The following is a 57,671-nucleotide window of genomic DNA, read 5'->3' as shown; positions in this document are numbered from 1 at the left end:
TCGGCTACCGGATGCGGCTCGAGAGCCGCGTTTCAGCGAAAACCCGCATCGAGGTTCTCACCGAGGGCGTGTTCGCCCGCATGATTATCGACGATCCCGAGCTGTCCGGCGTCGCCGCCGTGTTGTTCGACGAGTTCCACGAGCGCTCGCTCGACGCCGATCTCGGCCTCGCGCTGGCCCTCGACGCCCAGTCGGCGCTGCGCGCGGATCTGCGGATCGTCGTGATGTCGGCGACGCTCGACGTCGCACGGGTGTCGCGCCTGATGGATGATGCGGCCGTGATAGAGAGCGCGGGGCGCAGCTATCCGATCGATGTTCGCCATGCGGACCGGCCAGCCGGCGAGCGGATCGAAGACAGCATGGCGCGGGCGATCCGCGACGCGCACATGGCCGAATCCGGTTCGATCCTGGCGTTCCTGCCGGGACAGGCCGAGATCCGCCGGACCATGGAGCGGCTGGAAACCCGCTTTGGCAGCGACACGATGCTCGTTCCGCTCTACGGCAACCTCACCCAGCGCGAGCAGGACGCGGCGATCCGGCCCCCGCCGGAAGGCAAGCGCAAGATCGTGCTGGCGACCTCGATCGCCGAAACCTCGATCACCATCGACGGCGTGCGCATCGTCATCGACAGCGGCCTGCAACGCCTGCCGGTGTTCGAGGCCTCGACGGGAATCACGCGGCTGGAGACGGTTCGCGTCTCGCGCGCCTCCGCCGATCAGCGCGCCGGCCGCGCCGGCCGGACGGAGCCCGGCATCGCCGTCCGGCTCTGGCATGCCGGTCAGACCGCAGCGCTGCCCGCCTTCACCCCGCCGCAGATTCTGGCGAGCGACCTGTCCGGCTTCGTGCTCGACCTGGCACAATGGGGCGTGACCGACCCGTCGACGCTCCGGTTCATCGACCAGCCGCCGATCGCCAGTCTGGAGGAGGCCCGCGCGCTGCTGCGGCTGCTGGGCGCGATCGACGGCGGCGGCGGCCTGACAGCGATCGGCCGAAGGATGCGCGCCCTGGCCCTGCCGCCAAGGCTGGCGGCCATGGTAATCAACGCGGCAGGCGAAGGACACGGGAGGGCCGCGGCACAGCTTGCCGTGCTCCTGACCGAGCAGGGCCTTGGCGGGACGTCGATCGACCTCGAGGAGCGCCTGCGGCGGTTCAAGGGCGAGCGCGGCGAGCGGGCCGAGGCGTCGCGCAAGCTTGCCGCGCGCATTGCTGCGGCTGCGGGCCCGGACGCGCCGGTCTGCCCGGCGCAACCCGGTGCGCTGCTGATGCACGCCTTCCCGGACCGGATTGCCCTGCAACGGGGCGGTCGCGGGCGCTTTGTCATGGCGAACGGGCGCGGCGCGGAGCTTCCGGAAACCGAAGCCCTTGCCGGCAGCCCGATGCTGGTGATCGCCGACCTGACCGGCCAGGCGGGGCGGCAACGCATTCTTTCTGCGGCGCAGATCAGCCGTGCGGCCGTCGAGGCGGAAATGGGCCACGACATCGTCCGCGAGGACCAATGCGTGTTCGACCCGGCAAGCCGGCAGGTGCGAGCCCGCAAGGTGACGAGGCTCGGCGCGCTCGTCTTCGACGAGACGCCGCTGCCGCGGCCGATCGGCACCAAGGCGGCCCAGGCGCTGGCCGAGGGCGTGCGCCAGCTCGGGCTGCAGGTGCTGCCGTTTTCCAAATCCGGCGGCCAGTTGCGCGAGCGGATCGGCTTCCTCCACCGCAGCGTCGGCGATCCCTGGCCAGATACCGGCGACGATGCGCTGCTCGCCCGGCTCGACGAATGGTTCATCCCGTTCCAGGCGCAGACGCGTGGCCTCGACGACGTTACCCCGGCCAGCCTGTCGGACGGCTTGATGGCGCTGGTGCCCTATGAGGTGCAGCGCGATCTCGACCGCCTGGTGCCGACCCACTTCGAGGCTCCGACCGGGCAACGGCATCCGATCCGTTACGACGGCGCCGAGCCAACACTGGCCATCCGGGTGCAGGAGCTGTTCGGGCTGAGGCAGCATCCCACGGTCGCCGGCGGGCGTTTGCCGCTGCTTCTTGAGCTTCTTTCCCCGGCCCACCGGCCGATTCAGACGACTCGCGATCTCCCCGGGTTCTGGGCAGGCTCGTGGAAAGAGGTGCGGGCGGACATGCGGGGGCGCTATCCGCGCCATCCCTGGCCGGAGAACCCGGCCGACGCCGCCCCGACGACACGGGCCAAGCCGCGTGGTACATGAACGCCAAGCAACGTCCGGCGCGACACCGCACCAACGAGATCCGAGGCCATGACCCAATCCGATATCGCCGATATCAGCCCGAGCAGACGCCTGCGGCTGGAAACCCTGATCCGCCTGCGATGGCTCGCGGTCGCCGGGCAGTCGATCACCGTCATCGTGGTGACCTTCTGGCTCGGCTTCCCGCTGCCCCTGGTGTGGTGTTCGGTGCTGATCGCGTTGCTCGCCAGCGTCAACTTCTACCTTTCCGTGCGCTATTCGCCCGCACACCGGCTGACGCCGGCGGCGGCACTGGCGTTGCTCGCCTTCGACCTTGGGCAACTGATGGCGCTGCTGTACCTGACCGGCGGGCTGGTCAATCCCTTTGCGCCACTGATCTGCGTGCCGGTGATCATCTCGTCGTCGGCACAGCCGATCCGCTACAGCCTGGTCCTCGCGGTCCTGGCGGTCGCCGGCATCACGGCGCTCGCCTTCACGCCGTTTGCCCTGCCCTGGTTCCCCGGAACCCTTCTCGTCGTGCCGCCGATCCTGACGGCCGGGTTCTGGATCGCAATCGTCTCCACGACGGCCTTTGCCGCCTTCTACTCGTACCGGGTCTCGCTGGAGGCATCGGAGCTTTCGGATGCGCTAGCCGCCACCGAACTCGTGCTGCAGCGCGAGAAACACCTGTCACAACTGGACGGACTTGCCGCCGCTGCCGCACACGAGCTTGGAACACCGCTCGCCACCATCAGCGTCGTCGCCAAGGAGATGCAGCGCGAACTTGGCGAGGACCCGCGCTTCGGCGAAGATGTGCAACTGCTGCGCAGCCAGAGCGAGCGATGCCGCGATATCCTGCGGCGGTTGACGACGCTTTCGGCCGAGGACGAGGAGCACATGCGGCTGCTGCCGCTCTCGTCCCTGCTCGAGGAGGTGATGGCGCCGCATCGCGAATTCGGGATCAAGCTGACGCTGATCGAGGAAAGCGGTCGGGCCGGCGAACCGATCGGCCACCGCAATGCCGGTATTCTCTACGGGCTTGGCAACCTGCTGGAGAACGCGGTCGACCATGCCCGGGAAGAGGTCACCGTCACCGTCAGCCACACGGCCGACCAGGTGCGGCTGGTGATCGAGGACGACGGCGAGGGCTACACCCCCGACATTCTGCTGCGGATCGGCGAGCCCTATGTAACGAAGCGGCAGCGCGACGAACGCGCCGGCGGCCTCGGGCTCGGCCTGTTCATCGCCAAGACGCTGCTCGAACGGTCCGGCGCCCGGTTGACCTTCCGCAACCGGCAGGGCGGCGCGCCGGGGGCGCGGGTTGAGGTCGAATGGCCACGGGCGCGCATGGACGTGAACATGGCAAAATGACTTTACCCCTCGCAGTGAACCGGTCATAAGAAAATGGACGTAAAACAAGGGAAAATCAGCGCGGAATTGCGAAAATGACTGAGAAGATCGATACGCCTGCACTCGGGCCGGACGCAAGCGACGCCGACTATATCGGCCCCGACCGCTCGCTCCTGATCGTTGACGACGACGCGCCCTTCCTCAGACGGCTGGCACGCGCGATGGAAGCCCGCGGCTTCTTGGTCGATGTCGCCGAATCCGTCGCCGAAGGCATCGCCAAGGCCAAGGGCGCGCCCCCGAAATACGCCGTCGTCGATCTGCGGCTCGGCGACGGCAGCGGCCTCGACGTTATCGCCGCCATCCGCCAGCGCCGTGACGACACGCGCATCATCATGCTAACCGGCTACGGCAATATCGCAACCGCGGTGAATGCCGTGAAGCTTGGCGCCGTCGACTATCTGGCCAAACCAGCGGATGCGGACGACATTTTTTCCGCCCTAACGCAGAAGCCCGGCGAAAAGGCGGAACTGCCGGAAAATCCGATGTCTGCCGACCGGGTCCGGTGGGAGCATATTCAGCGCGTCTACGAGATGTGTGAGCGCAACGTGTCCGAAACGGCGCGCCGGCTTAACATGCACCGGCGCACGCTGCAGCGTATTCTCGCCAAGCGCGCCCCCAAGTAAACACGGATCGCTCAGTCGAGGCCGCCTGAAACGATCGCGGCCATCTCGGCCCCCTGATCGTTCCGATCCGTCAGAAGCTCGGCCTGCAGCAGCCGGCCTGCGGCAACCCGTGCAAAGGCGAATGTCACCGACTTTCGGGTCGGCGCCGCAAGCCTGTGCTCCGGCGCGTCACGGATCACATGCGCCCCGTACCCGTCAGAGACGATCAACCCGCAATCTTGCGGAAAAATGTCGAGCGGCACGCCGCGATGGGTGGCAAAGAACAGCCGGTCGCAATGGGCGCGATAGTCGGGCCATTTCCGGTCGACACGAAAATCCTCGATCGACGTCTTGATCTCGATGATCCAGATCTCGTTCTTCGGCGAAAGGCAGACGAGATCGGCGCGCCGACCGCTCGCAAGCGTCATCTCCGCCAGCACCGCATGGTTCAGTTCCGCAACGAGGCGCTGGACTCCGCGCCGCACCATCATTGCGCGTTCGGACTGGCGACCGTCGGCCAGCGGGTTGTCGTTGTGCAGCGATATGATTGTCATGGGCGGGCCTTCAACGTACGCGATTCCAGTACCATAGCAGATCGCATCGGATCATGCCTCAACCCGCTCTGATTTCGGGATTGTTGCAAAAAAGCCATCCCCGCCCTTTTTGCCGTTGCACAACCGCCGGCGCTGTGGTGCGCGCTTGCAAAATCCTCGGAATCGAAAATAAAACCGTCTCGACGAACGTCCAGATATCCTGGAACGTCTCACCCCCTAGTTGAAGAGAATTCGATGCGCCTCCGCACTGCCCTGCTTCTATGTGGCCTTGCAGCGTCCACGACGCTTGCCGCGTGTTCGTCCGTCCCCTCCTCCGCTCCGATCGTCGGCGAGAAGGTTGCAACGAACCAGATCTTCACCTCCGGCTACGGCCCGGTAGAGGATCATGGCTATGCATTGCCGGCAATTCCGATCCAGCGCGTGGATCCGAAGTTCCATCGCCAGATCGTCGACTACAAGACCAGCGAAAAACCGGGCACGATCGTCGTCAACACGCCGACGCGCTTCCTGTATTTCGTGCTGCCGGGCGGCAAGGCCGTTCGTTATGGCATCGGCGTCGGCAAGCAGGGCTTTGCTTGGGAGGGCGAGGCCTACATCGCCTGGAAGCAGGAATGGCCGATGTGGCATCCGCCGGAGGAAATGGCCCAGCGCAAGCCGGAAGTGGCGAAATACGTCAAGGAAGGGATGAAGCCTGGCCTGAGCAATCCGCTCGGTGCACGCGCGCTCTATCTGTTCAACGACAAGGGCCAGGACACGCTGTTCCGCGTCCACGGCACGCCGGAGTGGTCCTCGATCGGCACCGCCGCCTCCTCGGGCTGTATCCGCATGATCAACCAGGACATCATCGACCTCTACAGCCGTGTCCGGCCGGGCAAGGGCTCGCGCGTCGTCGTGCAGCAGTAAAGAGCCGAACAATCTCCAATGGAAAAGCCGCCGGGATCGACCGGCGGCTTTTTCGTTTGACGTTGCGGCTGCCGAAGCTGCAGCATCCGGGCACGATCAGACCGCGCGTGCAGCCTTCAGCTCACGGCGACGGCGGTGCAGAACCGGCTCCGTATAGCCGTTCGGCTGCTCGCGACCCTTCAGCACCAGTTCGCAGGCAGCCTGGAAGGCGATCGAGCCATCGAAGTCCGCGGCCATCGGCGTGTACGACGGATCGCCGGCATTCTGCTCGTCGACGACGGCAGCCATGCGCTTCATCGTTTCGATGATCTGTGCCTCGGTCACGACGCCGTGGTGCAGCCAGTTGGCCATGTGCTGGGCCGAGATGCGCAGCGTCGCGCGGTCTTCCATCAGACCGACATCGTTGATGTCCGGCACCTTCGAGCATCCGACGCCCTGGTCGATCCAGCGCACGACATAGCCGAGAATGCCCTGTGCGTTGTTGTCGAGTTCGCGCTGGATTTCCTCCTGCGTCCAGTTCGGTCGGGTGGCGACCGGCACCGAAAGAATGTCGGAGAGTTTTGCCCGCGGGCGGGTCTTCAGGCTCGCCTGGATCGAAGCGACGTCGATCCTGTGGTAGTGCGTGGCATGCAGCGTTGCCGCCGTCGGCGACGGCACCCATGCCGTGTTGGCGCCCGCCTTCGGATGGGCGATCTTCTGCTCCAGCATGGCGGCCATCAGGTCGGGCATCGCCCACATGCCCTTGCCGATCTGGGCATGGCCGGACAGGCCGCATTCGAGGCCGATGTCGACGTTCCAGTTCTCATAGGCGGAAATCCAGGCGGCCTGCTTCATGTCGCCCTTGCGGATCATCGGGCCAGCTTCCATCGAGGTGTGGATCTCGTCACCGGTGCGATCGAGGAAGCCGGTGTTGATGAAGAAGACCCGCTCCTTCGCGGCACGAATGGATTCCTTGAGGTTGACGGTCGTGCGTCGCTCCTCGTCCATGATGCCCATCTTGATCGTGTTCGGCACGAGCCCGATGGCTGCTTCGACGCGCGCAAAAATCTTGCTGGCGAAAGCAACCTCCTCCGGTCCGTGCATCTTCGGCTTCACGACATAGATCGAGCCCGTGCGTGAATTCATCCGTCGGCCGTTCGGACCGATGTCGTGCAGCGCGATCAGCACCGTCACCATGGCATCCATGATGCCTTCCGGCACCTCGCGGCCATCCTTGTCGAGGATCGCCGGGTTGGTCATCAGATGGCCGACGTTGCGCACCAGCATCACCGAGCGGCCGGGCAGCGTCAGGGCCGAACCGTTCGGTGCCGTATAGGCCGGATCCGGGCTCAGCCTACGCGTGAACGTCTTGCCGCCCTTGGCGACCTCTTCCTCCAGGTCGCCCTTCATCAGACCGAGCCAGTTGCGATAGACGACGACCTTGTCGGCCGCATCGACGGCCGCGACCGAATCCTCGGCGTCCATGATCGTTGTCAGCGCCGCTTCGATGCGGACGTCCGCAATGTGCGCCATGTCGCTGCGGCCGATTTCGGTGGACGCGTCGATTACGATCTCGATGTGGAGGCCATTGTTGCGCAACAATATCGTGCGCGGCGCCGAGGCCTCTCCCCCGTAGCCGGCAAATTTATCCGGCGACTCCAGTCCGACTTCACCGTCGGAAAGACCGACTTGCAGCGCACCGTCCCTGATTGCAAAGGCGCGCGCGTCGCTCCAGCCGGCGCCGGCAAGCGGGACGCTTTCGTCGAGGAATGCACGGACCCAGGCAATGACTTTGGCGCCGCGCTTCGGATTGTAGCCCTTGCTCTTTTCCGCACCGTCTGTTTCCGGAATCGCGTCCGTGCCGTAGAGCGCGTCATAGAGCGAGCCCCACCGCGCATTGGCGGCGTTGAGCGCATAGCGGGCGTTCATGACCGGAACGACGAGCTGTGGTCCCGCCATCGTCGAAATTTCCGGATCGACGTTGACCGTCGTCACCAGAAAATCGGGGCCTTCCGGCTGGATATAGCCGATCTCCCTCAGATAGGCTTCGTAGGCAGCTGGGTCGGTCGGTACGCCGTTCGCCTTGTACCAGGCGTCGAGCCGCTCCTGGAGCTGGTCACGCTTTTCAAGCAGTGCCCTATTCTCCGGCGCCAGCGCCTCGACGATCGCCGCGAACTCCGAGAAATAGCGCTCGGCATCGACGCCGGTGCCCGGAAGGGCCTCCTTGACGAGGAAATCAAGCAGCTCCTGGTCGAACAAAAGGCCGTTTTTCTCGGTGTAATCCATTTCACGCACTCCGGATTGCGGAACCCTTCTGGTCCCGTGAATGCTGCCACTTTCCAGAGCTATCATTCATAGTCAATTCAGCGACAGTTCAAAGAATTTGTTCCATCGTGGAACAAATCGACCGCTATTGAGCTGACGCGATCCGTGGCCGCCCGCTGGCCGTGGCCGTGAAGCGCGCTTCGACGAGCTTGCGACGGCCCTCGATCTCGGGGGCATCGATCGCCTCGGACACCGTGACGGCGGGCTCGTCGGCCCCGTTCAAGCGCGCGGTGTGGAGGGCTGTGCTGATCGCGCGTTCGCGGGCCAGCGAGAAGGCCGCCTCCTCGTCGGTCAACCGCACACTCTCGCCGGCCCCGCCGACAACGAACACGCCCTCCTCGGGCACCGTGACAAAAACGGTGACGCCGGCGCGCACCTGGCCGACCACCGCGCCGATGGCGTTGGCCACGTCGGCATCGGAGGGTATCTCCGACTCCGCCCCCAGCATCTCGGCGATCGCCGGATAGTAGACCGGCGCGGACGCGCCGAGACCGATCAACGGCCGGTCGAGATGGATGCGGAACTGGACGATCCCGCTGGTGCGCTGCAATGCCCGATCCACCGGCAGCGATTCCGCCGGGTCGATCGCGCCGGCGCCGTCCTTCGCAAGGCAAGCCGCCATGATCACATCGGAAGACTGACGCGTCAGCCGATCGACGATCTTGAGCGACAGTTCCTCCGCCGAACCGGCAATCGCGCGGCCTGAGCCGTCCTTGGCGCGCGCGGCGAGCTCGAGCCCGCGCCGCGCGGCCTCGCAATCCCACTGGTCCTGCCGGCCGAGAACGTGCATCGCGTCTGACGGTGTGATGGCGCAGATATGAACGAGCCCGCGCCCGACAAGCCGATCGAGCGTCGCCTTCTGCAGTGTATTCGTCAGCAGGCTATCCAGCGCCACCGGCACGGCACCGATGCGCTGGTAGAGCGCCTGCTCCTGCGGCTGGAGGCCGCTGGCGAGATGATCCGGCACGCCGGTGCGCACGGCAAAACGGCCGTCGTGACGTCCCATGTGCTGCGCCCGCAACTGCCGCTCCAGCACGGCATGCACGGCGTCGCCATGGATCTTTGCCGCAAGGCTCAGCGGCATGAAACGGCGAGGGCCGAGATCGATGCGCGCGACGAGACCACGGTCGTTGATGCGCACCTCCGAATCGCCACCGAGCCCGTAGGTGCGCATGGCCACCGCCTCGACCATCGTCCGGTAGCCACCGACGACCGCCCCTTCGGCATCCAGTTGCGGCCGCCCCTGATCAAGGACCGCCACGTCGGTGGTCGTGCCGCCGATATCGGAGACGACGGCGTCGTCCAAGCCCGTCAGGTGCCTCGCGCCGACAAGGCTCGCCGCCGGTCCCGACAGGATCGTCTCGATTGGCCGGAGCCGCGCCTCGGCAGCGGAAATCAGGGCACCATCGCCGCGCACCACCATCATCGGCACGTGGATGCCGCGCTGTTCCAGATAGCCCTCGCAGGCGCCGATCAGCCGGTCGATCATCGACACGAGCCGGGCGTTGAGCAGCGTGGTCAGCGCCCGGCGCGGTCCACCGAGCTTGGAGGAAAGCTCGTGGCTGCAGGTGACGGGGAGATGCGAGATTTCCCGGATCCGGTCGCGCACGCGCTGCTCGTGCGCCGGGTTGCGCACGGCGAAATAGCCGGCGACGGCAAAGGAGGATACGGAGGTTGCAAGGTCCGGCAGCGCCTCTTCCAGCGCCGTCATGTCGAGCGGGGTCTCGTTGCCGTGGACATTGTGGCCACCCGGCAGGAAGATCACGGGGTCGCTGCCGAGTGCCTCGGCCAGCCCATCCCGCTTCAGGTCGTCCGGCGCAAACCCGATCATCACCAGCCCGGCCCGGCCGCCCTGCCCCTCGACGAGCGCATTGGTGGCGAGGGTCGTCGACAGCGAGACGAGGCTGATCGCCGAAACAGGAACCTGCGCCTTGTCCAGCACCGCCCCAACGGCACCGGAAATGCCCACGGCCAGGTCGTGGCGGGTTGTCAGGGCCTTGGCCTTGGCGACGACTCCCTCAATCTCGCTGAAGAGTACGGCATCCGTGTAGGTTCCGCCGGTGTCGATACCGAGTAGCAAATGATCTTTCACGTCTGGGTCTTCCCGGAAAAATGCGGCGTCTCGACGAAACCGAGACGGTCACCGGCGGTGATATTGCATCTTGTGCGGGATTGCCACCGCTCCACGCGCGACATGAACGCGGCAGGCGGCGTCGACTGGCCCAACGAAGATCAGGCGGGGGCGGCCGCGGACGGGCGCGGCGTTACCCGCATCGGAAGGCCGTTTGCCGGCTGGGTCGTCAGCCGCTGCACCGGCCAGGGCTGCGCATCGCCGGCGGCGTCGAACCGGTACCGATGCATCAGCACGGCAAGCGCAATCACCGCCTCCTGCAAGGCGAAGGTCGCACCGATGCAGACCCGCGGACCCGCACCGAACGGCAGGTACTGGTATCGGTCGATGCGGTTGCGGTTTTCCGGCAGGAAGCGCTCCGGCACGAAGGCGCGCGGCTTTTCCCAGTAGAGCTCGTGCCGGTGCAACGTCCACGGCATGATGAGGATGGTAATGCCGGCCGGGATGTCGACCACCTCTCCTTTCGGGCTGGTCCATCGATCGGTCGCGATCGCCGCGCGGTTGATCGACGGCGCGGGCGGATAAAGCCGCATCCCCTCCTCGAAGGCGGCGCGGGTCCAAGGCATGAGGTCGAGCCAATCGATCGCTTCCGCCCCCGAGGCGAGGACGCGATCGATCTCTTCTTCCATCGCCTCCCGGACATGCGGCGCATTCGCCACGCAATAGAGCGTCCAGGCTAGGGCGCGCGCCGTCGTCTCGTGACCGGCGCCGATGAAGGTAAGAATGTTGTCTTCGATCTCGGCCGTCGTCAGCCCGTCCGGTCCGGCCTGTTCCAGCAGGAGCGTGAGAAAATCCCTGGGCGTGGCTTCGGGTTCGGCTCGCATGCGCTGCAGCCGCTGGTCCATCGTGCGCCGCACGATCGCCCGGAACTTGTCGAGCACCTTCTGGCCGCCGAGCCGCGTCAGTCGCGGCACCCAGGATGGCGCCTTCAGCAGGTCCATCGGGTCGACGCGGCCCATGCGGTGCAGAAGCGCATTCACGTCGTCGGCAAACGTGCCGGAGGAGGAAGCGATCTCGCCGGAAAACAGCGTGTCGGCAAGGATGGCGAAGGTGAGTTCCGTCATGTCGACGGCGATGTCGAAGACGGCGCCGTCGCGACCGCCACGTTCGTACTTGGCCGCATAGAGTTCGGATTGCCGCAGCATCTGGCTGGCGAAACCCTTCGCGTGGCGGGGCGTAAAGCTTGGCGCAACCGCCTTGCGCGAACGCTTCCAGACCGCCCCTTCCGCCGTCAGCAGGCCGTCGCGCAGGATCGGCCGCAGCACCAGTTGCCGCACGTCGCCCATGCGATAGTTCTGGGCGTTGTCGACGAGCACATGCTTGATCAAGCCGGGATCGTTGACGATCAGGGTGTGCTCGCGGAAGAAGCGCGTCTCGATCCAGGGCAGCGTATAGGACGGCACACCCCACAGCTCGAGCGGATTTCGTAAGATTATGCGGATGATCTCCAGCCACGACGGCGGCACCGTGCGCGGCTGGGGCGCCGGCGGCTCGAAGGGTTCCGGACGCATGTCCATGGAAATCACCTCGCGGAATCACCCATGCGCGGCGGACTGGCTGACCACCGCATCCAGCGATACGGGTGAAGTCTAGAGCAGGCCCTGCAGTTCCGCCAGCTTGTCGTTGACGAGCCAGCCGTAATAGTTCTCCTCCGGCCAGCCAGCACCTTCCGAGCGGCGACGGACGAAGTCGGCGGCCCGTGCATCGGGATTGCCGACGTTGTAAAGGGTCGCCGTGATCCCCGGATTGCCGGAGATATCGACACCGGCGATCTGCTTGTAGGCGTCGATCGAGTGGCGCAGTGAAGCTGCCATGTAGGCCAGCGATATGTCCGGATCCATGATCGCCTGGTAGACGCCCGCCGCGTCCTTCTCGTCCAACCGGTCGTAGCCCGAGACGCGGGCGACCGTATCGGTCAGCATCAGCGCCGTCAGCGGATTGATCTGGCCGAGGCCGAAGGTCTGCCCGGCATAGAACGGCTGGAAGAAGACGGCGCTGAAGCGGTTGTCGGGATAAGAAACACCGCCGACGGACTTGCCCTTGAACTGCCGGTTCCAGACCGTCTCGCGGCAGGACCACAGTGCATACGAGCCCTTCTTGCCCTCGCAAGCGGAGAATTCCGGCCGGCTTACGAATTGGTCGACACGCTGGCCGTTATAGGCGAAGCGGAAACTGTCGCCGGCATAGGATGCGGCCTTGATGTAGTAGCTCTGCAGCCGGTCGTAGGCATCGACGTTGTAGGTATGCTCGCCGACGATGGCGCCTACCATGTGAATGGGCGCAATGCCGTACTGCGCGGCAATCGACTTGATCTTGCCGATCAGCTCGCGGTCGGTGGCCAGCAGATCGCGCACCTTCTCGTATTTGGCGTCGAAGCTCGTCTTGCCCGCCTTGGTGCGTCGAACCGAGGCGCCGGGAACGGCAGGCTGCTCCGCATGACGATTGCCCGGCGGAACGACATCCATCGCCCGGGCGATGTTCGCCTCGCCGGCCAGCATGGCGGCGGCCATGACGAACATAGTCAGCAAATGTCGCACGCGCAGATGTCTCCGATGTCGGATTGGTGGCCAGATCGGTTTCAAATTCCCGTGGCCCCCATGACGTGAAATCATGTCGGAAAGATGCCGGCTCCCCAAAAAATGCGCCGCGTTTCTAGGATGAAGCGCGGCGCGTGTCGAGGCTAGAGCGATAAAATTCGCGTCATCGGCGCGGGGATGCCCGCTTCGATTTCCTACAGGATGTAGCGCGACAGGTCGGTGTTGGAGGCGAGCGTGCCGACGTGCTCGCGCACGTATTCGGCGTCGATCACGATGCTGTCACCCGCCTTGTCCGACGCCTCGAACGAGATTTCGTCGAGCACCCGCTCCATCACCGTCTGCAGCCGGCGCGCGCCGATGTTCTCGACATTGGCGTTGAGCTGCACGGCGACGTCGGCGAGCGCGTCGATCGCATCCTCGGTGAAGTCGAGCGTGACCTGCTCGGTCTCCATCAGCGCCTTGTACTGGCGGATCAGGCTCGCCTCCGTTTCCGTCAGGATGCGGCGGAAGTCCTCCTTGGTCAGCGCCCGCAGCTCGACGCGGATCGGCAGGCGGCCCTGCAGTTCCGGAAGGAGGTCAGACGGCTTGGACACATGGAAGGCGCCCGAAGCGATGAACAGGATGTGGTCGGTCTTCACCGGCCCGTACTTGGTCGCAACCGTCGTGCCCTCGACCAGCGGCAGCAGGTCGCGCTGCACGCCCTCACGTGAGACGCCGGCGCCGATGCCGCCCTCGCGTGCGGCGATCTTGTCGATCTCGTCGAGGAAGACGATCCCGTCGTTCTCGACTGACTGCACTGCCTCGCGCTGGATCTGCTCGTTGTCGATCAGCTTGTCCGATTCATCGGCGATCAGAAGCTTGTAGGAGTCCTTTACCGTCGTCTTCACCTTCTTGGTGCGGCTGCCGAGCGCCTTGCCGAACATTTCCGACAGGTTCAGGACGCCGACATTGGCGCCGGGCATGCCGGGGATCTCGAAGCCGGGCATGCCGGAGCCGGTGTCGGCGACGTCGATTTCGATTTGCTTGTCGTCCAGTTCGTTGTTGCGCAGCTTTTTGCGGAAGGAATCGCGGGTCGCGGGCGAGGCAGTGGCGCCGACCAGGGCATCGAGCACCCGCTCCTCGGCGTTCATGTGCGCCTTGGCGACCACTTCGGCCCGCTTCTTCTCGCGCACCAGGCCGATGCCGACCTCGACGAGATCGCGCACGATCTGTTCCACGTCACGGCCGACATAGCCGACCTCGGTGAACTTGGTCGCCTCGACCTTGACGAAAGGCGCGCCGGCCAGCTTGGCCAGGCGCCGGGAGATCTCCGTCTTGCCGACACCCGTCGGACCGATCATCAGGATGTTCTTCGGCATGACCTCGTCACGCAGGTCGGCGTCGAGCTGGTGGCGCCGCCAGCGGTTGCGCAGGGCGATCGCCACGGCGCGCTTGGCGTCCTTCTGGCCGATGATGTAGCGGTCCAGTTCGGAGACGATCTCGCGGGGGGAAAAGTTACTCATCTCGCTCTCGCTCTTGGGCACGGTCCCGGGCCATCATCAGCGCCGGGCCGTCCTCTGTCTGTCGTTGATCAAAAACACGGAACCCCGCCTTCTCGTAGGCCCGGATCGCCGCTCTGTTGTCGGGATGCGGATCGATGATCACCCGCTCCACTCCCTGTTCGAAAAGCCCTGCTGCGAAGGCATCTATCATTTTGGGCCCGATGCCCCTGCCGACAAGCGTCGGCACGCCGATGAACTGGTCGATTCCGACGCTGCCGGCGGGCTGGTCGCCGTAGGGATGGCCCGGTCCATCGACCACGTAGCTCTGGATGTAGCCGATCGGCTCATCAGCGAGCAGCACCAGATAGGGTTGCACGAGCGGATCATCGAAATGGCCGCAAATCTCGGCCACCTCGGCCTCCGGCTCGCCCCACCAGCGCCGCACATGCGGTTCGGCAAGCCAACGCCGCAGGAGCGGAAGGTCCGCCGCCGTCACGGGCCGGAAGCCGAACACGTCAGCGCTCGGCATCCAGCGTCTCGACCACGATGTTGTGGTTTGTGTAGACGCAGATGTCGCCGGCGATCTGCATGGCGCGGCGGGCGATCTCTTCCGCCGACTTGTCCGTATCCATCAGCGCACGCGCTGCGGCATAGGCATAGTTTCCGCCGGAGCCGATCGCCAGCGTGCCATGCTCGGGCTCGAGCACGTCGCCATTGCCGGTGATCGCCAGCGTGATCGTCTTGTCGGCGACCAGCATCATCGCCTCGAGATTGCGCAAGTACTTGTTCGTGCGCCAATCCTTGGCCAACTCGACGGCCGCCCGCATCAGCTGTTCGGGATATTGCTCCAGCTTTTCCTCGAGCCGCTCGAGCAGCGTGAATGCGTCCGCCGTGGCACCGGCGAAGCCGGCGATCACATCGCCTTTGCCGAGCCGGCGCACCTTGCGCGCGTTGCCCTTCATCACCGTCTGGCCGAGGCTCACCTGGCCATCGCCCGCCATCACCACCTTGCCGCCCTTGCGGACGGTGATGATGGTCGTGGCGTGCATGGTTCCATAGGGGTCGTGTTCTATCATTGATACACCCGCAAGTCCTCGAACCCGCCGAAGCCGGGTCCGCGCCCCCCGTGATGGGCCGGCCTTCTCGAGCCCTATGTAGGGGGAGAAACGGCAAATGCAATCGGCGGGCGATCGGGCTGACGGGAATACTGGTCTTTTGCGCCTCGCCCTGTTATGGGGACGGCGAAGATTTCTTCGACCATTCAGGGTGCGCAATTCCCATGAGCCGCAAAGCCAGCATTTCCCGCAAGACGAACGAAACCGCGGTTTCCGTGACCGTCAATATCGACGGCACCGGGACGTCGAAGATCTCGACGGGGGTGGGCTTCTTCGATCACATGCTGGATCAACTGTCGCGGCATTCGCTCATCGACATGGAAATCGAAACCAAGGGCGATCTGCACATCGACGACCACCACACAGTGGAAGACACGGGAATCGCCATCGGCCAGGCCATCGCCAAGGCGCTCGGCGACCGCCGCGGAATCACCCGCTACGCCTCGCTCGACCTCGCCATGGACGAAACGATGACGCGTGCGGCGGTGGATCTTTCCGGCCGCCCGTTCCTTGTCTGGAACGTCGCTTTCTCCGCGCCGAAAATCGGCACCTTCGACACGGAGCTGGTGCGGGAGTTCTTCCAGGCGCTGGCGCAGAACGCCGGGATCACGCTGCATATCCAGAACATCTACGGCGCCAACAACCATCACATCGCCGAGACCTGCTTCAAATCCGTCGCCCGGGTGCTTCGCACGGCAACCGAAATCGATCCTCGCCAGCAAGGCCGCATCCCCTCGACGAAGGGGTCGCTGGCCTAACCGGCAGACCGGCAGGACAACCACGTTGACCGCGTCATTCCTGATCCTGACCCCGCCCGGCGAACCGGCCGCGGCTGAAAACGCAACCTTCATCCGCGACGGCTTCCGCTGGACCGCGTTCTTCTTTCCGGCGCTGTGGCTGCTCGTGCATCGTCTCTGGCTCTGGGGTGCGATCGCACTGGTTCTGCAATTTGCAGCCATGGCCCTGTCGGCTTCGCCAGAGTTCGGCGCTGCCGGCTTGGCGCTGGCGATCAGCGTGTCTCTGCTGACGGCGCTCGAAGGGCCGCAGGCCCTGGCAAAGGCCCGCGAAGCACGCGACTGGACGTTGCGTTCGGTCGTGGTGGCCCGCGATCTCGAAACGGCGGAATTCATCTACTACAGCGAGCATGCGCCGCAGCCAGGTGCCGCGGCTGCCTCCTTGCCCGCTTCTGATACATCCACCAAGGCCGCCCGTCCTCCCGCGCTCGGCCTCCTCGGCTATGACGGAGAATGAGCATGCGCGTGGCAATCATTGATTACGGTTCGGGCAACCTCCGGTCCGCCACCAAGGCCTTCGAGCGTGCTGCGCGCGAGGCCGGTATCGACGCCGAGATCGAGCTCACCGACAAGCCCGACCGCGTCCTCACCGCCGACCGGCTCGTGCTCCCGGGTGTCGGCGCCTATGCCGACTGCCGGCGCGGCCTCGACGCCGTACCCGGCATGGTCGAGGCGCTGCGCGAGACCGTCGAGCTGGGCGGCCGGCCATTCCTCGGCATCTGTGTCGGCATGCAGCTGATGTCCTCGCGCGGCCTCGAGAAGACGGTGACGCAGGGGCTCGGCTGGATCCGCGGCGACGTCGTTCTCATCGAGCCGGATGATCCGGACCTGAAGATTCCGCAGATCGGCTGGAACACGCTGGAACTGAGGCGCGAGCACCCGCTCTTTGCCGGTATCCGCACCGGCGATGGCGGCCTGCACGCCTACTTCGTCCATTCCTATCACCTCGCCGCCGAAAATCCCGACGAGGTGATCGCGACGACCAACTACGGTGGGCCGCTGACGGCCTTCGTCGCCCGCGACAACAAGGCCGGCGCGCAGTTCCATCCGGAAAAGAGCCAGACGCTCGGTCTCGCCCTGATCACCAATTTCCTGCGCTGGAAGCCCTGATTTCCACGCCGAGCAAACGGACGACAAGAATGATCCTCTTTCCCGCCATCGACCTCAAGGACGGCCAGTGCGTCCGCCTGAAGCTCGGCGACATGGACCAGGTGACGGTCTACAATCCCGACCCGGCCGCGCAGGCCAAAGCCTTTGAGGAACAGGGCTTTGAATGGCTGCATGTGGTTGATCTCAACGGCGCGTTTGCCGGCGAGAGCGTGAACGGCGCAGCGGTGGACGCGATCCTGAAGGCGACGAAGAACCCGGTGCAGCTCGGCGGCGGCATCCGCACGCTCGATCACATCGAGAGCTGGCTGTCGCGCGGGCTCGCCCGCGTCATCCTCGGCACCGTCGCCGTGCGTGATCCGGCGCTCGTCATCGAGGCCTGCAAAAAATTCCCGGGCAAGGTCGCCGTCGGCATCGACGCCAAGGGCGGCAAGGTCGCCGTCGAGGGCTGGGCGGAGGCCTCCGAACTCGGCGTGATCGAGCTTGCGAAGAAGTTCGAGGGTGCCGGCGTCGCCGCCATCATCTACACCGACATCGACCGCGACGGGATCCTGACCGGGATCAACTGGGCCTCGACGCTCGAGCTCGCCGAAGCCGTCTCCATCCCCGTCATCGCGTCCGGCGGGCTGGCCTCAATCGACGACATCCGCCGAATGCTGGAGCCTGATGCCGCAAAACTTGAAGGTGCGATCTCCGGCCGCGCGCTCTATGATGGACGCATCGACCCGAAGGAAGCGCTGACGCTGATCCGCGCCGCGAAAGGACAAACCACATGACCCTCAAGGCCCGCGTCACCCCCTGTCTCGATGTCAAGGACATGCCGCGCCGCCCACAGCCGCTTGGCGGCGAGGACGCGCAAATGCAAAAGAAGGAGGCCGTCCTTTGACCTTCAAGGCCCGTGTCATCCCCTGTCTCGACGTCAAGGACGGCCGCGTCGTGAAGGGCGTCAGTTTCGTCAACCTTGTCGACGCCGGCGATCCGGTCGAATCGGCCAAGGCCTACGACGCAGCCGGGGCCGATGAGCTCTGCTTCCTCGACATCACCGCCTCCTCCGACGATCGCGACACGATCATCGACGTCGTCGCCCGTACGGCTGACCACTGCTTCATGCCGCTGACAGTCGGCGGCGGCGTGCGCAGCCTGGCAGACATCCGCAAGCTTCTGCTGGCCGGCGCCGACAAGGTTTCCATCAACTCGGCTGCGGTGAAGAACCCGGATTTCGTCGCCGAAGCCGCCGACAAGTTCGGCAACCAGTGCATCGTCGTGTCGATCGATTCCAAGAAGGTTTCGGCGGACGGCGAGGAAGACCGCTGGGAGATCTTCACGCACGGCGGACGGCAGGCAACCGGGATCGACGCCGTCGCCTTTGCCGAGAAGATGGTGGAACGGGGCGCCGGCGAACTGCTCCTCACCTCCATGGACCGCGACGGCCAGAAAAGCGGGTACGACATCGCGCTGACGCGGACCATCGCCGATCGGGTGTCGGTCCCGGTCATTGCCTCGGGCGGGGTCGGCACTCTCGATCACCTCGTCGAGGGCATCCGCGACGGCCACGCGACCGCGGTGCTGGCCGCGTCGATCTTCCACTTCGGCACCTACACGATCGGTGAGGCCAAGCGCTACATGGCCGATCATGGCATCGCCATGCGGCTCGACTGAGCGGAAAGGCAGGACATATCGATGAGCGACTTCACCCTGGCCGACCTCGAGCGGATCGTCGCTGAACGCTCCGGCGCCTCACCGGACGAATCCTGGACCGCCAGGCTGGTCGCCGCCGGCCAGCCGAAGGCGGCCAAGAAGCTCGGCGAGGAAGCCGTCGAGACGGTTATCGCCGCGATCGAGTCCGATCGGGCGGCGCTGGTGAGCGAGAGCGCGGATCTTCTCTATCATCTGATGGTCGTGCTGCGGATCGGCGGCGTGGCGCTGGTCGACGTCATGGACGAACTGGCACGGCGGACCGGACAGTCCGGCATCGCCGAGAAGGCGGGCCGACCGCAATGACGGCAACGTCCCTTCGCGACCAGATCCAGGCGGACATCCCCGACAATTACGGCCATACCCGCTACTCCCCCTATCGCTTCTTCTCCACCGACGAATGGGCGCAGTTCCGGGCGGACACGCCGCTGACGCTGACGGCGGACGAAGTGCGGCGGCTGCGCTCCCTGAACGACCCCGTTGATCTTGACGAGGTGCGGCGCATCTACCTTTCGCTGTCGCGGCTTCTCTCCGCGCACGTCGAATCATCGCAACTGCTGTTCGAGCAACGCAAGCACTTCCTCAGCCTTTCGGACGAGGCGAAGACGCCGTTCGTCATCGGCATTGCGGGCTCCGTCGCCGTCGGAAAGTCGACCACGGCCCGCATTCTCGCCGAACTGCTGTCGCGCTGGCCATCGAGCCCGAAGGTCGATCTCGTCACCACGGACGGCTTCCTCTATCCGAACGCAGTCCTGACGCGCGAAAACCTGATGGACCGAAAGGGCTTTCCGGAGAGCTACGATACCGGCGCCTTGCTGCGGTTCCTGTCCGCCATCAAGGCCGGACAGTCCAACGTCAAGGCGCCCACCTACTCGCACCTCACCTATGACGTGCTGCCGAACAATTTTCAGGTGGTTGACCGGCCGGACATCCTGATCTTCGAGGGAATCAACGTGCTGCAGTCGCGCAGCCTGCCCGCCGACGGCAAGATCGTGCCGATGGTATCAGACTTCTTCGATTTCTCGATCTACATCGACGCCGAGGAAGACCTGATCCACAAGTGGTATGTCGAGCGCTTCATGCGGCTGAGGGAAACGGCCTTCAAGAACCCCGAATCCTATTTCAACCGCTACGCCGCGGTGAGCGAAGAGGAAGCGCTGTCGATCGCCGAGGGCCTGTGGCGAAACATCAACCTGAAGAACCTGCGCCAGAACATTCTGCCGACCCGCCCCCGGGCCGATCTCATCCTCCAGAAGGGCGAGAACCACCTGGTCGAAACGGTTGCGCTCAGAAAGATCTGAGCCTCGCTTCTATCCCTGCCGACGTCCCGGCTTCAGGAATCGACGCGGCGCAGGGTCAGATTGATCCGGCCGCCATTCCGGAGCAACGTCGACGTTCCGGGAAAGATCCGGTCGACGCCGTGAAAGCTTAGCCGGCTTTCGCCGCCAAGCACCACAAGGTCGCCGCTGGAGAGACGGAAGGAGCGCGTCGGGGCGCCGCGCGCCGTCCCGCCGATCCGGAAGAGACACTGGTCACCGAGCGAAACCGAGACGACCGGCGCCGCGAAGGTCCGCTCGTCGCGGTCCTGATGCAGCCCCATCCGCGCGTCCCCGTCATAGAAGTTGACCAGGCAGGCCTGCGGCGGTGCCGGATAGCCGGAAACATCCTTCCAGATCTGCAGCAAGACCGCCGGGATCGCCGGCCAAGGCCGGCCCGTGGCCGGATGCCTTTCCTGGTAGCGGTATCCGCCCTCGCGGTCGGTGACCCAGCCGAGCGACCCGCAATTGGTCATGCGGACCGACATCGGTTTGCCGGTCTTCGGCATCTGCGGGACATAGAGCGGCGCTGCGGCAACGACCGCGCGAACATCCTCGACCAACGCCTCCTGTGCGGGCCGGTCAAGATAGGCCGGCAGATAGCGGAACCCTTCCGGAAGGTCATGCCCAGCCATTGCGTCGCCTCGCTTCTTCATGGTTTCCGTCAGGCCGCCGCCGCTCCTCGACAGGCGGCTTGTCATTCGGACGTCGGCTTGCCCCGCATCCGCTTCACGTCCGATCGGCCGGCCTTTGCCTTCAGCCGCCGTTCGACTGCCCCCTTCGACGGCCGCGTTTTCTTGCGCGGCGGTGGTGGCGGTTCGGCGGCCTCCAACAGCAACGCCTTCAATCGCTCGCGCGCGTCCTCGCGATTGCGCTCCTGGCTGCGGAATCGATTGGCCTCGATCATCAGCACGCCGTCCTTCGACAGGCGGCGGCCGGCGATTTTCGTTGCATTCGCCTTGATACGATCGCTCAAGGAAGGCGAATTCTTCAAGTCGAAGAAAAGCTGCACCGCCGTCGACACCTTGTTGACGTTCTGCCCACCGGGTCCGCCGGCGAGGACGAACTGCTCGGTCAGTTCCCAGCCGGCGATGACTATGGAGCCTTTAATGGGAAGCGGATCGCTGGCCATGGCGCTTTTCCTAAACGATGAGTGCCCTGCATAGCCCAGGAGGCGCCCGGACGAAAACCGTTTTCGGAACGGTGCGTTGCCATCCTACCGCCAGGACACGAAAAACCCGGCCGGAGCCGGGTTTCACGTGAATCACACTGAGCCTTCGGGTCGACTATTCTGCTGCGGCACGAAACCCCGGCGCCGCGTCGCGGACACCTCCGTCGACATGGCTCTCGAACTTGGCGAAGTTGGCGATGAACATGTCCACCAGCTTGCGCGCCTGCTTGTCATAGGCGGCACCGTCGGCCCAGGTCGAGCGCGGGTCGAGGATCTTGGTGTCGACGCCGGGTACCGAAACCGGGACCTCGAAGCCGAAGTTGTCGTCGCGACGGAACAGCGCGCCGTTCAGCGAACCGTCGAGCGCCGCCGTCAGCAATGCGCGCGTCGCCTTGATCGGCATGCGCTTGCCCTCGCCGTAGGCACCGCCGGTCCAGCCGGTGTTGACCAGCCAGCAGGTGACGCCGTGCTCGGCGATCAGCTTCTTCAAGAGGTTGCCGTATTCCGCCGGATGGCGCGGCATGAAGGGCGCGCCGAAGCAGGTGGAGAAGGTCGCTTCCGGTTCGGTGACGCCACGCTCGGTTCCGGCGACCTTGGCGGTGTAGCCGGAGAGGAAGTGGTACATCGCCTGGTCGGGCGTCAGGCGGGCGATTGGCGGCATGACGCCAAAGGCGTCGGCCGTCAGCATGATGATCGTCTTCGGGTGGCCGGCAACGCCCGTCTCGCTCGCATTCGGAATGAAGTGCAGCGGGTAGGCGCAGCGGGTGTTTTCCGTCAGCGATCCATCGTTGAAATCCGGTACGCCGTTGGCGTCGAGCACCACGTTCTCAAGAACCGTGCCGAAGCGCTGGGTCGTCGCGAAGATTTCCGGCTCGGCCTCGGCCGACAGGCGGATCGTCTTGGCGTAGCAGCCGCCTTCGAAGTTGAAGATGCCGTTTTCGCCCCAGCCGTGCTCGTCGTCGCCGATCAGCGTGCGCTTCGGATCGGCCGAAAGCGTCGTCTTGCCGGTGCCCGACAGGCCGAAGAAGACCGCAGCGTCGCCATCCGGGCCAACATTGGCCGAGCAGTGCATCGGCATGACGTTCTTGGCCGGCAGAATGTAGTTCAGCGCGGTGAAGACGGATTTCTTCATTTCGCCGGCGTAGTAGGTGCCGGCGATCAGGATGAGACCATTGGTCAGGTCGCAGGCGATCATCGTCTCGGTGCGGGCGCCGTGGCGGACCGGGTCGGCCTTGAAGGTCGGAAGGTCGATGATCGTCAGCTTCGGCAAAAAGCCTTCCAGGGATTCACGCGCCGGGCGGATCAGGAGGTTGCGGATGAACAGCGAGTGCCAGGCGAGTTCCGTCACCACGCGGGTCGGAAGCGCGTTTTCCGCATCGGCGCCGCCGATCAGGTCCTGCACGAAGAGATCCTTGCCGACCGCGTGCGCCAGCATGTCCTGGCGCAACGCCTCGAAATGCGCCGGCGACAGTTCCTTGTTGTTGTCCCACCAGATCTGATCGGTGGTGGCCTCGTCGCGGACGACAAACTTGTCCTTCGGCGAGCGGCCGGTATGCTGGCCGGTCAGCGCACGCAGCGCGCCGTGCGCCGTCTTGACGGCTTCGCCACGACCGAGGGCCTCGTCGTAGAGATCGGTTTCCGTCAGGTTGTAACGGACCGTTCCAGTGTCCTTGAAGCCGATCGCTTCGAGCCCGCAAGAGGGATTGCGAATGCCCAGTTCCTTCATGGCCCAGTTTTCCTTCGCGCTGTAGGGAGAGAGTGAATGTCTCTGGAAACTAATCGCTGCGCAGAGAAATGACAAGGGGACACTCAAAATATCTCAATGATATCAGTATATTAATCGATTTAACATTTTGTGCGCCTTTTTAAATCGGTTTGAAAATCGATTTAATCGACCAACTTCGGTCATGGGGAACAACGCGCCGGACGTCACGCCTTTGCCTTTGCCACAATTTGTTCCACCTTTATACTCAAAGAAAGCGCACCAATCGTCCGGCCGCAACCACGTCCAGGGAAATCAGCGAGGCGCACATGAGTATGGAGACAAGCAGGATGCAGACGATCGCACTGGTGGACGACGACCGGAACATTCTGACGTCGGTGTCGATCGCGCTCGAGGCCGAAGGCTACCGTGTCGAGACCTATACGGACGGCGCCTCCGCCCTCGACGGCCTCCTGGCCCGGCCGCCGCAGCTTGCGATCTTCGACATCAAGATGCCGCGCATGGACGGGATGGAGCTTCTGCGCCGGCTGCGGCAGAAATCGGATCTCCCGGTCATCTTCCTGACCTCCAAGGACGAGGAGATCGACGAGCTGTTCGGCCTGAAGATGGGCGCCGACGACTTCATCACCAAGCCGTTCTCCCAACGCCTGCTGGTCGAGCGCGTCAAGGCGGTCCTGCGCCGCGCCTCCAGCCGCGAGGCCGCGGCCGCCGGAGCATCGACCGCTGTGAAGGCGGGCGACGTGCAGGCGCGCTCGATCGAGCGCGGCCAGCTTGCGATGGACCAGGAGCGCCACACCTGCACCTGGAAGGGCGAGCCGGTCACCCTGACCGTGACCGAATTCCTGATCCTGCACGCGCTGGCGCAGCGTCCGGGCGTGGTCAAGAGCCGCGATTCGCTGATGGATGCGGCCTATGACGAGCAGGTCTATGTCGACGACCGCACGATCGACAGCCACATCAAGCGCCTGCGCAAGAAGTTCAAGATGGTGGACGCCGATTTCGACATGATCGAGACGCTTTACGGCGTCGGCTATCGGTTCCGCGAATCGACCTGAACCAAGGCCTCGAACGACCGGAAAGCCTCTCCGCCGCCGATTCGAAGCGATTTTGCTTGCATCACCCGGGGCGACGGTGGCATTTCGGCCAGAACGGAGGCGGCGAGCGAGCCGTTCGAGACATTTGACCGCTTTGCCACAGAACGCACTTGACAGGGAACTGGACGACCAGGAGGGGCGCCCGGCCGGCCGATCTGCCCGTTGGTACTGGACCTATCCGTTCAAGCTGATCCGACGCATCTTCGGCAACGCCGTCTTCTCCAGCCTGACGCGCCGCATCCTGTTCTTCAATCTCGTCGCGCTGGTCGTGCTGGTCGCCGGCATCCTCTATCTCAACCAGTTCCGCGAAGGCCTGATCGACGCGCGCGTCGAAAGCCTGCTGACCCAAGGGGAAATCATCGCCGGCGCGATTTCTGCCTCCGCCTCCGTCGACACCAACTCCATCACCATCGATCCGGAGAAACTGCTGGAACTGCAAGCCGGCCAGAGCATCACGCCGCTGCCCAACGACGACGACCTCGAATTCCCGATCAACCCGGAACGCGTCGCCCCAGTGCTCAGGCGCCTGATTTCGCCGACCCGGGTGCGTGCGCGCATCTATGATACCGATGCCAACCTGCTGCTCGACTCAAAGCACCTCTACACCCAGGGCCAGGTGCTGCGCTTCGACCTTCCCCCCGTTGAAGTCGAGGAATTGTCGGCCTTGGGCCGGTTCCTCGTCTGGCTCAACCGCATGCTGCAGCCGAGCAACCTGCCGCAATACAAGGAAGCGCCGGGCGGCGACGGCTCCATCTATCCGGAAGTGATGAACGCGCTGACGGGCGTGCGCGGCGCCGTCGTGCGCGTCACCGACAAGGGCGAACTCATCGTGTCGGTGGCGGTGCCGGTGCAGCGCTTTCGCGCCGTGCTCGGCGTACTGCTGCTCTCCACACAGGCCGGCGACATCGACAAGATCGTCCATGCCGAACGGCTGGCCATCATGCGCGTCTTCGGCGTTGCCGCGCTCGGCAACGTCTTTTTGTCCTTGCTCCTGTCGAGCACGATCGCCAATCCGCTGCGGCGCCTGTCGGCAGCGGCCATCCGGGTGCGGCGCGGCGGGGCAAAGGAGCGCGAAGAAATCCCCGACTTCTCCGCCCGCCAGGACGAGATCGGCAACCTCTCGGTTGCCTTGCGTGAAATGACGACGGCGCTCTATGACCGCATCGACGCGATCGAGAGCTTCGCTGCCGACGTCAGCCATGAACTAAAGAACCCCTTGACATCGTTGCGCAGTGCCGTCGAGACGCTGCCGCTGGCGCGCACGGACGAATCGAAAAAGCGCCTGATGGACATCATCCAGCATGATGTGCGCCGCCTCGACCGGCTCATCAGCGACATTTCGGACGCCTCGCGCCTCGATGCCGAACTGGCCAGAAGCGATGCCAAGACGGTCGATCTGGAAAAGGTCCTCGGCGATCTCGTCGACATCTCGCGTCAGGTGCGCAGCAACAAGAAGCCGGTCATCCTCGATTTCGTCGTCGACCGCAGCGACAATCCGAAGGCGCGCTTCAGCATCAGCGGCTACGAGCTTCGCATCGGCCAGATCATCACGAACCTGATCGAGAACGCCCGGTCCTTCGTGCCGGACCAGGGCGGCCGGATCGTCGTGCGCCTGTCGAACAGCCGCAATGGTCTTCGCAGGGTTGTCAAGGTCGAGGACAACGGCCCGGGAATCCAGGCCGAGGACATCGATCGCATCTTTGAGCGCTTCTACACCGACCGCCCGGCGAGCGAAGGCTTCGGCCAGAATTCGGGCCTCGGCCTGTCGATCTCGCGGCAGATCGCCGAGGCGCATGGCGGCACGTTGAAGGCCGAGAACATCATCGACCGTGACACCGGCGAGATCAAGGGCGCGCGGTTCATCCTCTCGCTGCCGGCGGGGCGCCCCAAATGAGCCACGGCGTCAACGTGCATGGCACCGCGATCGTCATCGGCACCACCGGGCTGATTTTCATGGGACCCTCCGGGTCGGGCAAGACGGCGGCGGCACTCCATTGCATCGGCCGCGCCCGCGAACGCGGTCTGTATTCGGCGCTCGTCGCCGACGATCAGGTTCTGGTCAGCCCTGCCAGTGGCGCCGTCGTGGCGCGCGCGCCCGCAACGATCGCAGGCCTGGCCGAGGTGCGCGGTGCCGGCATCGTCTCGGTGGAGGCCGTGCCTTGCGCCCTCCTGACGCAGATCGTCCGGTTGGTTCGCCCCCCGTTCCCCGAACGGATCGCCCCGGAGAGGGAGGATTGCGATATCCTGCCGGACCATCCGCTTCCGGTCACGCGCCTGCCGATCGGCGACGGCTTCGATTCTTTCGAACGATTGGTGCTCCTGCTGCCGTTTCTGGTCCGGAACTGACCCGGATACCGGGCGAAATGGCGGCCATCCGGCATTTTTAACTTGCACTCGGCCTTTTCATCGACAAGATGACCTCCCCAACGGTGGACGTCCATTTTGCAGTGCGATATGGCCGTCGCCGGCTTATTTTGGGCAATTGGAGCGGTGCATATGATCGGACTGGTGCTTGTCACCCACGGCAAGCTGGCGGACGAGTTCCGTCACGCACTTGAGCACGTCGTGGGGCCGCAAGAGGCGATCGAAACCGTTTGCATCGGCCCCGAGGACGATATGGACCAGCGGCGGCAGGACGTGGTGGAGGCAGCCCGGCGCGCCGATCGCGGCCACGGCGTCATCATCCTGACCGACATGTTCGGTGGAACGCCCTCAAACCTTGCCATCTCGGTGATGAGCAGCGGCACGATCGAGGTCATCGCCGGCGTCAACCTGCCGATGCTGATCAAGCTCGCGGGCGTGCGCAACGACGATGACATGGAACGGTCCCTTGTCGAGGCATCGGAAGCGGGGCGCAAATATATCAACGTTGCCAGCCGTGTCCTCAGCGGCAAATAGATGGATGCGCTCAACCCATGCACGGCTCGACCATGTCTCACTCCAAGGACCTCCTGATCATCAACAAGCGAGGCCTGCACGCGCGCGCCTCGGCCAAGTTCGTCCAAACCGTCGACGGCTTCGATGCGGAAGTGACCGTGTCCAAGGACGGCATGACCGTGGGCGGGACGTCGATCATGGGGCTGATGATGTTGGCGGCCAGTCCCGGTTGCTCGGTGCATGTGTCGGCAATCGGCGCGGAGGCGGCGGAAGTTCTCGCCGCGCTGGAGGCGCTCGTTGCAAATCGCTTCGGCGAGGAGATGTAACCCAGGTGAACATAAAGACATAAAGACTTCTTTATGTCTCAGTTGCCCGCCCTGAGATTTCCTGATAAGCATGCGCCCACCGAGAGGTGCGGCCGCATCGAGCGATGCCGGCTGCCGCTGCGATCGGCGTCGACGCTACGCCGAAACACGACCCATTCAGTCTGGAGAAACGCATGAGCACCACCAAGGACTACCACGTTGCCGACATCGGACTGGCCGACTTCGGCCGCAAGGAAATCGCGATCGCGGAGACGGAAATGCCGGGCCTAATGGCCTGCCGCGAGGAGTTCGGCGCCGCCAAGCCGCTGAAGGGCGCGCGCATCACCGGCTCGCTGCACATGACCATCCAGACGGCCGTGCTGATCGAGACCCTGGTTGCGCTGGGCGCCGAAGTGCGCTGGGCCTCGTGCAACATCTTCTCCACCCAGGACCATGCTGCCGCAGCGATCGCCGCGGCCGGCATCCCGGTCTTTGCGCTCAAGGGCGAGACGCTGGAGGAATACTGGAACTACACCGACCAGATCTTCCAGTGGGCCGATGGCGGCCTCTCCAACATGATCCTCGACGACGGCGGCGACGCCACCATGTACATCCTGCTTGGCGCGCGCGCGGAAGCGGGTGAAGACGTCCTTTCCAGCCCGGGATCGGAAGAGGAGGAAATCCTGTTTGCCCAGATCAAGAAGCGGCTGAAGGCTTCGCCCGGTTGGTTCACCAAGCAGCGGGATGCGATCAAGGGCGTCACCGAGGAGACCACGACCGGCGTCAACCGTCTCTACCAGCTCCAGCAGAAGGGCCTGCTGCCCTTCCCGGCGATCAACGTCAACGATAGCGTCACCAAGTCGAAGTTCGACAACAAGTACGGCTGCAAGGAATCGCTCGTCGACGGCATCCGCCGCGGCACCGACGTGATGATGGCCGGCAAGGTCGCCGTGGTCTGCGGCTATGGCGACGTCGGCAAGGGGTCGGCGGCTTCGCTGCGTGGTGCCGGCGCCCGCGTCAAGGTCACCGAAATCGACCCGATCTGCGCATTGCAGGCGGCCATGGACGGCTTCGAGGTCGTCCAGCTCGAGGACGTCGTTGCTACCGCCGACATCTTCATCACCACCACCGGCAACAAGGACGTCATCCGCGTCGAGCACATGCGCGAGATGAAGGACATGGCGATCGTCGGCAACATCGGCCACTTCGACAACGAGATCCAGGTCGCCGGCCTGCGCAATCTCAAGTGGACGAACATCAAGCCGCAGGTCGACATGATCGAGTTCCCCAGGGGCAACCGGATGATCCTGTTGTCCGAAGGCCGTCTGCTGAACCTCGGCAACGCCACCGGGCATCCCTCCTTCGTCATGTCCGCCTCGTTCTCGAACCAGGTGCTCGCCCAGATCGAACTTTATGCCAACACCGGCAAGTACAAGAACGAGGTCTATATCCTGCCGAAGCACCTCGACGAGAAGGTCGCCCGTCTGCACCTCGCCAAGCTCGGCGCCAAGCTGACCGAGCTCTCCGAGGACCAGGCCGCCTATATCGGCGTGGCGCCGCAGGGTCCGTTCAAGGCCGAACACTACCGGTACTGATCCTTACCCGACTTATCCACAACATCTGGTTTGCCGCCGCCTTGACAGGGCGGCGGCTTCTTTTTTGCCCGCACCGCTTCCCGCAGATTCGCTAAGGAAGTATGGTTATGTTGTTGATTCGACGCCGAGATGCGGAGCTGGAGCGCCGCACGTCCATCAGGGACGTACAAGGGTCGCCCCAGAATCGCATCTCCGCTACAAAACTCCGCCTTTCAACGGGCGAAGCCATGCGTGGGCGTCGGGTCTGGGATGTCTTGTCGATCAGGCGGCAAATGGACGGAGACAGACCGGGGATGAGGTGGGACTTGAAACGGGGCGATTGTCGCACGACTGAGCAAGCGGCCATGGATCGCGCCAGACAATTTGCGGCAGCATGTATCGGCTCGCTTTCGGGCGCACCGCGCCATGCCCGCCGGCTGCGACATCTTCTGGCCGGATCGGCGCTTGCGACCGCAGGCGGTCCGACCGGCGCGTTGGCCGCCAACGAGGCTAGTTCCCGCCTGCTGGGCTCCTCCGAGGTGGTGACCTTTTCCGTGCTGCTGGGCGTCGTTTCAGCGGCGCTATTTTCCGCCATCTGGATGATCCGGCAGCGCAGCAGGCTGGAGGACGAAAACCGCGCGCTTCGTTCCTCGGTATCCGACACAAAGCACCGCAATGCTCGACTGCAGGCGCTGATCAGCGACAAGAACCGCCGTATCATCGTCTGGGACGGTTTTTCGCAGAAGCCCGAACTGCTCGGCCAGTTGCCGCCAGAAACCGGCGCACCCACTGCCGACGGCGAGTTTCTCGCACTGGGGCGCTGGCTCAAGCCAGGTTCGGCAGCGGAGGCGGAGCGGGCAATCGAGGCCCTGCGCTCGCACGCGCAGAGCTTCGACCTGGTCGTCGAGACCAATCGAAACGAGATCATCGAGGTCCAGGGCCGCGTCTCCGGAGGTCAGGCCTTCGTGCGCTTCGTCGCGCTCAACAATCTGCGTCGCGAGGCCGCCGAGCTGCAACTCGAGCGCGACCGGCTGGAGCAGTCCCTGACCGTATTCCAGAACCTGCTGGACTCGCTTGATCTGCCGGTCTGGCAGCGATCGAAGGATGGAACGCTCGTCTGGGCAAACGCGGCCTATGGCGAGGCCGTGGAGGCCCGCGATGCCGCGGAGGCCGTCCGCGAAGGCCGCGAACTTCTGCCGGCCATCGCCCGCGAAAAGATCCGTGCAAGCAGCACCACCGACACGCCCTTCCGCGAAAGGGTTTCCACCGTCGTTCGCGGCACGCGCAGTTTCTTCGACGTCGTGGATGCCGTTTGCCCCGCCGGCTCTGCAGGCATTGCGCTCGACGTGTCGGAGTCCGAGGCGGTGCGCGAAGAGCTCAAGCGCACGCTGCAGAGCCATGCCGAGACGCTCGACCATCTGGCAACGCCGGTGGCGATTTTCGACGGCGTCCAGCGGCTGCAGTTTTACAACCAGGCGTTCCAGCGTCTGTGGGATCTCGATACCGCTTTCCTTGAGAGCCATCCCGATCACGGCGAGATGCTGGATCGCCTGCGCGCCGCAGCAAAGCTGCCTGAGCAGCTGAACTGGCGCCAGTGGAAGGAAAACGCCCTGTCCGTCTATCGGGCCATCGACACGCAGACCGACCTTTGGCACCTGCCGAACGGCCAGACGCTGCGGGTCATCGCGACCGCCCGCCCGCAAGGCGGGGCTACCTGGGTCTTTGAGAACCTGACCGAAAAGGTCGATCTCGAAACGCGCTACAATACGCTTGTGCAGGTCCAGGACGAGACGATCGATCATCTCTCCGAGGGCGTGGCGGTTTTCGGGCCGGACGGGCGCCTTCGCCTGTCCAACCCCGCCTTCCGGGCGATCTGGGGCATCACCGAGCAACAGGCACAACCGGGAACGCATATTCGCGATATCGAACTGGCATGCGCACCATCCTATGACGGCGCAGATGGCTGGAAGCGGTTCGGCCAGCTCATCACCAGCTTCGACGACGAGCGCCCCTCGGACCGCGGCGTGCTCGAACTCTCCACCGGTCTCGTGCTGGACTTTGCCGTCACCCCGCTCTCCAATGCCCAGACGATGCTGACCTTCGTCAACATCACCGACAGCGTGCGGGTGGAGCGCGCCCTGACGGAGAAGAACGAGGCGCTGCGCAAGGCCGACGCCTTGAAAAACGACTTCGTCCAGCACGTCTCCTACGAGCTGCGCTCGCCGCTGACAAACATCATCGGTTTCGCCGACCTGCTCAAGACGCCGTCGATCGGGACGCTGAGCGAACGCCAGGCCGAGTATGTCGACCACATCGCCACCTCGTCGGCTGTGCTGCTGACGATCGTCAACGACATCCTCGATCTTGCGACGGTCGACGCCGGGATCATGCAACTCGACCTTTCCGAGATCAGCCTGACGGACCTGCTCGACGAGGTCGCGGCGGAGTTCGCCGATCGGCTGCAGGAAAGCCAGGTGGCACTGGAGATCGTAGCATCGGACGCGCTGGGCACGATCGTCGCCGATCACCAGCGGTTGAAGCAGATTCTCATCAAGCTGCTGGCAAACGCTGCGAACTTCGCACCGGACGGGACGAAAATCGAGCTGAAATGCTGGCGGGAGGGTGCGGATCTGGCCTTCACCGTCTCCGACAGCGGGCCTGGCATCCCGCAGGACGTGCTCCGCACCGTGTTCAGCCGGTTCGAGAGCCACGGCAGCCGTGGAGGCGCCGGTCTGGGCCTTTCCATCGTCGAAAGCTTCGTCAGCCTGCATCACGGGACCGTGACGATCGATAGCCGCGAGGGCGAGGGCACCCGCGTCACCTGCCGCATACCGCCTGGCCGGCTGCCGGCGATCGTGGCGGCGGAATAGGACCATGCTTGTCGGCACGATCCAGCTTGCGGACGAAGCGGAAACGATCCGCTTTGGCGAGGACATTGCCCGCGCGCTGCGTCCCGGCGATCTGGTTGCCCTTTCCGGCGACCTCGGCGCCGGGAAGTCGACCTTTGCCCGCGCGCTGATCCGCGCCGTCGCCGACGACGAATTCCTCGAGGTGCCGAGTCCGACGTTCACGTTGGTGCAGAGCTATGCGCTGCGCCTTCCGGTCGCCCATTTCGACCTCTACCGCATCGCCGAGGCGGCGGAACTGGACGAGCTCGGGCTGGAGGAGGCACTCGAGGACGGCGTCTGTCTCGTGGAGTGGCCGGAACGGGCGGAAGATGCGCTGCCAGCCGAACGCCTCACCCTGCGGTTCCTGCACGAAGGAACAGGCCGACGCATCGAGATCGAGGCCCCGGACGCCATCGCCGCCCGCATCAGGCGCACGCTCGACATCCGTGCGTTCCTCGCGGACGCCGGTTACCCGGACGCGCGCCGGCGGCACCTGACGGGCGACGCATCGGTCCGGGCCTACGAGCACGTTTATGCCGGCAGCCAGCGTTTCGTCCTGATGGATTCGCCGCGCCACCAACCGGGCGCCATTCTCGAAAACGGCAAATATTACCAGCAAATCGCCCACATCGCCGAGGACGTGCGCCCCTTCGTAGCGATCGCCGGCTATCTCGGCAGCCGCGGCTTTGCCGCGCCGGTGATCTTCCACCAGGACCTGGACCGCGGCATCCTCCTGCTCGAGGATCTCGGCAGCGAGGGCGTAATCGACGACGAAGGCCGGCCGATCGCCGAGCGCTACCTCGAGAGCGTGGCAATGCTCGCCGAATTGCATCGGCAGCCGACGGCAACAACGATCCCGGTCGGCGATGGAACGGACTATCGCATCCCCGATTTCGATCACGACGCGATGCAGATCGAGGTCGGCCTTCTAACCGACTGGTACCTGCCCTGGCGGACGGGAAGCGCCGCCGGCGATGCCCTGCGGGCGGAGTACAGGGCGATCTGGACAGGTCTGGCCGGCCGGCTGGCGTCGGCGGAAAGAAACCTGCTGTTGCGCGACTTCCATTCGCCCAACATCATTTGGCGGCCACAGGCACAGGGTATCGACCGCGTCGGCATCATCGACTTCCAGGACGCAATGATTGGGCCCACGGCCTATGACGTCGCCTCGCTCGTTCAGGACGCGCGTGTCGATGTCCCCGCAGCGCTTGCGCAACGGATGCTGGAGCGTTATCTGGACCTTCGGGCCCGCTCCGGAAGCTTTGACGGCGACGCCTTTCTCGAGGCCTGGCACATCATGGCCGCGCAACGCAACTGCAAGCTCGTCGGCATCTGGGTCCGGCTGATGCAGCGCGACGGCAAGCCGGGCTATATGAAGCATATGCCAAGGACCTTGGAGAACCTGCGTGTTGCGCTCGGTCATCCATCCCTCGCCCCCTTGCGCGACTGGTGCGGAAAGGCTGGAATCCTGTCCGACGAATCATAAGGACGGATGCCGGCGATGAAGATTGAAAATGCCATGGTGCTTGCCGCAGGCCTCGGCACCCGCCTGCGCCCGGTCACCGATACAATGCCGAAACCGCTGGTGCCGATCGCCGGCAAACCGATGATCGACTACGGTCTGGACGCGCTGGCCGCCGCCGGCGTGCGTCGCGTCGTCGTCAACGTGCATCACTTCGCCGGCCAGATGATCGATCACCTGTCCCGCCGTCAGCGGCCCGAGATCCTGATCTCCGACGAGACGGGTGCGTTGATGGATTCCGGCGGCGGGCTTGCCAAGGGCTTGCGTCTGATCGGTCCCGAGCCCGTCTTCGTCCTCAATGCGGACCTGTTCTGGATCGGCGAGCGCCGGGGCGAGGAGACGAACCTGCGTCGTCTCGCCTCCTTCTTCGAGCCGGCCCGGATGGACATGGCGATGCTCTGCGTCCGTCTGGAAAACACCACCGGGCACAACGGCAAGAACGACTTTTCGATGGACGCCGAAGGCCGGCTGACACGTTATAGCGCAGGCTGCGGCGAGCCGGTCGTCTACGCCGGCGCGATCGCGATGCTCCCCTCGCTTCTCTCCGACGCCCCGGACGAGCCGTTCAATCTCAACATCTACTTCGATCGCGCCATCGCTGCCGGTCGACTGTACGGCCTGATGCTCGATGGCCAATGGATTACCGTCGGCACGCCGGAGGCGATCGCCGAGGCCGAGGCGGTGCTCGGCAAGAAGGCTGGCGCGGCATGACCGGGCGTTCTCGGCAGGCGGGCAACGTCTACTCGATCCATCCCGGCCTGCCCTTTCTGCGGACGCTCGCGCAAAAGATCTGCCAGGGAGAGATCATCTCCGGCTTCCGCTACGATCCGGCGGATCCGCTTTCGCTCGCCGACCTGACGATCTACGTGCCGACGCGCCGGTCGGCGCGAACGCTGCGCTCCGAATTCGTCGACCTGCTTGGTGGCCGCTCGGCGATCCTCCCCGTCATCCGTCCGCTCGGCGAAACCGACGACGACAGCGGCTTCTTCGACGAGATTGCTCCGGCCGCGCTCGACATGGCCGAGCCCCTGTCCGGCCCGGCGCGCCTTCTCGAACTCGCGCGGCTCGTTCTCGCCTGGCGCAACAGCCTGCCGGCCGCCATCACCGCCGTCCATGCCGAAAGCCCGCTCGTTGCCCCGGCAAGCCCGGCCGACGCGATCTGGCTCGCCCGCGAACTTGCCGATCTCATCGATGCTATGGAGACGGAGGAACGGGAGTGGCAGGCGCTCGAGACGATCGACGCCAACGACCATGCGCAATGGTGGCAACTGACCTTGGCCTTCCTGCGGATCGCCAGCGTGTTCTGGCCGCAACGGTTGCAAGAGTTGAACCGCTCTTCGCCGGCGATGCGCCGAAACGCCACGCTTGATGCGGAAACCGAACGCTATCGGACCGCGCCACCCGCGGGTCCGGTGATCATCGCCGGCTCCACCGGCTCTATCCCCGCCACCGCCCGCCTGATCGAGGCGGTCGCGGCGTTGCCGAACGGTGCCGTCGTGCTGCCCGGTCTCGATTTTTCGATGTCGAATGACGAGTGGACGCTGGTCGCGCATGATCCATCCGGCGACCCTTCCAAAGAGGCGTCGAACCGCAGCCACCCGCAATACGGCCTGAGCCGCCTGCTCGAGCGCCTCGGCCTCGGCCGCACGATGATCGCCCGCCTCGGGCGACCGGAGCCCGATCTCGACATGCGCGCCGACGTGCTGTCGCGAGCCCTGTTGCCCGTCCATGCCACCGCCGGCTGGGAAGAGCAACGCCGGAGCGCGGACGATGGCGCGCTGCGCAATGCCTTTGCCGGTGTATCGCTGGTCGAGGCCGCGAATGAACGCGCGGAGGCGACCGCGATCGCCATCGCCCTTCGTCTCGCGCTCGAAGCCGGCGAAGAAAGCCAGGCCGCGCTGATCACGCCCGACCGCAAGCTGGCCCGGCGCGTCGCCATCGAACTCGCCCGCTTCGGCATCGAGGCCGACGATTCCGCCGGCACGCCGCTGCTTTCGACGCCGCAAGGTGAACTTGTCCGCCTCCTGCTGGAAGCAAGCCTGCGGCCCGGCGATCCTGTCGCACTTGTGGCCCTGCTGAAGCATCCGCTGGCACGCTTCGGCCTGCCCGCCGAGACGATGCGCGAGGCAGCCACGGCACTGGAGCTCTACGCGCTGCGTGGCGGAACGACGGAGGTCGACATCTCCGCCCTTGAACCGCTGCTGGACGAGGCTCTCCCCCGCCACGCCGCCGACCGAAAGCCGCCGGCCTGGCGCGAAGCGATCGACGACGACGCCGCGCCGTTGGCCCGCGACCTGGCGCGGCGGATCGCCGCCGCCGTCGAGCCGCTGGCTGGCGTCCTGGTGCGCCACGGCCGCAGCGGTCGGCGTTACACCACGGCGCTGCCGCTGTCCGACTGGGCCGAGCGAACCGGGCGGGCGCTGGAGTCCGTCGCCATCGACGAGCGCGGAAGTCTCGCGGGTCTCTGGTCGAGCGAAGCCGGCGACGGCCTCGCATCGCTCCTCAAGGGCGTGATGGAAGCCGAAGGCCAGCTCGAGGCAGACGGACCGCAATGGTGCGATGCGCTGGAGGCGATCGGTGCCAGCGAAACCGTCAAGCCGCGCTCCATGCGCCACCCGCGGGTGTTTATCTTCGGGGCGCTCGAATCGCGCCTGCAAAGCGTCGATACGATCGTCATCGGCGGCCTGAACGAGGGAACCTGGCCGGCACAAACGACCAACGACGCCTTCCTGTCACGCGTCATGAAGGCGAATATCGGACTGGAACCGCCGGAGCGGCGCATCGGCCAGCTCGCGCACGATTTCCAGATGGCCTGCGGCGCGAAGCATCTGGTGCTCACCCGCGCGATGCGCAGCGGGACGTCCCCGACCGTCGCCTCCCGCTGGCTGCAGCGGTTGCTCGCAGTCGGCGGCGAGGCACTCGGCAACGAACTTCGCCAGCGCGGCAGGCAATTCCTGCAGTGGGTGGACCTGCTGGACCGGCGACAGCCGCTGCCGCCGGCGACGCGGCCCGAGCCGCGCCCCCCGGCCGAGCTCCAGCCGCGCAGCTATTCCTTCAGCGAGGTCGGTCGGCTCCGCCGCGATCCCTATGCGATCTATGCGCGCCGGATCCTGCGTCTTCACCCCGTCGCGCCGTTCAACATCGATCCGGGCGCCGCAGAACGCGGAACGCTCTACCACCGCATTGTCGATCGCTACGTGCGCGAGCGGTCGAACGATGGCGCCGATAGCGAGCTGATGCGCCGCATCACCGCGGAAGAGTTCGACCGCGCCGCTCTGCCCTTGCACATTGACGCCGTCTGGCGCCCGCGCTTCCAGGCGGTCGCGCGCGCCTTTCTCGACTGGGACACCCGCCGGCGCGCCTCTATCGTCACGAGCCTGACGGAAGTGCCCGCCTCGCTCGAACTCGGTGTTCCCGGCTTGCGCCTGACCGGCGTCGCCGACCGCATCGATCTTCACGCCGATGGCCGCGCCGACCTGATCGACTACAAGACCGGCAGCTCGCCATCGCTGAGGATCGCCCGGTCGCTGCTCGATCCGCAGCTCGCGCTCGAGGCAGCCGCGCTCAAGCGAGGCGGGTTCCGCGACCTCAAGCCAATCGCCCCGGCCGACCTCACCTATGTCCGGCTGAAGCCCGGCGACCGCTTCGCCGCCGAGAACGTCAACAACGAGCATGCGAAGCCGACGAAGGACCGCCAGCCAAAATCCGCCGCGGATCTCGCCGACGAGGCCCTCGGCGAGCTCGAAAGGCTGCTGACACAACTGCTTGCCGGGCGCTACGGCTTCGCCTCGCGGGTCATTCCCGAAGCAGAGCGGGACTTTGGTGGCGAATACGACCACCTCGCACGGGTGGCGGAATGGTCGACGGCCGAGGCCAGCGAAGGAGAGGACGATGCTTGAGGACGAACGGCCGCAGGCCGACGATCCCGGCGCCTGGCTGGGCTGGACCAGCCGCAAGCAGGCCGCCGCCTCCGACCCCTCCGGTTCGGCCTGGGTGTCGGCCAATGCCGGCTCCGGCAAGACCCACGTTCTGACGCAACGGGTGATCCGCCTGCTGCTCGCCGGCTGCCGTCCCTCGGCCATCCTCTGCCTGACCTACACCAAGGCGGCGGCCTCGGAAATGTCGAACCGCGTCTTCGACCGCCTCGCCCAATGGGCAGTGCTGCCCGACGAGACGCTGGCCGCCCGCGTCGAGGAGATCGAGGGCGTGCGCCCCGACGAGATGAAGCTGGCGGAAGCCCGCCGCCTTTTCGCCCGCGCGCTGGAAACCCCGGGCGGCCTGAAGATCCAGACCATTCACGCCTTCTGCGAGGCGCTGCTGCATCAATTTCCGCTCGAGGCCAACGTCGCCGGCCACTTCGCCGTGCTCGACGACCGGGCCGCGACCGTGCTTCTCGCCGATGCCCGCAGGTCGTTGCTGACCGCCGCCTCGGCGGAGGACGACCCCGTCCTGGCCGACGCGTTCGCCACAGTCCTCGACATTGCCGACGACACCGGGCTGGAGCGGCTGATCGGCGACATCATCGCCAATCGGGGCAACATTCGCGATTTCCTCGAGGACGCCGCAGGCCACGGCGGCACGCCGGCCTTCCTGCGTGAACTGCTCGGCTTCGGACCGAGGGAAGACGCCGCAAGCCTCACCGAAGCCTTCTGGCCGCCCCCCAACTTCGACGCAGAGCTGTTCCGGCGTTACGTCGAGACCGCGCTCTCGGTCGGCAGCGATACAGTCAAGGGCAATGTCGCCGTGCTGGCATCAGTGCCCGAACTGCGCGATCCGGAGCAGCGGCGAACGACCCTGTGCGAGATCTTCTTCACCGGCAGCGGGGCGCCCGCCAGCCTCGACCGCGCTCTTCTGTCGAAGAAGATCAAGGACGTGTCTGCCGAATTCGAGACGTTGTTCACCGAGCTGCAAGGTCACGTGCTCGCATGCCAGGATCGTTTGAAAAGGTTTCGCATGTTCGAGGCCACCTGCGCGGCGCTCGTCATCGCCGAGCGGCTGATCGGTGACTACGAGGACCTCAAGCGTGGCCGCAGCCTGCTCGACTTTGACGACCTCATCGATCGTGCCGCCGCGCTCCTGACCCGCAGCGATGTCGGCGCCTGGGTTCACTACAAGCTCGACCAGGGCATCGACCACGTGTTGGTCGACGAAGCCCAGGACACGAGCCCGCGGCAATGGGCGATCATCGGTGCGCTGACCGGCGAATTCTTTGCCGGCGCCAGCGCGCGCAACGCGGTGCGCACCGTCTTTGCCGTCGGTGACGAAAAGCAGTCGATCTATTCCTTCCAGGGCGCACGCCCGGAGCGGTTCGCGCAGGAGGGACGGGAAACGGCGCGCCGGGCGAACAACGCGGACGCCTCCTTCCAGACGATCCGGCTGCTGCTGTCCTTCCGCTCGACCCGCGATGTGCTCTCCGCCGTCGATCGGGTCTTCTCCATCGCCGACCATGCGCGTGGGCTTTCGCCCGACAACGCCGATATCGTCCACGCCTCGAATCGCGGCCGTGAGCCCGGCGCGGTGGACGTCTGGGACGTGATCGCACCGGCGGAGACGATCGATGAGCAGGATTGGACGGCCCCCTTTGACGCGGTGCCGGAAAGGGCCCCGGTCAATATCCTTGCCCGCCGCATCGCCGATACGCTCGCCAGTTGGATCGGCCGCGAAACGGTCACCGAGAAGGGCGTCGCGCGGCCGATGCGGCCCGGCGACATCATCGTCCTGGTTCGCAAGCGCGACGCCTTCGTCAACGCCCTGACGCGCGCGCTGAAGCAGCCACATCAGATACCCGTCGCCGGCGCCGACCGGCTGGTGCTGACCGGGCACATCGCCGTGCAGGACCTGCTTGCGCTCGGCCGATTTGCGTTGCTGCCCGAGGACGACCTGGCGCTGGCCGCGCTTCTGAAAAGCCCCCTGTTCGGCGTTTCCGAGGAAGCGCTGTTCGAGCTTGCCGCCCGCCGGCCGGAGCGCACGAGCCTCTGGCACTACATGCAAGCCCAGGCCGAGGGGAATGACGTCGTTTCAGCAATCGTGAACCGGTTGGAACACTTCGCCCAGCTTTCCCGCGTGTTGCCCGTTCATGATTTTTACGCCCGCGTAATCGGCGCGCTCGGCGGCCGCGCCGCCTTCCTTGCGCGCCTGGGACAGGAAGCCGGCGAAATCATCGACGAGTTCCTCTCCTTCGCGCTGGAGCAGGAGGACAACGGCCTGCCTGGCCTGCAGGCGTTCATTTCCACCCTGGAATTGGAGGCGCCGAGCGTCAAGCGCGAGCAGGACAAGGGCCGCGATGAAGTGCGCATCATGACGGTGCACGCGGCCAAGGGCCTGGAAGCCCCCGTCGTTTTCCTGGTGGACGGCGGCGGCGCGCCCTTCACGCACACGCATATGCCGAAGTTTCGCTTCCTGGCCGGCGCCGGCATCGACGGCGGCAGCCTGCCGGCCTGGCTGCCAACCACCGCTCTCGGCAATGCCCTGACCGAGAGCGACGCCCTTCGCCTCCGCACCCAGGCGGAAGAAGAATATCGGCGCCTGCTCTATGTCGCCATGACCCGCGCCGCCGACCGGCTGATCGTGTGCGGCTATCGCGGCAAGAAGGAAAGCAAGGGCACCTGGCACGAGATGGTGCAACTGGCGCTTTCAGGTGACGCACGCTGCAGCGAGATCACATTCTCGACCGCCTCGGACCAATGGTCCGGCCATGCCTGGCGGGAACCCGATTCCCGGAGCGGTTCAGCCGAAGCGATCGTTGAGACTGGAAGGGAGAGCGCTTTGCCCCTGCCACAGGCGCTCGGGCGTCCGCTGCCCCCGCAGCGCCATCTGCCGCGCCCGCTGAGCCCGTCGGGGGCTGCGGCAGTCATCGACACGGCGCAATCGGATCTGATCGTCGGCTCTTCGCTTTTTGCCCCGCCTAAGGGATCGGGCGCCGGCCGCTCGCTCGAGCGCGGCCGGATCCTTCATCGCTTCCTGCAGATCCTGCCCGCATTGCCCGTCGCGGACCGCACCGCCGCAGCGCGACGGTATCTCGATCGGGCCACGCGGCATTGGTCGGGCCGTCAACGGGACGATTTGGTCAGCGCCGCCATCGCCATCATGCAGGAGCCAAGTCTCGGCGCGATCTTCTCACCGCTCGCGCGCGCCGAAGTCTCAATCATGGGCACGCTGCGCCTCGGACGGACGGACTATGCCGTGTCCGGACGCATCGACCGGATGGTTGTCAGGGAGGACGCGGTCGAGATCGTCGACTTCAAGACGAATCGGCAGCCGCCCTCCTCCGGCGCCGACCTCCCCTTCGAGCATGTCGCACAGCTCGCAATCTATCGTGCGATCCTGGCGCCGCTCTATCCTGGCCGGGCGATCGGCTGCGGTCTGGTCTATACCGAGGCTCCGCGGGTCTTCTGGCTTTCCGACGAGGGCATGGCGACAAGCCTTGCCGAGCTTGCGGCAAAGTGAGATACCGGCATTGAAATGGCCCCGGCCCCTCATCACATGAAGTGCAACCTCAATATCCCAAGGAGCAGCCCCTCATGGCTACCGTGAAAGTCGACAATTCCAATTTCCAGGCCGAAGTCCTCAATTCCGCCGAGCCGGTGGTCGTTGATTTCTGGGCGGAGTGGTGCGGCCCGTGCAAGATGATCGCCCCCGCATTGGAGGAGATCTCCGCAGAACTCGCCGGCAAGGTGAAGGTTGCCAAGCTCAACATCGACGAGAACCCGGAGCTCGCCGCGCAGTTTGGCGTGCGCTCGATTCCGACCCTTGCCATGTTCAAGGGCGGCCAGGTGGCCGACATCAAGGTCGGCGCGGCACCGAAAACGGCGCTGTCGTCCTGGATTTCCTCGGCAGCCGCATAATCCGCTTTCGCCGCAATGCGAAAAGGCCCGGTTCGTCCGGGCCTTTTTGATGGAAGAAGTGTCCGGTGTCACCGACGCGACAAGATGCCGTCAGGTCGGCGGCGTTCCGTTGTCGGCAAGCACGTCGCCGACAAGATAGAGGGAACCGCCAATGAGGATGCGGGGCGCGACGGCGTCCTCCTCGACGAGGCGGCCGATCGCATGCAGCGCTTCGGCAACCGACGAGACGGCCTCGGCCCGCAGTCCCGCCTCCATGGCGTCGCTCGCCAGGGCGACCGGATCGATGCCCGCGTCGGATGCGCGGATCGGCACGGTGAAGACGCGCTCGGCAATCCCCCGAAACGCATCGAAGAAGCCGATCGGATCTTTCGTGTTGATCATGCCGATGATCAGGAAGAGCGGTCGCGGATCGCGTTCCTCGTAGGTCGCCATCGTCTCAGCGATGACCATACCGGCTCCCGGATTGTGTCCGCCGTCGACCCAGATCTCCGAGGATGCCGGCGCCGCTTTCGCCAACGCACCGACGGTAAGCCGTTGCAATCGACCCGGCCACTCGACCGATACGAGACCACGCTCGATGGCCCGCTCTGTCACCGGCAGGCCGGTCGCTTTGACCGCGCGGATTGCCGCAGCCGCATTCGCGAACTGGTGCCGTCCGGGAAGTCTTGGCGAGGGAAGATCAAAAAGACCGAACTCGTCCTGATAGACCATCCGGCCGAATTCCTCGTAGGCGAGGAAATCCTGGCCGTAGACCGCGTGCGGGCAGGAGAGACGCTCGGCAGTGGCGACGAGCACCTCGCGAGCCGAATCTTCCGCCTGCTGCCCGATGACGACGGGCGCGCCCTTCTTCATGATCCCGGCCTTCTCGGCTGCGATCAGTTCGACCCGATCACCGAGATAGGCCTGGTGGTCCAGCGCGATCGGCATGATGACCGCAACCGCCGGCCGCTCGATGACGTTGGTGGCGTCGAAGCGGCCACCAAGTCCGACCTCGATGATCGCGACATCGGCCGGATGCTCGGCAAACAGAAGAAACGTGACGGCGGTCAGGATCTCGAAGACGGTGATGTGCTCACCGCCATTGGCTTCGGCCACACGGCGAACGGCGTCGGCCAGCACCGGGTCGGAAACGAATTCGCCGCGGCCCCCCTTCCGGCCGAGCCGGTAGCGCTCGTGCCAATTGACGAGATGGGGAGAGGTGTGGACGTGGACGGAAAGACCGGCGGCCTCCAGAATGGCCCGGCTGAAGGCCGTAACCGATCCCTTGCCGTTCGTGCCGGCGACGTGGATCACCGGCGGGAGGCGCTTGTGCGGATCGCCAAGCGCCGAAAGCAGGCGCGTGATGCGATCCAGCGACAGATCGAAACCCTTGGGGTGCAGGGCAAGGAGCTTCTCGATCTCCCGACCCGCCTCGGTCATGTCGGCCGTTTCCATGTCGCCTCCCCTGCCCCGGATCGATCAGGCGCTGGCGGCCATGGCAACAACGCCAGCCGATTTGGTGGCCTCCGCAACCGGCTTTTTCGTCAGAATCTTCAGAATGCGGGCCAGCGTATCGGGAATGTCATGGCGCTTGACGACCATGTCCACCATGCCGTGTTCCAGCAGGTACTCGGACGTCTGAAAGCCCTCCGGCAACTGTTCGCGGATCGTCTGCTCGATCACCCGCTTTCCGGCAAAGCAGATCTCCGCACCAGGTTCGGCCAGGTGGATGTCGCCAAGCATGGCGTAGGACGCCGTGACGCCGCCGGTCGTGGGGTTGGTCAGGACGACGATATAGGGCAATCCCGCTTCCTTCAGCATCTCGACCGCCACCGTGGTACGCGGCAGCTGCATCAGCGACAGGATGCCTTCCTGCATGCGCGCGCCACCGGAGGCCGGGAACATCACCAGCGGGCACTTTTCCGAAATTGCCCGTTCAAAGGCCTTGACGATCGCCTCGCCCGCAGCAATTCCGAGCGAACCGCCCATGAAGTTGAACTCATGCACGACAGCGACGAGCTTCAGGCCGCGGACGCGTCCGACGCCGGCCAGAATCGTGTCTTCCTGGTCGGTCTTGGCGCGGCTGTCCTTCAGGCGGTCGACGTATTTCTTGGAATCGCGAAACTTCAGCGGATCCTGCGCCACCTTCGGCTGCGGCAGGGCCTCGTAGGCCCCGTCATCGAACAGGTCCTTCAACCGCGCCTTGGCCGGCATCTTCATGTGATAGCCGGAGGCCGGAATCACCCACTTGTTCTCTTCGAGATCGCGATGAAAGACCATCTCGCCCGTTTCCGGGCACTTGATCCATAGGTTCTCCGGAACTTCCCTGCGACCCAGCATCGAATTGATCTTCGGCCGAACGTAGTTTGTGATCCAGTTCACTGAAGTTACTCCTGAATATCTTCGCCCCTATGTGGGGATTCATTCCGCCGCCACAAGCCGGGCGCTGCGCACGCCCGATGCCAGGCTGCGCACCAGCGCCTCGACGCCGGCCACGGTCGCTTCGGTTGCGGCGCCGTCGGCCGAGAGGCTCGACGCGATCTGGTTGACGATAGCACTGCCGACGACGACGCCGTCCGCCGAGGCGCCGATCGCGCGCGCATGCTCTGCCGTCTTGACGCCAAAGCCGACGCAGACGGGCAGCTTCGTATGGTCCTTGATCCTGCGGACGGCGCCGCCGATCAAGGCAGGATCCGGCAGCGCCGATCCGGTGATGCCGTTCATCGACACGTAGTAGACGAAACCGGAGGTGTTCTGAAGCACCTTCGGAAGCCGCTTTGCATCCGTTGTCGGCGTTGCCAGCCGGATGAAGTTGATTCCCCGCTCGAGCGCTGGAATGCAGAGTTCATCGTCCATCTCTGGCGGCAGGTCCACGACGATCAACCCGTCGATGCCGGCATCCAGCGCGTCATGAAGGAAACGGTCGACGCCGTAGATGTAGATCGGATTGTAGTATCCCATCAGCACGATTGGGGTGTCGGCGTCCTCGAGGCGGAAGTCGCGCGCCATCTGCAGGGTCTTGGCCAGCGTCTGTCCGCCCTTCAGCGAGCGCTGGCCGGCGAGTTGGATCGCCGTGCCGTCGGCCATCGGATCGGAGAACGGCATGCCGAGCTCGATCACGTCGGCGCCGGCCTTCGGCAACGCCTTCATGATGGCCAGCGAACTGGCATAATCGGGATCCCCGCCCATGAAATAGGTCACCAGCGCCGGGCGGCCCTCGGCTGAGAGATCGGCAAAGCGTTTGTCCATGCGCGCGGTCATCTTAAAGCTCCATGCCGAGAATCTTGCCGACGGTGAAGATGTCCTTGTCGCCGCGGCCGGAGAGATTCATCAGGATGATTTCGTCCTTGCCCATCTTCGGCGCGCGCTTCATCACCTCGGCCAGAGCATGGCTCGGTTCGAGCGCCGGGATGATGCCTTCGATGCGCGTCAGCAGTTGGAACGCCTCGAGCGCCTCGTGGTCCATGATCGGCACGTATTCGGCGCGGCCGATATCGTTGAGCCAGGAATGTTCGGGCCCGATGCCCGGATAGTCGAGACCCGCCGAGATCGAATGGCCTTCCTTGATCTGGCCGTCCCCGTCCTGCAGCAGATAGGTGCGGTTGCCGTGCAGCACGCCCGGCGAGCCCGCCGTGATCGAGGCACAGTGCTCCTCGCCGTCCAGCCCCTTGCCGCCGGCTTCGACGCCGATGATCTTCACGTCCTTGTCGTCGAGGAAGGGATGGAAGATGCCGATGGCGTTCGATCCACCGCCGACGGCGGCGATGACGACGTCGGGCAGCCGGCCTTCGGCGGCAAGGATCTGCTCGCGCGCCTCGCGGCCGATCACGGCCTGGAAGTCGCGGACCATTTCCGGATACGGGTGCGGCCCTGCGGCGGTGCCGATCAGGTAGTAGGTGTCGTCGACATTCGTGACCCAGTCGCGCAGCGCCTCGTTCATCGCGTCCTTCAACGTGCCGTTACCGGCCGTGACCGGCTTGACCTCGGCACCGAGTAGCTTCATGCGGAAGACGTTCGGCGCCTGGCGCTCGACGTCGGTGGCGCCCATGTAGACAACGCAGGGCAGGCCAAAGCGCGCGGCAACCGTCGCAGAGGCCACGCCGTGCTGTCCGGCGCCGGTCTCGGCGATGATGCGCGTCTTGCCCATCCGCTTGGCCAGCAGGATCTGGCCGATGCAATTGTTGATCTTGTGCGAACCGGTGTGGTTCAGTTCCTCACGCTTGAAATAGATCTTCGCGCCGCCGAGATGCTCCGTCAGGCGCTCGGCGAAGTAGAGCGGGGAAGGCCGGCCGATGTAATGGGCGCCGAGATCGGCCAGTTCCTTCTGGAATTCCGGATCCGTTTTTGCCTCGTCCCATTTTTCCTGCAGCTCGAGGATCAGGGGCATCAGCGTTTCGGCGACGAAGCGGCCGCCATAGATACCAAAGCGCCCGTCCTCGTCCGGACCACTGCGAAACGAATTCAGATTGGGTGACTGGTTCACATCCTGCTCCCTGCGGCCACGGCCGGATCGGTCGCCCGCCGTACCGCTGCAAAAAACTCTTCCATCCTGCCGATGTCCTTGACGCCCGGGGCACTTTCGACCCCGGACGAGATATCGATGCCCGGCGCGCGCGTCACCGCGATGGCTTCGCCGACATTATCTTTGTTCAGTCCACCGGAAAGCATGTAATCGACATTGCCGTCAAGCGCATGCATCAGCGTCCAGTCGAAGGATACGCCGTTGCCGCCGGGCAGATCCGAGCCCACCGGCGGCTTGGCGTCGAACAGGAACCGGTCGGCAATGCCGACATAGGCGTCGATCTTCTCCAGGTCCGCCGCCTCACGCACGGAAAAAGCCTTCATCACCGGCAGCCCATAGACCGCCTTGATCGTCAGGACGCGCTCCGCACTTTCACCGCCGTGCAGTTGCAGGATGTCCGGCCGCAAGAGAGCGACGATCTCGTCCAACTCGTCATTGTCTGCGTTCACGGTCACGGCAACGATCTTCGCCCGGCCGCGCGCCAGCTCGGCCAGCTCGGCAGCATCGGCCGGCTCGATGTTGCGTGGGCTTTTTTCGAAGAAGATGAAGCCGATGTGGCTGGCACCGAGATCGATGGCACGCTGCACCGCCTCGCGGGTTTTCAGCCCGCAGATCTTGATGTCGATGTTTGTCCTGGCATTGCTGTTCATGGGGTGGACCTCGCATGAAATCGCCAAAGAGTCGAGACCATTCCCGCGCGTCCGGACGAGGCGGTCAGTCGAAGTCGAGGGCGTGCAGCATCGTCCCGTGGCGCTTCAGCCAGCGCTTGGCTTCCTCGACGCGCGGGCACAGCCTTTCACAGAGGCTCCAGAAGGCGGGCCCGTGGTTCATCTCGCGCAAGTGCGCCACCTCGTGAGCGGCAAGATAGTCTAGCACAAACGGCGGGGCCATGACGATGCGCCAGGAAAAGCTGAGCGCGCCATCGGCGGAACAGGACCCCCAGCGGCTGCGCGTGTCCCGCAGCGTCAGCGAACGGACTTTACGGCCGACGATCGGCGCATGGACCGCGACCCGCGCCTCAAGGTCCTTCCGCGCCTCCTTCTTGAGGAAATCGCAAATGCGCCTCGGCACGTGCTCGCTCGAGCCGCTGACGCGCAGGACCGGCTCGCCGTCGACGATCACGGCCTCCGTCAGGCCGCGCAATTTGCCGGTCTCGTCGATGCGATGGGCGACGCCGCGGATGAAGATGTGATGGCCGTCCGATAGCGCACTGCGCGTCGAAAACCGTGCAAGCTTGGTCATCAGCCAGGCCTGATGCCGATCGAGAAAATCCCGGATCTCCCGTTCGGGCAGGCCGGTCGGAACCGTCAACTTCAGTGCCCGGCCGCCCGGCTCGATCCGCAGCGTCAGCCGCGTCGCCTGAGCGTTGTGGCGGATCGTCAACGGCAGGCTCCTGCCATTCACCTCGACCTGCCTGGTCTCCGGTGGAGGCGGCGTCCTGGGGGCACGGCGGGACTTCAGAAGCGAGGAAAACATTGCGTCCTTATTAGCCGATTCGCGTTGCCTTTGAACCACGCAAAACCGGCGCCGCAGGGGCGCCGGCAATCACGTCGGCTAGTCACATCGCCGTCAGGCGTTCGGCGCGACCGACACCGAGCCGCCATTGCCGGAGCGGCGCTCGCGCATGAAGCGGTCGAACTCCTCCTTGTCCTTCGCCTTGCGCAGCTCGTGCACATAGGCGTCGAATTCCGCGCGCATCTCGTCGAGTTTGCGGCGCTCCTCTTCGAGCCGCTTCAGTTCGGCATCCCGCCATTCGTCAAAGGCGACGTTGCCAGTTCCGAAGCCATGGCCGCGAAACCCGCGGCGATGCCCGCGGCAGGAGGCGAAAAAGCCATCCGCTGCCTCGTTGGCCTCCTTCTTGAAGCTTTTCAGCCGCTCGCCGAAGATGATGTAGGCGAGCATGGCCAGGCCCAGGGGCCAGAAGACCATAAAGCCCAGCACCATCAGCGCGACGGTCGCAGGCGTCCAGTCGGGACGCAGCAGTGCAGACTGGTTCATTTGCAATCTTCCTCACATTCGCCCGACCGCCACCGCGGCGCCCGGTGATTTCGATGTGGTAAGGTTAGGATCGCCCTTCAAGACGCCGTCCGGTGGAATCGGACAAGCGCCTGAAAGCTCCGCGCAAAATCGATATGGAGCTATTTCCCGCCTGCGGACTTGCCGCCTTTGACCACGCGCGGGACGATCTTCTCTCCGCGACCGTTGGCGGCGACGAAGGAGAGGATGCGCGGGGCGATCTCGCGACGGAAGCGCGAGCCGTTGAAGACGCCGTAGTGCCCGACATCCGGCTGCATATAGTGCATGCGCATGTTTTCGGGGATGTTGGTGCAGATCGTCTGCGCGGCCTTGGTCTGGCCGACGCCGGATATATCGTCGTTCTCACCCTCCACGGTCAGCAGCGCCACGTTGCGGATCGCCGTCGTGTCGATGCGCCGGCCGCGGTGCATCATCTCCCCCTTCGGGAGGGCATGCTTCATGAACACCGTCTCGACCGTCTGCAGATAAAACTCCGCGGTCATGTCCATCACCGCCAGGTACTCGTCGTAGAAGTCGCGGTGTTTTTCTGCCGCGTCGCCGTCGTTCTTGACGAGATGCTCGAAGAACTCCTTATGGGCAATCAAATGTCGGTCGAGGTTCATCGACATGAAGCCGGAAAGCTGCAGGAAGCCGGGATAGACCAGGCGCATGAAACCGGGTTGAGGCCATGGCACCGGCATGATCACGTTGTCCTGGAACCAGTCGATCGGACGTTCCTCGGCAAGGCGGTTCACCGCCGTCGGGTTGACGCGGGTATCGATTGGACCGCCCATCAGCGTCATGGACGACGGCGAGAGCGGATCGCCCTCCTCCTCCATGCGCGCGACGGCGGCCAGCACCGGCACGGACGGCTGGCAGACCGCCACTACGTGCGTGTCCGGTCCCAGCTCGTGCAGCATCTGGATGATGTAGTCGATGAAATCGTCAAGATCGAAGGCGCCATCCGACAACGGCACCATCCGCGCATCCACCCAGTCGGTGACATAGATTTCCGCGTCGGGCAGCAGCGTTTCGACCGTGCCGCGCAGGAGCGTGGCGTAGTGGCCCGACATCGGCGCCACCAGCAGGATCCTCGGATCGCGCCGGTGCCCGGCCGGCAGGCAGCGTTCGAAATGGACGAGATTGCAGAACGGACGCTGCCAGACGATCTTCTCGTGCACGGAGACGGTCTGGCCGTCGATCACGGTTTCATCGAGACCAAATGCAGGCTTGCCGTAGCGTCGGGTTGCTCGCTCCAGAACCTCCAGCCCTGCCGCCATCGATCGACCGAAGTAGGTGTGCGAGACGGGATTGAGCGGATTGCTGTAGGCAAGCCGCATCTGATCGGCGACGGCGCGCCAGGGCGCCATCATGGCGTGATTCAGTTCGTAGAGCTGGTAGTACATTCGAAGCAATCATCCCGTCGTGAACTTTTGGAAGCCGCCGTTCCGTTCGGGCGCGCACTGCGCTCGGTGCATGCTGCTGATCCGCGATTATCAACACACTATCACGTTTTCGCTGCGGTGCAACAGAACGGGCTCCGGCCCGATCGGGAGCAAAAACCGCCAGCGAACGATCGTTAGCCCGTCCAGCCGCCGTCGATCACATAGGCCTGGCCGGTGGTATAGGTTGCGCCGGAAAGATAGACGGCGAGATCGGCGATCTCCTCCGGCGCGCCGATCCGTCCCATCGGCTGGCGCGCGATAAAGGCCGCACGCGCCGCCTCGTAGTCGCCGCTGGCCCGCATGCGCTCCTGCAGCGACGGACTTTCCACAGTTCCGGGACAGATCGCGTTGCAGCGGATGTTTTGCCCGACATAGTCGGCGGCTATCGACTTGGTCAGGCCGATCACGGCGGCCTTGGTCACCGAATAGGCAAAGCGGTTCGGCACGCCCTTCACGCTGCTTGCGACGGACGACATGTTGACGATCGCGCCGCCGCCCCGCGCCAGCATGCCCGGCAGCACGGCGCGAACGGTGCGCAGCATGGAACGGACATTGAGGTCCCAGGCAAATGCCAGTTCCTCGTCCTTCACGTCGAGCACGGTCCCGCCATGGACGACGCCGGCGCAGTTGAAGAGAATGTCGACGGCGCCGATCTCGGCGACGGCACCCCTGACCGCGGCCTCGTCGCGGACATCGAGAAGGCGGGTGGAGATACCCTCGACGGCGAGCGTCTGCAGGGCCTCGCCGTTGATATCCGTTGCGATCACATTTGCGCCGGCACGCTTGTAGGCAAGTGCCGACGCCCGCCCGATCCCCTGCCCCGCGGCTGTGACCAGCGCCGTTTTGCCCACCAGGTAGTCGCTCATGTTCCTCTCCTCGCATCCGCATTCGTTCGCGTTGGCCCGATCGGCTGCCATCAGCCAAACCCTCAGCGGCTGCTGCGGCGGCGCAACTGGTCGAAATAGACGATCACGATGATCAGCAGGCCGGTGATGATGCGCTGCCAAAACGAATTGACGTTCAGCAGGTTTGCACCGTTGTTGATCGTCGCCAGGATAAAGGCGCCGATCAGCGGGCCATGGACCGAGCCGACCGCGCCGAAGAGGCTGGTTCCACCGATGACCGACGAAGCGATCGCCTGCAACTCCCAGCCCTCCGCCTGCGTCGCATTGCCGATGCCGATGCGCGAGGCGAGCAAGACACCGACGAAGGCCGCGCAGGTCGCCGACAGGATATAGGCCATGTAGATCGTGCGGTTGACGTTGACGCCCGAAAGGCGCGCCGCCTCGCTGTTCGAGCCGACGGCGAACAGATAGCGGCCCCAGCGGCTCAGATGCAGGAACACGTAGGCCGGTAGCGCGATCATGATCACCATCCAGAACAGGCTCGGAATGCCGAGAAAATCGGCCCGGGCAAAATTGGTGAACGTCTCGTTGGTGATCGAGATCGTCGAGCCGTTGGTGATCAGCAGGCCGATGCCGCGCAGCGATGTCAGGGTTGCGAGTGTGATGATAAACGGCGGAAGCCCCATGCGGACGATACCGAAGCCATGGAAGGTGCCTATGGCGACCCCCAGGAGAAGCGTGGCCGCGATGGCGATCCAGAGCGGCACGCCCGCCTGCAGAAGCCAGGCGAGGATGACGCTGGAAAAGCCGACGATCGCGCCGACCGACAGGTCGATGCCGGCCGTGATGATGACGAAGGTCTGGCCGACCGCGAGGATGGCCGTCATCGCGCCTTGCCGCAACAGGTTGGAGATGTTGAGCGGCGTCCAGAAGCTCGCGGTGACGATGCCGAGCCCGATCCACAGAAGCAGCAGCAGGCCGATGAGCGTCAGGCTGAAGAGGATGTTCATCCCGCGCCGCGGTGCGACGGCTGCGGCGTCCGTTGAAGTGATGGTCATGCTTGCTTCTCCCTCTTCACTCTCGCGTTCGCCTAGACGCCAATCGCTTCGCCGAGCACTTCTTCGTGGGTCGCATCATGGAAATCGTGGCTGCCGACGAGCCTGCCGCCACGGAACACGTGCAGTCGGTCCGCCAGTTCGTAGACTTCCGGCAGATAGGAGGAGATCAGGATGATGCCGGCGCCCTCCTTCAGGAGCTTGGCGAAGAGCCGGTAGATCTCCGCCTTCGTGCCGACGTCCACGCCGACGGTCGGCTCATCGAAGATGAAGAGCCGTGCGCCGTGGCTGAGCCACTTGCCGATGACGATCTTCTGCTGGTTGCCGCCCGACATCGCCGAGGCGAGCACGCGGCGGCTTGGGGTCTTGATGCTGAGGTCACGGATCTGCTTGTCGGCATTCGCCGCCTCATCGGCGCGGCCGATCACCGGGCCGTGGCTCAGTTTTCTGAAGACCGGAAGGTTGATGTTGAGACCGATCGGCAGGTTGAGGCACAGCCCCTGGTCGCGGCGACTTTCCGGGGCGAGGGCGATGCCCAGTTCCATTGCCGCCCGTTCGTTCCTGATCTCGACCTTGCGGCCCATCCAGCGGATCTCGCCGGCGAAGATCGGATGGCGCCCGTAGAGTCCGAGCGCAAATTCGCTGCGGCCGGCGCCGATCAGGCCGTAGAGGCCGACGATCTCGCCCGCCCGCACGGACAGCGAAATGTCTTCGAAGCCCGGCCCGGAGAGGCCGCGCGTCTCCAGGATCGGTTCGCCGAGCGGGATCTCCTCCTTGTGGTAGATCTGCTCGATCGATCGGTTGATCATCAGCGCGATCAGTTCGTTCTCATTCGTGTCGCCGATATTCCGCGTGCCAACGTGCGTGCCGTCCCGCAGAACCGAGACGCGGTCGGCCAATTCAAACACCTCCTCCAGGCGATGACTGATATAGACGATCGTCACGCCCTCGCCCTGCAGGCGCCGGATCAGCTTGAAGAGCTGGGCGGACTCCTGGCGCGTCAGATAGGCGGTCGGCTCGTCAAAGATGAGGAACTGCGTGCCGCGCATGGCCGCCCGCGCCGTGGCGACGAGTTGCTGCTGGCCAATCGTCAACGAACTGAGGGGCACATCCGCGGGCAGGCCGAAGCCCAGATCGTCAAGAACGGCCTGGGCCATCGTCTCCATCTGCTTCGTCCGCATCAGGCCGTTTCGGTTCACCTCGTCGCCAAGAAACAGATTGGCTGCCACGGTCAGGTGCGGACAGAGGACCACTTCCTGATGCACCGCATTGATGCCGCGGGCGATCGCTTCGTTGGGCGTGGCGAGCGTAACCGGGTGACCGCACCACAGGATTTCGCCGGCGGTGCGGGTGATGACGCCGGTCAGAAGCTTGATGAGGGTCGACTTGCCCGCGCCGTTCTCGCCGACGATCGCGTGGATTTCGCCGGCGAGAAACGTCATCGTCGCCGGCTTCAGCGCCTGCACGTAGCCATAGTTCTTCTGCAAGCCCTTCAATTCAAGGATCGGAGTGCCCGCGGCAACGCGGCTTGCTTCTGTCAACAGCGCGTCATCGTGGCGATGCGCGAGCTCTTCCAACCGACTCATGGACGTCTCCTCCCGTCATGTCCGGTGCGACTCCTGGCCGTCGACGACGTTCAAGGGGCGCAGTTCGATGCCAGCCGCGCCGGCGCTCCTGCGCCGACGCGACTGTCAAGCGCCTACTTGATCTTGGGATTGATCAGCGCGTCGATTTTCGGCTCGTTCATATTGGCCTTCGTCACCAGGTTCGCACCGGTGTCGACATTTTCCGGCACCGTCTCCCCTTTTGAGACGGCAAGCGCCGTCTTTATGCCATCATAGCCCATGCGGTAGGGGTCCTGCACGACGAGGCCGGCCAGCGAGCCGTCCTTCAGGAAGCCGACCGTCTTGTCGTCGCTGTCAAAGGCAATGACCTTGATCTTGTTGCCGAGGTTGTTTTCCGCAATCGCCTGGCCGACGCCCTGCCCGAGGATCAGGTTCGATGCGAAGACGCCGACGAGGTTCGGATTGGCGGTAATCAGGTCGGTCATCATGTTGAGACCGGTCGTCGCCTGGCCGTCACCGTATTTGTCGGCGATCACCTTGAGGCCGGGATACTTCGTCTTGACCTGGTCGAGGAAGCCCTCGCGGCGCTGCTCGAGCGAGCCGACGCCGGGGAGATTGGTGAGGATCACGACATCGCCTTCTTCCTTGCCGGTCATTTCCTTGATCGCGGCTGCCAGACCATCCGCGGCGATCCGTCCGCCCTGCACGTTGTCGGTCGTCAGGAACGACTTGAAGGCCTTGGAGTCTGCGGCCGAGTCGATGCCGATGATCGGCACGGACTTCGCCGCTTCGTCGATCGGCTTGCCGAGCGCCTTGAATTCGGTCGGAGCGATCACGATCGCGGCCGGCTTGCCGGCAACGGCATTCTCGAGAATGCTGATCTGGCCGTTGATGTCGGCTTCCGACTGCGCGCCCAGTTCCGGCACGTTCACGCCGAGGTCCTTGCCTGCGGCGCGGGCGCCGGCGAGCACGATCTGCCAGTAGAACGAGGTCGTGTCCTTCACGATGATCGGGATGGTGACGTCCTGCGCGAAGGATGCGGCCGGCGACATCGCCGCCAGGACGGCGGCGCCGGCAAGCGCGGTAAAGGCGCGGCGGGACAAAAGCGATTTGGCGATGCGCATTTGGACGTTCTCCTCTCTCGGTGCGTTCTCTCCTCCAGAAACCGACCGCTGAACGCATGGCTGGCGGTTTTTATCTATAAAAAACATTTATTTATTGACGCAAGCCGCGTCGACTGCGGGCAGCGTGTCATCGCAAATGAAACATCGGTTCCGCAATGTTGTCAACGCAGAACATACATTCTATTCATCGGGCATCCACGCCCGGCAGTCAGGCTCCGAAGACCTCGTTCGGGAGCACGACGCCCTTCTTGAAAATAATGTTACCATAAAGCCGCAATTCAGTGGTGGCGACGATACAGGCCGCATTCCTGGCCATCTCGTAGAAGGCAAAGCGCTCGACCGAACGGACGACGAAGTCGCCCGTAAGCCGGCTGACAATCTCCTGGAACTCGGCGCAGACCGGCGGCACGGCGGACGGATCACCAACAACCTGCATCCGCCAGGCTGCGTCCGGCACGAAGGTGTCGAGCGGCATGTGCGTCAACACCGCCTCGGTCATGCTGGTCGCATCGACGCCATCGGCGCGAATAACCCTGGGACCCATGGCGTGGGCCGGAAAATTCGCGTCGGCAATGACGATGTCGTCGCCGTGACCCATCGTCCGCAACGCGTGCAGCAGGTCGGGTCCGAGAAGGGGGTGAATGCCTTTCAACATGCGCCAGAGTCCTTTGGTGATCTTGCTACTGACGAACGGCCTCGGTTCCGAGCGGGGGAGCCACCAGGCTATAGGTGGATGCCTCTGCATAGAACGCGTCCGGCACGGGCGTCCCCAGCAGTTCGGCATTGCGGCGCAGGCTGGACGGCTTGGCCGTGCCGATCAGGACGGAGGCGACCGCCGGATGACGACGTGGAAACTGCACTGCGGCGGCGGCAAGCGGCACGCCGTTCGCGCTGGCCAGTTCTGCCAGCGCGCGCACCCGCGCCAGCACGTCGTTCGATGCCGGCATGTAGTCGAAATGCGCCCCCTCAACCGCCCCGATCGCCAGGATGCCGGAGTTGAAGACGCCGCCCGCGACGATAGAGGTGTTGCGCTCAAGGCAGAGCGGCAACAGTTCTTCAACGGCCGTCCGGTCCAGCAAGGTGTAGCGGCCAGCCAGCAAAATGCAGTCGATCGAGGCGTGCTTCATTACGTCGAGACAGATCGGGACCTCGTTGACGCCCAGACCGTAGGCCTTGATCGTGCCGGACGACTTCAGTTCCTCCAGCGCCTTCAGCCCGGAGTCCATCAGCGCCTTGAAATGGAAGGCGTTGCGCTCCGCCCCGTGCGTGTAGGCGCCGATATCATGCACATACAGAATGTCGATCCGGTTCAGCCCGAGCCGGGCATAGCTCAGTTCCAGCGAACGCATGACGCCATCGTAGCTGTAATCGTAGCGCACGTCGAACGGCAGCGGGTCGACGTAACCGTAGTTCGGAACCCTGTCGTCTGCGACCGGAAACAGGATACGTCCGACCTTGGTGGACAGAACCCATTCCCGCTTTGGCTGGTCGCGCAGGAAATCGCCAAGCGCGCGTTCGGCGCGGCCGAAACCGTACCAGGGTGCGGTATCAAAATACCGGATTCCCTCGTCCCAGGCCGCTTGCAGTGTTTCCATCGCCAGATCGCGCGGGCAGGCGCGGTAGAGGCCGCCCAGCGCGGCCGTGCCGAAGCTGTACTCCGTGACGGAAAGACCGGTCGTGCCAATGGTCCTTGCCTGCATTGCGCCTCCCGTTGCGCCCGGCACAGGCTGCGTGCAGCCTACCTTGGACTCAGCCCCTGCTCCTCCCAGCTTTTGTCTTTTATCTACAATAGACAGTTCGAGGTCAATGGGTTATGTGCTCGGACGGCAGCGGCGAGCGGGAACATGCCCTCCCCGCCGCATCCGACTGGACAAGGCGCCTCCCGCTGCGGAAGGGAAGCGCAACGACACTCATTCGACGGGAAGGCCATGGCCAAGCAGAACACCGTGTTCAAGGATGCCTTCAATCGTTGCCTCGGTCTCATCGAGCAGACCGACCGCCTGCCATCCGAACCGGAACTCGGAAGCCAGCTCGGCGTCAGTCGCACCACCGTCCGCGCGATCCTGGCTCGCCTGCAGGAGATCGGACTGATCGAGTGGTCAAAGCGCCGCAAGGTCGTGCTCCGCACGCCTGCGCCATCGGACCGCTTCCCGACGGAGGAGACCGATTCGCTTTCCGACATCATCGAGCGCAGCTTCATGCGGCGGATCCTCGCCGGCGGCGCCGAGCCGGGGATGCAAATCAACGAACTGGAGCTTGCCCGCGAAATCGGCACCGGCACGACGAGCGTACGCGAATTCCTGATCCGGTTCAGCCGGTTCGGCCTGATCGAGAAGCGGCCGAACAGCCATTGGGTGCTGAAGGGATTTACACCCGAGTTCGCGCTGGAACTGACCGAGGTGCGAGAGATGTTCGAACTGCGTTCCGCCGCTGCCTTCGCAAACCTGCCGTCCGAGCATCCGGCCTGGGCGGAACTGGAGGCGATCGCCACGCTCCACCGCGAAATCCTTGCCGACGTGGAAAACCGCTATCGTGAGTTCTCCGAGCTCGACGAAAAATTTCACCTTCTCGTGCACAAAGCTTCGAAGAACCGCTTCATCGTCGATTTCTACGACATTATCGCGATCGTCTTCCACTACCACTACCAGTGGAACAAGACCAATGCCCGCCAGCGCAACGCACGCGCGCTGGAGGAACATCTCGCCTATATAGAGGCGTTGCAGTCGCACGACCCCGCGCGCATCGAGGCAGCCTGCCGGCGGCACTTGAAGTCGGCGCGGGAGACCTTGCTGCAGTCGATCAACTGATCGGACCTGCCGTTACCTTCGCGGCGGCTTCAGTAGCCGCCGCCCTTCGTTTGCGTCCCGGCCAGGCCGAGAAAGTCCCGCCGCAACCCATCCATCGCCTTCACCAGACAATTGACATCGGTACCGATCGCCATGAAATCGGCACCCATGGCCCGGTATTCGTGCGCCTGTTCCAGCACAACAGTCATGATGCCGCGCGCCTTGCCATGCTTGTGAATGCGCGCGAAAGCGTCGCGGATCGCCTCTGTCACCGGCGGAGCCGCCGGTTGGCCGAGGTAGCCCATGTCGGCGGCGAGATCGGAGGGCCCGATAAAGATGCCGTCGACCCCTTCGATCGCGGCGATCTCGTCGAGCGCAGCCAATCCGGCCCGGCTCTCGATCTGCACGATCAGGCAGATCTCGTCATTTGCCGTGGTCAGATACTCAGGCGTGCGGTTGAAGTCGCTGGCGCGTCCGAGGCCGGCACCGACGCCGCGGATGCCGGCCGGCGGATAGCGCACGGCACGCACCAGCGCGCGCGCCTGCTCGGCCGTCTCCACCATCGGAATCAAGAACGTCTGCGCGCCCTGGTCGAGCAACTGCTTCAACAGCCACGCCTCGCCCATCGGCGGGCGGACGATCGGATGACTGACGGTGCCGCGCAGGGCACCGATCTGCGCCCCGAGCAGCGGCATGTCGTTCGGACCGTGCTCGCCGTCCAAGAGCAGCCAGTCGTAGCCGCTGCCGGAGGCGATCTCCGCAGCATAGGCACTGCCGAGCGCGACCCAGAGGCCGAGCTGAAACCGGCCCTCCCGAAGGGCGGCCTTGAACGTGTTCTTGGGGGCGGGCATGGCGCAATTCCTCGGTGCGACGACTGACGGTTCACCGGCCGGTGCGGCCCGGCCGGTGCTGGTCACGATGTTCAGGCAATGCCGCCAAGGCAGACATACTTGATCTCGGTGAATTCCTCGATGCCGTATTTCGAACCCTCACGGCCAAGCCCCGACAGCTTGACGCCGCCGAACGGCGCCTCGGCCGTCGAGATCAGGCCGGTGTTGACGCCGACCATGCCGTATTCCAGCGCCTCGGCAACGCGGAAGACGCGGGCGAGATCCTTGGCATAGAAGTAGGAGGCGAGGCCGAATTCGGTGTCGTTGGCCTGTGCGATCACGTCCGCCTCGTCCTTGAACCGGAAGAGCGGCGC

The 57,671-nt window shown here is 64.8% G+C and carries 51 protein-coding genes (2 of these 51 cut by a window edge); 24 read left to right on the top strand and 27 right to left on the bottom strand.

The window, feature by feature from the left end:
* The 3 genes from hrpB to JNC62_RS15485 all read left to right on the top strand — a co-directional run.
* On the top strand, positions 1-2,207 hold the 3' portion of the coding sequence (gene hrpB / locus JNC62_RS15495; RefSeq protein ID WP_374839920.1) for an ATP-dependent helicase HrpB. 253 nt of this gene lie to the left of the window's left edge; 2,207 of the gene's 2,460 nt are visible here — the last part of the coding sequence; the start codon falls outside the window, past its left edge; the stop codon is at positions 2,205-2,207.
* Positions 2,208-2,255: 48 nt separating this feature from the next.
* Complete coding sequence (locus tag JNC62_RS15490; RefSeq protein ID WP_374839912.1) at positions 2,256-3,554, top strand: ActS/PrrB/RegB family redox-sensitive histidine kinase; 1,299 nt, start codon at positions 2,256-2,258, stop codon at positions 3,552-3,554.
* A 74-nt stretch (positions 3,555-3,628) separates the two neighbouring features.
* Positions 3,629-4,216: an ActR/PrrA/RegA family redox response regulator transcription factor gene (locus tag JNC62_RS15485; RefSeq protein ID WP_374839911.1), complete on the top strand. Its 588-nt coding sequence runs from the start codon at positions 3,629-3,631 to the stop codon at positions 4,214-4,216.
* Between the two features lie 11 nt (positions 4,217-4,227).
* Here the strand turns inward: JNC62_RS15485 and JNC62_RS15480 are convergent, their stop codons facing one another.
* A complete protein-coding gene (locus JNC62_RS15480; protein ID WP_374839910.1) occupies positions 4,228-4,749 on the bottom strand; it encodes an MmcB family DNA repair protein in 522 nt (173 codons plus the stop codon).
* Positions 4,750-4,983: 234 nt separating this feature from the next.
* Between JNC62_RS15480 and JNC62_RS15475 the strand changes: the two genes are divergently transcribed.
* The gene (locus JNC62_RS15475; protein WP_374839909.1) at positions 4,984-5,652 is read left to right on the top strand and encodes a L,D-transpeptidase; all 669 of its coding nucleotides are present in this window, start codon (positions 4,984-4,986) and stop codon (positions 5,650-5,652) included.
* A 96-nt stretch (positions 5,653-5,748) separates the two neighbouring features.
* On the opposite strand, the gene JNC62_RS15470 is transcribed toward JNC62_RS15475, so the two are convergent.
* The 7 genes from JNC62_RS15470 to hslV form a co-directional block, all read right to left on the bottom strand.
* Positions 5,749-7,917 (bottom strand): malate synthase G, encoded by a 2,169-nt coding sequence (locus JNC62_RS15470; RefSeq protein WP_374839908.1) that lies wholly within the window; start codon positions 7,915-7,917, stop codon positions 5,749-5,751.
* Positions 7,918-8,041: 124 nt separating this feature from the next.
* Positions 8,042-10,048 (bottom strand): hydantoinase/oxoprolinase N-terminal domain-containing protein, encoded by a 2,007-nt coding sequence (locus tag JNC62_RS15465; RefSeq protein ID WP_374839907.1) that lies wholly within the window; start codon positions 10,046-10,048, stop codon positions 8,042-8,044.
* A gap of 140 nt (positions 10,049-10,188) precedes the next feature.
* Positions 10,189-11,604, bottom strand: a complete 1,416-nt coding sequence (locus JNC62_RS15460; RefSeq protein ID WP_374839906.1) for a cytochrome P450 — start codon at positions 11,602-11,604, stop codon at positions 10,189-10,191.
* Positions 11,605-11,676: 72 nt separating this feature from the next.
* Positions 11,677-12,624: a DUF1402 family protein gene (locus JNC62_RS15455; RefSeq protein WP_374839905.1), complete on the bottom strand. Its 948-nt coding sequence runs from the start codon at positions 12,622-12,624 to the stop codon at positions 11,677-11,679.
* Positions 12,625-12,818: 194 nt separating this feature from the next.
* The gene (gene hslU, locus JNC62_RS15450) at positions 12,819-14,126 is read right to left on the bottom strand and encodes an ATP-dependent protease ATPase subunit HslU (protein WP_374839904.1); all 1,308 of its coding nucleotides are present in this window, start codon (positions 14,124-14,126) and stop codon (positions 12,819-12,821) included.
* Positions 14,119-14,634, bottom strand: coding sequence for a GNAT family N-acetyltransferase (locus JNC62_RS15445; RefSeq protein WP_374839903.1), 516 nt, complete (start codon positions 14,632-14,634; stop codon positions 14,119-14,121). The genes hslU and JNC62_RS15445 overlap by 8 nt, the downstream gene beginning before the upstream one ends.
* A complete protein-coding gene (gene hslV, locus JNC62_RS15440) occupies positions 14,621-15,181 on the bottom strand; it encodes an ATP-dependent protease subunit HslV (RefSeq protein ID WP_374839902.1) in 561 nt (186 codons plus the stop codon). The genes JNC62_RS15445 and hslV overlap by 14 nt, the downstream gene beginning before the upstream one ends.
* A gap of 203 nt (positions 15,182-15,384) precedes the next feature.
* On the opposite strand from hslV, the gene hisB reads away from it, so the two are divergent.
* From hisB to coaA, 7 genes are all read left to right on the top strand, one after another.
* The gene (hisB, locus tag JNC62_RS15435; protein ID WP_374839901.1) at positions 15,385-15,978 is read left to right on the top strand and encodes an imidazoleglycerol-phosphate dehydratase HisB; all 594 of its coding nucleotides are present in this window, start codon (positions 15,385-15,387) and stop codon (positions 15,976-15,978) included.
* A 25-nt stretch (positions 15,979-16,003) separates the two neighbouring features.
* On the top strand, positions 16,004-16,471 hold the full coding sequence (locus JNC62_RS15430) for a DUF2628 domain-containing protein (protein ID WP_374839900.1): 468 nt from the start codon (positions 16,004-16,006) through the stop codon (positions 16,469-16,471).
* Positions 16,472-16,473: 2 nt separating this feature from the next.
* Positions 16,474-17,124 carry an imidazole glycerol phosphate synthase subunit HisH gene (gene hisH / locus JNC62_RS15425; RefSeq protein ID WP_374839899.1) on the top strand — a complete coding sequence of 217 codons (651 nt, stop codon included), beginning with the start codon at positions 16,474-16,476 and terminating at the stop codon, positions 17,122-17,124.
* Between the two features lie 29 nt (positions 17,125-17,153).
* Positions 17,154-17,897 carry a 1-(5-phosphoribosyl)-5-[(5-phosphoribosylamino)methylideneamino]imidazole-4-carboxamide isomerase gene (gene hisA / locus JNC62_RS15420; RefSeq protein WP_374839898.1) on the top strand — a complete coding sequence of 248 codons (744 nt, stop codon included), beginning with the start codon at positions 17,154-17,156 and terminating at the stop codon, positions 17,895-17,897.
* A gap of 106 nt (positions 17,898-18,003) precedes the next feature.
* Positions 18,004-18,780 carry an imidazole glycerol phosphate synthase subunit HisF gene (gene hisF, locus JNC62_RS15415; protein WP_374839897.1) on the top strand — a complete coding sequence of 259 codons (777 nt, stop codon included), beginning with the start codon at positions 18,004-18,006 and terminating at the stop codon, positions 18,778-18,780.
* 21 nt (positions 18,781-18,801) lie between these two features.
* On the top strand, positions 18,802-19,122 hold the full coding sequence (locus JNC62_RS15410) for a phosphoribosyl-ATP diphosphatase (protein ID WP_374839896.1): 321 nt from the start codon (positions 18,802-18,804) through the stop codon (positions 19,120-19,122).
* On the top strand, positions 19,119-20,117 hold the full coding sequence (coaA, locus tag JNC62_RS15405) for a type I pantothenate kinase (RefSeq protein ID WP_374839895.1): 999 nt from the start codon (positions 19,119-19,121) through the stop codon (positions 20,115-20,117). The genes JNC62_RS15410 and coaA overlap by 4 nt, the downstream gene beginning before the upstream one ends.
* A gap of 32 nt (positions 20,118-20,149) precedes the next feature.
* On the opposite strand, the gene JNC62_RS15400 is transcribed toward coaA, so the two are convergent.
* The 3 genes from JNC62_RS15400 to JNC62_RS15390 all read right to left on the bottom strand — a co-directional run bounded on the left by JNC62_RS15400 (position 20,150) and on the right by JNC62_RS15390 (position 23,029).
* Positions 20,150-20,767, bottom strand: a complete 618-nt coding sequence (locus tag JNC62_RS15400; RefSeq protein WP_374839894.1) for an alpha-ketoglutarate-dependent dioxygenase AlkB family protein — start codon at positions 20,765-20,767, stop codon at positions 20,150-20,152.
* Positions 20,768-20,829: 62 nt separating this feature from the next.
* Positions 20,830-21,264 (bottom strand): alternative ribosome rescue aminoacyl-tRNA hydrolase ArfB, encoded by a 435-nt coding sequence (arfB, locus tag JNC62_RS15395; RefSeq protein WP_374839893.1) that lies wholly within the window; start codon positions 21,262-21,264, stop codon positions 20,830-20,832.
* Between the two features lie 154 nt (positions 21,265-21,418).
* Positions 21,419-23,029 carry a phosphoenolpyruvate carboxykinase gene (locus JNC62_RS15390; protein WP_374839892.1) on the bottom strand — a complete coding sequence of 537 codons (1,611 nt, stop codon included), beginning with the start codon at positions 23,027-23,029 and terminating at the stop codon, positions 21,419-21,421.
* A 326-nt stretch (positions 23,030-23,355) separates the two neighbouring features.
* On the opposite strand from JNC62_RS15390, the gene JNC62_RS15385 reads away from it, so the two are divergent.
* The 12 genes from JNC62_RS15385 (at position 23,356) to trxA (ending at position 41,130) form a co-directional block, all read left to right on the top strand.
* Positions 23,356-24,081: a response regulator transcription factor gene (locus JNC62_RS15385; protein ID WP_374839919.1), complete on the top strand. Its 726-nt coding sequence runs from the start codon at positions 23,356-23,358 to the stop codon at positions 24,079-24,081.
* A gap of 160 nt (positions 24,082-24,241) precedes the next feature.
* A complete protein-coding gene (locus JNC62_RS15380) occupies positions 24,242-26,014 on the top strand; it encodes a sensor histidine kinase (protein WP_374839918.1) in 1,773 nt (590 codons plus the stop codon).
* Positions 26,011-26,466: an HPr kinase/phosphorylase gene (locus tag JNC62_RS15375; RefSeq protein WP_374839891.1), complete on the top strand. Its 456-nt coding sequence runs from the start codon at positions 26,011-26,013 to the stop codon at positions 26,464-26,466. The genes JNC62_RS15380 and JNC62_RS15375 overlap by 4 nt, the downstream gene beginning before the upstream one ends.
* Before the next feature lie 150 nt (positions 26,467-26,616).
* Positions 26,617-27,018 carry a PTS sugar transporter subunit IIA gene (locus JNC62_RS15370; protein WP_374839890.1) on the top strand — a complete coding sequence of 134 codons (402 nt, stop codon included), beginning with the start codon at positions 26,617-26,619 and terminating at the stop codon, positions 27,016-27,018.
* A 17-nt stretch (positions 27,019-27,035) separates the two neighbouring features.
* The gene (locus tag JNC62_RS15365) at positions 27,036-27,323 is read left to right on the top strand and encodes an HPr family phosphocarrier protein (RefSeq protein ID WP_374839889.1); all 288 of its coding nucleotides are present in this window, start codon (positions 27,036-27,038) and stop codon (positions 27,321-27,323) included.
* A gap of 173 nt (positions 27,324-27,496) precedes the next feature.
* Entirely contained in the window at positions 27,497-28,897 is a 1,401-nt protein-coding gene (gene ahcY / locus JNC62_RS15360; protein WP_374839888.1) for an adenosylhomocysteinase, read from the top strand.
* Positions 28,898-29,241: 344 nt separating this feature from the next.
* On the top strand, positions 29,242-31,746 hold the full coding sequence (locus JNC62_RS15355) for an ATP-binding protein (protein WP_374839887.1): 2,505 nt from the start codon (positions 29,242-29,244) through the stop codon (positions 31,744-31,746).
* Between the two features lie 4 nt (positions 31,747-31,750).
* Positions 31,751-33,250, top strand: a complete 1,500-nt coding sequence (gene tsaE, locus JNC62_RS15350) for a tRNA (adenosine(37)-N6)-threonylcarbamoyltransferase complex ATPase subunit type 1 TsaE (protein ID WP_374839886.1) — start codon at positions 31,751-31,753, stop codon at positions 33,248-33,250.
* 15 nt (positions 33,251-33,265) lie between these two features.
* Positions 33,266-33,997 (top strand): nucleotidyltransferase family protein, encoded by a 732-nt coding sequence (locus JNC62_RS15345; protein ID WP_374839885.1) that lies wholly within the window; start codon positions 33,266-33,268, stop codon positions 33,995-33,997.
* Complete coding sequence (gene addB / locus JNC62_RS15340; protein ID WP_374839884.1) at positions 33,994-37,185, top strand: double-strand break repair protein AddB; 3,192 nt, start codon at positions 33,994-33,996, stop codon at positions 37,183-37,185. The genes JNC62_RS15345 and addB overlap by 4 nt, the downstream gene beginning before the upstream one ends.
* Positions 37,178-40,732 carry a double-strand break repair helicase AddA gene (gene addA / locus JNC62_RS15335; protein WP_374839883.1) on the top strand — a complete coding sequence of 1,185 codons (3,555 nt, stop codon included), beginning with the start codon at positions 37,178-37,180 and terminating at the stop codon, positions 40,730-40,732. The genes addB and addA overlap by 8 nt, the downstream gene beginning before the upstream one ends.
* A gap of 74 nt (positions 40,733-40,806) precedes the next feature.
* Positions 40,807-41,130 carry a thioredoxin gene (trxA, locus tag JNC62_RS15330; RefSeq protein WP_374839882.1) on the top strand — a complete coding sequence of 108 codons (324 nt, stop codon included), beginning with the start codon at positions 40,807-40,809 and terminating at the stop codon, positions 41,128-41,130.
* 90 nt (positions 41,131-41,220) lie between these two features.
* Here the strand turns inward: trxA and JNC62_RS15325 are convergent, their stop codons facing one another.
* The 14 genes from JNC62_RS15325 to JNC62_RS15260 form a co-directional block, all read right to left on the bottom strand.
* The gene (locus JNC62_RS15325) at positions 41,221-42,549 is read right to left on the bottom strand and encodes a bifunctional folylpolyglutamate synthase/dihydrofolate synthase (RefSeq protein ID WP_374839917.1); all 1,329 of its coding nucleotides are present in this window, start codon (positions 42,547-42,549) and stop codon (positions 41,221-41,223) included.
* Positions 42,550-42,588: 39 nt separating this feature from the next.
* Positions 42,589-43,491 carry an acetyl-CoA carboxylase, carboxyltransferase subunit beta gene (gene accD / locus JNC62_RS15320; RefSeq protein WP_374839881.1) on the bottom strand — a complete coding sequence of 301 codons (903 nt, stop codon included), beginning with the start codon at positions 43,489-43,491 and terminating at the stop codon, positions 42,589-42,591.
* Positions 43,492-43,530: 39 nt separating this feature from the next.
* The gene (gene trpA / locus JNC62_RS15315; RefSeq protein ID WP_374839880.1) at positions 43,531-44,370 is read right to left on the bottom strand and encodes a tryptophan synthase subunit alpha; all 840 of its coding nucleotides are present in this window, start codon (positions 44,368-44,370) and stop codon (positions 43,531-43,533) included.
* A 1-nt stretch (position 44,371) separates the two neighbouring features.
* A complete protein-coding gene (gene trpB / locus JNC62_RS15310) occupies positions 44,372-45,592 on the bottom strand; it encodes a tryptophan synthase subunit beta (protein WP_374839879.1) in 1,221 nt (406 codons plus the stop codon).
* Positions 45,589-46,281, bottom strand: coding sequence for a phosphoribosylanthranilate isomerase (locus JNC62_RS15305; RefSeq protein ID WP_374839878.1), 693 nt, complete (start codon positions 46,279-46,281; stop codon positions 45,589-45,591). The genes trpB and JNC62_RS15305 overlap by 4 nt, the downstream gene beginning before the upstream one ends.
* Positions 46,282-46,345: 64 nt before the next feature.
* Positions 46,346-47,107: a M48 family metallopeptidase gene (locus JNC62_RS15300; RefSeq protein ID WP_374839877.1), complete on the bottom strand. Its 762-nt coding sequence runs from the start codon at positions 47,105-47,107 to the stop codon at positions 46,346-46,348.
* Between the two features lie 93 nt (positions 47,108-47,200).
* The gene (locus JNC62_RS15295) at positions 47,201-47,629 is read right to left on the bottom strand and encodes a DUF2852 domain-containing protein (protein ID WP_374839876.1); all 429 of its coding nucleotides are present in this window, start codon (positions 47,627-47,629) and stop codon (positions 47,201-47,203) included.
* A gap of 140 nt (positions 47,630-47,769) precedes the next feature.
* Positions 47,770-49,053, bottom strand: a complete 1,284-nt coding sequence (locus tag JNC62_RS15290; protein ID WP_374839875.1) for a polyhydroxyalkanoate depolymerase — start codon at positions 49,051-49,053, stop codon at positions 47,770-47,772.
* A 173-nt stretch (positions 49,054-49,226) separates the two neighbouring features.
* The gene (locus JNC62_RS15285) at positions 49,227-49,958 is read right to left on the bottom strand and encodes an SDR family oxidoreductase (protein WP_374839874.1); all 732 of its coding nucleotides are present in this window, start codon (positions 49,956-49,958) and stop codon (positions 49,227-49,229) included.
* A 62-nt stretch (positions 49,959-50,020) separates the two neighbouring features.
* Complete coding sequence (locus JNC62_RS15280; RefSeq protein ID WP_374839873.1) at positions 50,021-50,995, bottom strand: ABC transporter permease; 975 nt, start codon at positions 50,993-50,995, stop codon at positions 50,021-50,023.
* 32 nt (positions 50,996-51,027) lie between these two features.
* Positions 51,028-52,578, bottom strand: coding sequence for a sugar ABC transporter ATP-binding protein (locus JNC62_RS15275; RefSeq protein ID WP_374839872.1), 1,551 nt, complete (start codon positions 52,576-52,578; stop codon positions 51,028-51,030).
* A gap of 113 nt (positions 52,579-52,691) precedes the next feature.
* Positions 52,692-53,681 carry an ABC transporter substrate-binding protein gene (locus tag JNC62_RS15270; protein ID WP_374839871.1) on the bottom strand — a complete coding sequence of 330 codons (990 nt, stop codon included), beginning with the start codon at positions 53,679-53,681 and terminating at the stop codon, positions 52,692-52,694.
* 208 nt (positions 53,682-53,889) lie between these two features.
* A complete protein-coding gene (locus JNC62_RS15265) occupies positions 53,890-54,336 on the bottom strand; it encodes an RbsD/FucU family protein (RefSeq protein ID WP_374839870.1) in 447 nt (148 codons plus the stop codon).
* Positions 54,337-54,361: 25 nt separating this feature from the next.
* A complete protein-coding gene (locus JNC62_RS15260; RefSeq protein ID WP_374839869.1) occupies positions 54,362-55,381 on the bottom strand; it encodes an aldo/keto reductase in 1,020 nt (339 codons plus the stop codon).
* Between the two features lie 228 nt (positions 55,382-55,609).
* Between JNC62_RS15260 and JNC62_RS15255 the strand changes: the two genes are divergently transcribed.
* On the top strand, positions 55,610-56,488 hold the full coding sequence (locus JNC62_RS15255) for a GntR family transcriptional regulator (RefSeq protein ID WP_374839868.1): 879 nt from the start codon (positions 55,610-55,612) through the stop codon (positions 56,486-56,488).
* A 29-nt stretch (positions 56,489-56,517) separates the two neighbouring features.
* Here the strand turns inward: JNC62_RS15255 and JNC62_RS15250 are convergent, their stop codons facing one another.
* Together JNC62_RS15250 and gabD are read right to left on the bottom strand one after the other, a co-directional pair.
* Positions 56,518-57,318 carry an HpcH/HpaI aldolase family protein gene (locus JNC62_RS15250; RefSeq protein WP_374839867.1) on the bottom strand — a complete coding sequence of 267 codons (801 nt, stop codon included), beginning with the start codon at positions 57,316-57,318 and terminating at the stop codon, positions 56,518-56,520.
* Positions 57,319-57,389: 71 nt separating this feature from the next.
* On the bottom strand, positions 57,390-57,671 hold the 3' end of the coding sequence (gene gabD / locus JNC62_RS15245) for an NADP-dependent succinate-semialdehyde dehydrogenase (protein ID WP_374839866.1). Its footprint extends 1,173 nt past the window's final position; the window shows 282 of its 1,455 coding nt (coding positions 1,174-1,455); its start codon lies beyond the right edge, outside the window; its stop codon occupies positions 57,390-57,392.

Source organism: Mycoplana ramosa, assembly GCF_041930185.1.
Classification (GTDB): domain Bacteria; phylum Pseudomonadota; class Alphaproteobacteria; order Rhizobiales; family Rhizobiaceae; genus Mycoplana; species Mycoplana ramosa.
This window is presented reverse-complemented; position numbering and strand designations above follow the sequence as displayed.

Bases quoted from the DNA above. Each gene is read 5' to 3' on its own strand.
- JNC62_RS15490 (WP_374839912.1), top strand. From the start codon at position 2,256: ATGACCCAATCCGATATCGCCGATATCAGCCCGAGCAGACGCCTGCGG.
- JNC62_RS15485 (WP_374839911.1), top strand. From the start codon at position 3,629: ATGACTGAGAAGATCGATACGCCTGCACTCGGGCCGGACGCAAGCGAC.
- JNC62_RS15480 (WP_374839910.1), bottom strand. From the start codon at position 4,749: ATGACAATCATATCGCTGCACAACGACAACCCGCTGGCCGACGGTCGC.
- JNC62_RS15475 (WP_374839909.1), top strand. From the start codon at position 4,984: ATGCGCCTCCGCACTGCCCTGCTTCTATGTGGCCTTGCAGCGTCCACG.
- JNC62_RS15470 (WP_374839908.1), bottom strand. From the start codon at position 7,917: ATGGATTACACCGAGAAAAACGGCCTTTTGTTCGACCAGGAGCTGCTT.
- JNC62_RS15460 (WP_374839906.1), bottom strand. From the start codon at position 11,604: ATGGACATGCGTCCGGAACCCTTCGAGCCGCCGGCGCCCCAGCCGCGC.
- hslU (WP_374839904.1), bottom strand. From the start codon at position 14,126: ATGAGTAACTTTTCCCCCCGCGAGATCGTCTCCGAACTGGACCGCTAC.
- JNC62_RS15445 (WP_374839903.1), bottom strand. From the start codon at position 14,634: ATGCCGAGCGCTGACGTGTTCGGCTTCCGGCCCGTGACGGCGGCGGAC.
- hslV (WP_374839902.1), bottom strand. From the start codon at position 15,181: ATGATAGAACACGACCCCTATGGAACCATGCACGCCACGACCATCATC.
- hisB (WP_374839901.1), top strand. From the start codon at position 15,385: ATGAGCCGCAAAGCCAGCATTTCCCGCAAGACGAACGAAACCGCGGTT.
- hisH (WP_374839899.1), top strand. From the start codon at position 16,474: ATGCGCGTGGCAATCATTGATTACGGTTCGGGCAACCTCCGGTCCGCC.
- hisA (WP_374839898.1), top strand. From the start codon at position 17,154: ATGATCCTCTTTCCCGCCATCGACCTCAAGGACGGCCAGTGCGTCCGC.
- JNC62_RS15410 (WP_374839896.1), top strand. From the start codon at position 18,802: ATGAGCGACTTCACCCTGGCCGACCTCGAGCGGATCGTCGCTGAACGC.
- coaA (WP_374839895.1), top strand. From the start codon at position 19,119: ATGACGGCAACGTCCCTTCGCGACCAGATCCAGGCGGACATCCCCGAC.
- JNC62_RS15400 (WP_374839894.1), bottom strand. From the start codon at position 20,767: ATGGCTGGGCATGACCTTCCGGAAGGGTTCCGCTATCTGCCGGCCTAT.
- arfB (WP_374839893.1), bottom strand. From the start codon at position 21,264: ATGGCCAGCGATCCGCTTCCCATTAAAGGCTCCATAGTCATCGCCGGC.
- JNC62_RS15390 (WP_374839892.1), bottom strand. From the start codon at position 23,029: ATGAAGGAACTGGGCATTCGCAATCCCTCTTGCGGGCTCGAAGCGATC.
- JNC62_RS15385 (WP_374839919.1), top strand. From the start codon at position 23,356: ATGCAGACGATCGCACTGGTGGACGACGACCGGAACATTCTGACGTCG.
- JNC62_RS15375 (WP_374839891.1), top strand. From the start codon at position 26,011: ATGAGCCACGGCGTCAACGTGCATGGCACCGCGATCGTCATCGGCACC.
- JNC62_RS15370 (WP_374839890.1), top strand. From the start codon at position 26,617: ATGATCGGACTGGTGCTTGTCACCCACGGCAAGCTGGCGGACGAGTTC.
- JNC62_RS15365 (WP_374839889.1), top strand. From the start codon at position 27,036: ATGCACGGCTCGACCATGTCTCACTCCAAGGACCTCCTGATCATCAAC.
- ahcY (WP_374839888.1), top strand. From the start codon at position 27,497: ATGAGCACCACCAAGGACTACCACGTTGCCGACATCGGACTGGCCGAC.
- JNC62_RS15355 (WP_374839887.1), top strand. From the start codon at position 29,242: ATGGATCGCGCCAGACAATTTGCGGCAGCATGTATCGGCTCGCTTTCG.
- tsaE (WP_374839886.1), top strand. From the start codon at position 31,751: ATGCTTGTCGGCACGATCCAGCTTGCGGACGAAGCGGAAACGATCCGC.
- JNC62_RS15345 (WP_374839885.1), top strand. From the start codon at position 33,266: ATGAAGATTGAAAATGCCATGGTGCTTGCCGCAGGCCTCGGCACCCGC.
- addB (WP_374839884.1), top strand. From the start codon at position 33,994: ATGACCGGGCGTTCTCGGCAGGCGGGCAACGTCTACTCGATCCATCCC.
- addA (WP_374839883.1), top strand. From the start codon at position 37,178: ATGCTTGAGGACGAACGGCCGCAGGCCGACGATCCCGGCGCCTGGCTG.
- trxA (WP_374839882.1), top strand. From the start codon at position 40,807: ATGGCTACCGTGAAAGTCGACAATTCCAATTTCCAGGCCGAAGTCCTC.
- JNC62_RS15325 (WP_374839917.1), bottom strand. From the start codon at position 42,549: ATGACCGAGGCGGGTCGGGAGATCGAGAAGCTCCTTGCCCTGCACCCC.
- trpA (WP_374839880.1), bottom strand. From the start codon at position 44,370: ATGACCGCGCGCATGGACAAACGCTTTGCCGATCTCTCAGCCGAGGGC.
- JNC62_RS15305 (WP_374839878.1), bottom strand. From the start codon at position 46,281: ATGAACAGCAATGCCAGGACAAACATCGACATCAAGATCTGCGGGCTG.
- JNC62_RS15300 (WP_374839877.1), bottom strand. From the start codon at position 47,107: ATGTTTTCCTCGCTTCTGAAGTCCCGCCGTGCCCCCAGGACGCCGCCT.
- JNC62_RS15295 (WP_374839876.1), bottom strand. From the start codon at position 47,629: ATGAACCAGTCTGCACTGCTGCGTCCCGACTGGACGCCTGCGACCGTC.
- JNC62_RS15290 (WP_374839875.1), bottom strand. From the start codon at position 49,053: ATGTACTACCAGCTCTACGAACTGAATCACGCCATGATGGCGCCCTGG.
- JNC62_RS15285 (WP_374839874.1), bottom strand. From the start codon at position 49,958: ATGAGCGACTACCTGGTGGGCAAAACGGCGCTGGTCACAGCCGCGGGG.
- JNC62_RS15280 (WP_374839873.1), bottom strand. From the start codon at position 50,995: ATGACCATCACTTCAACGGACGCCGCAGCCGTCGCACCGCGGCGCGGG.
- JNC62_RS15275 (WP_374839872.1), bottom strand. From the start codon at position 52,578: ATGAGTCGGTTGGAAGAGCTCGCGCATCGCCACGATGACGCGCTGTTG.
- JNC62_RS15270 (WP_374839871.1), bottom strand. From the start codon at position 53,681: ATGCGCATCGCCAAATCGCTTTTGTCCCGCCGCGCCTTTACCGCGCTT.
- JNC62_RS15265 (WP_374839870.1), bottom strand. From the start codon at position 54,336: ATGTTGAAAGGCATTCACCCCCTTCTCGGACCCGACCTGCTGCACGCG.
- JNC62_RS15260 (WP_374839869.1), bottom strand. From the start codon at position 55,381: ATGCAGGCAAGGACCATTGGCACGACCGGTCTTTCCGTCACGGAGTAC.
- JNC62_RS15255 (WP_374839868.1), top strand. From the start codon at position 55,610: ATGGCCAAGCAGAACACCGTGTTCAAGGATGCCTTCAATCGTTGCCTC.
- JNC62_RS15250 (WP_374839867.1), bottom strand. From the start codon at position 57,318: ATGCCCGCCCCCAAGAACACGTTCAAGGCCGCCCTTCGGGAGGGCCGG.